This is a genomic window from Mesorhizobium sp. WSM4829, assembly GCF_055811475.1.
Window position 1 is genome coordinate 1 of the sequence record NZ_JBVVQJ010000015.1, and the last position, 41,416, is coordinate 41,416.

At 62.9% G+C, this 41,416-nt stretch carries 36 protein-coding genes and 1 pseudogene; 23 read left to right on the forward strand and 14 right to left on the reverse strand.

Annotated elements, in window-relative coordinates:
• Positions 1 to 272: 272 nt before the first annotated feature.
• Positions 273 to 2,579, forward strand: a complete 2,307-nt coding sequence (locus AC0L17_RS16175; RefSeq protein WP_473516562.1) for a Tex family protein — start codon at positions 273 to 275, stop codon at positions 2,577 to 2,579.
• Here the strand turns inward: AC0L17_RS16175 and AC0L17_RS16180 are convergent.
• A pseudogene (locus tag AC0L17_RS16180) lies at positions 2,580 to 3,474 on the reverse strand (LysR family transcriptional regulator).
• Between the two features lie 187 nt (positions 3,475 to 3,661).
• Between AC0L17_RS16180 and AC0L17_RS16185 the strand changes: the two are divergent.
• From AC0L17_RS16185 to AC0L17_RS16255, 15 genes are all read left to right on the forward strand, one after another.
• A complete protein-coding gene (locus AC0L17_RS16185) occupies positions 3,662 to 4,867 on the forward strand; it encodes an acyl-CoA dehydrogenase (RefSeq protein WP_473516563.1) in 1,206 nt (401 codons plus the stop codon).
• A gap of 123 nt (positions 4,868 to 4,990) precedes the next feature.
• Positions 4,991 to 8,386: a transglutaminase family protein gene (locus AC0L17_RS16190; RefSeq protein ID WP_473516564.1), complete on the forward strand. Its 3,396-nt coding sequence runs from the start codon at positions 4,991 to 4,993 to the stop codon at positions 8,384 to 8,386.
• Between the two features lie 6 nt (positions 8,387 to 8,392).
• On the forward strand, positions 8,393 to 10,798 hold the full coding sequence (locus AC0L17_RS16195) for a circularly permuted type 2 ATP-grasp protein (protein ID WP_473516565.1): 2,406 nt from the start codon (positions 8,393 to 8,395) through the stop codon (positions 10,796 to 10,798).
• Between the two features lie 21 nt (positions 10,799 to 10,819).
• On the forward strand, positions 10,820 to 11,704 hold the full coding sequence (locus AC0L17_RS16200; RefSeq protein WP_091594789.1) for a transglutaminase family protein: 885 nt from the start codon (positions 10,820 to 10,822) through the stop codon (positions 11,702 to 11,704).
• A gap of 164 nt (positions 11,705 to 11,868) precedes the next feature.
• Positions 11,869 to 12,975 (forward strand): DNA topoisomerase IB, encoded by a 1,107-nt coding sequence (locus tag AC0L17_RS16205; protein ID WP_473516566.1) that lies wholly within the window; start codon positions 11,869 to 11,871, stop codon positions 12,973 to 12,975.
• 187 nt (positions 12,976 to 13,162) lie between these two features.
• Positions 13,163 to 13,423 carry a hypothetical protein gene (locus AC0L17_RS16210; protein WP_236473051.1) on the forward strand — a complete coding sequence of 87 codons (261 nt, stop codon included), beginning with the start codon at positions 13,163 to 13,165 and terminating at the stop codon, positions 13,421 to 13,423.
• A 1-nt stretch (position 13,424) separates the two neighbouring features.
• Positions 13,425 to 13,997, forward strand: a complete 573-nt coding sequence (locus tag AC0L17_RS16215; RefSeq protein ID WP_473516567.1) for a type II toxin-antitoxin system VapC family toxin — start codon at positions 13,425 to 13,427, stop codon at positions 13,995 to 13,997.
• A 153-nt stretch (positions 13,998 to 14,150) separates the two neighbouring features.
• The gene (locus tag AC0L17_RS16220; RefSeq protein WP_027153193.1) at positions 14,151 to 14,525 is read left to right on the forward strand and encodes a YciI family protein; all 375 of its coding nucleotides are present in this window, start codon (positions 14,151 to 14,153) and stop codon (positions 14,523 to 14,525) included.
• Positions 14,522 to 15,793, forward strand: a complete 1,272-nt coding sequence (locus AC0L17_RS16225) for an RNA polymerase sigma factor (RefSeq protein WP_473516568.1) — start codon at positions 14,522 to 14,524, stop codon at positions 15,791 to 15,793. The genes AC0L17_RS16220 and AC0L17_RS16225 overlap by 4 nt, the downstream gene beginning before the upstream one ends.
• A gap of 225 nt (positions 15,794 to 16,018) precedes the next feature.
• Positions 16,019 to 17,530 carry an L-piperidine-6-carboxylate dehydrogenase gene (amaB, locus tag AC0L17_RS16230; RefSeq protein WP_473516569.1) on the forward strand — a complete coding sequence of 504 codons (1,512 nt, stop codon included), beginning with the start codon at positions 16,019 to 16,021 and terminating at the stop codon, positions 17,528 to 17,530.
• Between the two features lie 448 nt (positions 17,531 to 17,978).
• Positions 17,979 to 19,094 carry an AI-2E family transporter gene (locus tag AC0L17_RS16235; RefSeq protein ID WP_473516570.1) on the forward strand — a complete coding sequence of 372 codons (1,116 nt, stop codon included), beginning with the start codon at positions 17,979 to 17,981 and terminating at the stop codon, positions 19,092 to 19,094.
• 440 nt (positions 19,095 to 19,534) lie between these two features.
• Positions 19,535 to 20,311 (forward strand): sulfite exporter TauE/SafE family protein, encoded by a 777-nt coding sequence (locus tag AC0L17_RS16240; protein ID WP_023798004.1) that lies wholly within the window; start codon positions 19,535 to 19,537, stop codon positions 20,309 to 20,311.
• A 102-nt stretch (positions 20,312 to 20,413) separates the two neighbouring features.
• Positions 20,414 to 20,923 carry a superoxide dismutase family protein gene (locus tag AC0L17_RS16245; protein WP_473516571.1) on the forward strand — a complete coding sequence of 170 codons (510 nt, stop codon included), beginning with the start codon at positions 20,414 to 20,416 and terminating at the stop codon, positions 20,921 to 20,923.
• Positions 20,924 to 21,104: 181 nt separating this feature from the next.
• A complete protein-coding gene (locus AC0L17_RS16250; RefSeq protein WP_473516572.1) occupies positions 21,105 to 22,112 on the forward strand; it encodes an ATP-binding cassette domain-containing protein in 1,008 nt (335 codons plus the stop codon).
• The gene (locus AC0L17_RS16255) at positions 22,109 to 22,915 is read left to right on the forward strand and encodes an ABC transporter permease (RefSeq protein WP_473516573.1); all 807 of its coding nucleotides are present in this window, start codon (positions 22,109 to 22,111) and stop codon (positions 22,913 to 22,915) included. Before AC0L17_RS16250 ends, AC0L17_RS16255 begins: the two co-directional genes overlap by 4 nt.
• Before the next feature lie 23 nt (positions 22,916 to 22,938).
• Here the strand turns inward: AC0L17_RS16255 and AC0L17_RS16260 are convergent, their stop codons facing one another.
• The 8 genes from AC0L17_RS16260 to AC0L17_RS16295 form a co-directional block, all read right to left on the reverse strand.
• Positions 22,939 to 23,898, reverse strand: coding sequence for a DMT family transporter (locus AC0L17_RS16260; RefSeq protein WP_473516574.1), 960 nt, complete (start codon positions 23,896 to 23,898; stop codon positions 22,939 to 22,941).
• Positions 23,899 to 24,218: 320 nt separating this feature from the next.
• Entirely contained in the window at positions 24,219 to 24,566 is a 348-nt protein-coding gene (locus AC0L17_RS16265) for a hypothetical protein (protein WP_473516646.1), read from the reverse strand.
• Positions 24,567 to 24,793: 227 nt separating this feature from the next.
• The gene (locus tag AC0L17_RS16270; RefSeq protein WP_473516575.1) at positions 24,794 to 25,912 is read right to left on the reverse strand and encodes an ABC transporter substrate-binding protein; all 1,119 of its coding nucleotides are present in this window, start codon (positions 25,910 to 25,912) and stop codon (positions 24,794 to 24,796) included.
• A gap of 45 nt (positions 25,913 to 25,957) precedes the next feature.
• Entirely contained in the window at positions 25,958 to 27,010 is a 1,053-nt protein-coding gene (locus AC0L17_RS16275) for an ABC transporter permease (protein WP_473516576.1), read from the reverse strand.
• Between the two features lie 18 nt (positions 27,011 to 27,028).
• Positions 27,029 to 28,525: a sugar ABC transporter ATP-binding protein gene (locus tag AC0L17_RS16280; RefSeq protein ID WP_473516577.1), complete on the reverse strand. Its 1,497-nt coding sequence runs from the start codon at positions 28,523 to 28,525 to the stop codon at positions 27,029 to 27,031.
• A gap of 81 nt (positions 28,526 to 28,606) precedes the next feature.
• Positions 28,607 to 29,497, reverse strand: a complete 891-nt coding sequence (locus AC0L17_RS16285; RefSeq protein WP_473516578.1) for an NAD(P)-dependent oxidoreductase — start codon at positions 29,495 to 29,497, stop codon at positions 28,607 to 28,609.
• 3 nt (positions 29,498 to 29,500) lie between these two features.
• Positions 29,501 to 30,067, reverse strand: a complete 567-nt coding sequence (locus AC0L17_RS16290; protein WP_473516579.1) for a gluconokinase — start codon at positions 30,065 to 30,067, stop codon at positions 29,501 to 29,503.
• A complete protein-coding gene (locus AC0L17_RS16295) occupies positions 30,036 to 30,800 on the reverse strand; it encodes an SDR family oxidoreductase (RefSeq protein WP_473516580.1) in 765 nt (254 codons plus the stop codon). Before AC0L17_RS16295 ends, AC0L17_RS16290 begins: the two co-directional genes overlap by 32 nt.
• Before the next feature lie 125 nt (positions 30,801 to 30,925).
• Between AC0L17_RS16295 and AC0L17_RS16300 the strand changes: the two genes are divergently transcribed.
• A complete protein-coding gene (locus AC0L17_RS16300; RefSeq protein ID WP_473516647.1) occupies positions 30,926 to 31,867 on the forward strand; it encodes a 2-hydroxyacid dehydrogenase in 942 nt (313 codons plus the stop codon).
• Between the two features lie 11 nt (positions 31,868 to 31,878).
• Positions 31,879 to 32,910 carry an L-idonate 5-dehydrogenase gene (locus AC0L17_RS16305; protein ID WP_473516581.1) on the forward strand — a complete coding sequence of 344 codons (1,032 nt, stop codon included), beginning with the start codon at positions 31,879 to 31,881 and terminating at the stop codon, positions 32,908 to 32,910.
• A gap of 9 nt (positions 32,911 to 32,919) precedes the next feature.
• Here the strand turns inward: AC0L17_RS16305 and AC0L17_RS16310 are convergent, their stop codons facing one another.
• Both AC0L17_RS16310 and AC0L17_RS16315 read right to left on the reverse strand, forming a co-directional pair.
• Complete coding sequence (locus AC0L17_RS16310) at positions 32,920 to 33,303, reverse strand: heme-binding protein (RefSeq protein ID WP_473516582.1); 384 nt, start codon at positions 33,301 to 33,303, stop codon at positions 32,920 to 32,922.
• A 76-nt stretch (positions 33,304 to 33,379) separates the two neighbouring features.
• On the reverse strand, positions 33,380 to 34,423 hold the full coding sequence (locus tag AC0L17_RS16315) for a LacI family DNA-binding transcriptional regulator (protein ID WP_473516648.1): 1,044 nt from the start codon (positions 34,421 to 34,423) through the stop codon (positions 33,380 to 33,382).
• A 229-nt stretch (positions 34,424 to 34,652) separates the two neighbouring features.
• Between AC0L17_RS16315 and AC0L17_RS16320 the strand changes: the two genes are divergently transcribed.
• The 5 genes from AC0L17_RS16320 to AC0L17_RS16340 all read left to right on the forward strand — a co-directional run bounded on the left by AC0L17_RS16320 (position 34,653) and on the right by AC0L17_RS16340 (position 38,981).
• Positions 34,653 to 35,579 carry an SMP-30/gluconolactonase/LRE family protein gene (locus tag AC0L17_RS16320; RefSeq protein WP_473516583.1) on the forward strand — a complete coding sequence of 309 codons (927 nt, stop codon included), beginning with the start codon at positions 34,653 to 34,655 and terminating at the stop codon, positions 35,577 to 35,579.
• A gap of 452 nt (positions 35,580 to 36,031) precedes the next feature.
• Positions 36,032 to 36,838 carry a transporter substrate-binding domain-containing protein gene (locus AC0L17_RS16325; protein ID WP_473491014.1) on the forward strand — a complete coding sequence of 269 codons (807 nt, stop codon included), beginning with the start codon at positions 36,032 to 36,034 and terminating at the stop codon, positions 36,836 to 36,838.
• Positions 36,839 to 36,908: 70 nt separating this feature from the next.
• Entirely contained in the window at positions 36,909 to 37,613 is a 705-nt protein-coding gene (locus tag AC0L17_RS16330) for an amino acid ABC transporter permease (RefSeq protein WP_473516584.1), read from the forward strand.
• A complete protein-coding gene (locus AC0L17_RS16335; RefSeq protein ID WP_473516585.1) occupies positions 37,610 to 38,269 on the forward strand; it encodes an amino acid ABC transporter permease in 660 nt (219 codons plus the stop codon). Before AC0L17_RS16330 ends, AC0L17_RS16335 begins: the two co-directional genes overlap by 4 nt.
• Positions 38,250 to 38,981 carry an amino acid ABC transporter ATP-binding protein gene (locus AC0L17_RS16340; RefSeq protein ID WP_473516586.1) on the forward strand — a complete coding sequence of 244 codons (732 nt, stop codon included), beginning with the start codon at positions 38,250 to 38,252 and terminating at the stop codon, positions 38,979 to 38,981. The genes AC0L17_RS16335 and AC0L17_RS16340 overlap by 20 nt, the downstream gene beginning before the upstream one ends.
• Before the next feature lie 9 nt (positions 38,982 to 38,990).
• On the opposite strand, the gene AC0L17_RS16345 is transcribed toward AC0L17_RS16340, so the two are convergent.
• The 3 genes from AC0L17_RS16345 to AC0L17_RS16355 all read right to left on the reverse strand — a co-directional run.
• Positions 38,991 to 40,061 (reverse strand): adenylate/guanylate cyclase domain-containing protein, encoded by a 1,071-nt coding sequence (locus AC0L17_RS16345; RefSeq protein ID WP_473516587.1) that lies wholly within the window; start codon positions 40,059 to 40,061, stop codon positions 38,991 to 38,993.
• 3 nt (positions 40,062 to 40,064) lie between these two features.
• Complete coding sequence (locus AC0L17_RS16350; RefSeq protein WP_023797984.1) at positions 40,065 to 40,556, reverse strand: Rab family GTPase; 492 nt, start codon at positions 40,554 to 40,556, stop codon at positions 40,065 to 40,067.
• A 15-nt stretch (positions 40,557 to 40,571) separates the two neighbouring features.
• The coding region (locus AC0L17_RS16355; RefSeq protein WP_473516588.1) for an OmpA family protein at positions 40,572 to 41,416 on the reverse strand (845 nt) is incomplete at its 5' end.

Below are 41,416 nucleotides of genomic sequence, written 5' to 3' on the forward strand. Positions count from 1 at the left end.
CGGCCGAAATAGAATCGAGCTTCGCCGAAAAGCGCAACCGACATGTGTGAATGCGATAGGTCACTATACGGGGAGAAATGCCCGGCAGGGCAATGAGGGGCAGCGCGCACGTCTGAAGGGCACGGGCAAATCCAGGCGTGGGCGCATTCTGCCATGCGAATTTCCAACGTGCTTTCCTGTGGAACTCTTGATCGGTCGAAAAGAGCGAGGTTGGCGGGGCGACGCTCTGCGCCTATGGTCGCCGCTCTTTTCGACAGGACAGCAGGAACGACATGGCATCCGAGCGCATCGCAGCAATCATCGCAGCCGAGATCACGGCCCGGCCCGAACAGGCCGCGGCGGCGATCGGACTGCTGGACGAAGGCGCGACAGTGCCGTTCGTGGCGCGCTACCGCAAGGAGGTCACCGGCGGTCTGGACGACACGCAGCTGCGCCTGCTGGCCGAGCGCCTAGCCTATCTGCGCGAGCTCGATGCGCGCCGCGACACCATTCTCGGTTCCATCCGCGAGCAGGGCAAGCTGACCGAAGAGCTTGAAACCAAGATCGCTGCGGCCGTCACCAAGGCGGAACTCGAAGACATCTATCTGCCCTACAAGCCGAAGCGCCGGACCAAGGCCGAGATCGCGCGCGAGCGTGGGCTGGGACGGCTGGCCGAGGCCATCCTTGCCGATCGCGCCGCGGTGCCCGCAGAACTGGCGCTGGCCTACATCACTGAAGAGGTGGCCGACGCCAAGGCGGCGCTCGAGGGCGCGCGCGACATCCTGTCCGAGCGGTTCGCCGAGAATGCCGATCTGGTCGGCAGGCTGCGGAGCTACATGAAGCAACGCGCCTTCATGCGGTCGCGCGTTGTCGACGGCAAGCAGGAAGCCGGGGCGAAATTCTCCGACTATTTCGACCATGTCGAGCGCTGGGCCAATGTGCCGAGCCATCGCGCCCTGGCGATGCTGCGCGGCCGCAACGAAGAGGTGCTGTCGCTTGATATCGAAGTCGATGCCGACGACGCGTCGCCGGTGAAGCCGGTCGAGCGGATGATCGCCGATGCCTACGCCATCGGCCGCCAGTTGCCGGGCGACCGCTGGCTGATGGAGGTGGCGGGCTGGACCTGGCGCGTAAAGCTGTCGCTGCATCTGACGCTCGATTTGATGCGGGATCTGCGCGAGCGGGCCGAGGAGGAGGCGATCCATGTCTTCGCCCGCAATCTGAAGGACTTGCTGCTCGCTGCCCCGGCCGGCTCGCGCGCCACGATGGGGCTCGACCCCGGCATCCGCACCGGCGTCAAGGTGGCGGTGGTGGACGGCACCGGCAAGCTGCTGGCGACGACGACGGTCTATCCGTTTCCGCCAAGGAATGACGTGCGCGGCACGCAGGCCGAACTGGCAAAACTCATCCGCCTGCACAAGGTCGAGTTGATTTCCATCGGCAACGGCACCGGCAGCCGCGAGACGGAAAGGCTGGTCGCAGACATGCTGGCCGACATGCCTGCCGAGTCCGGGCCGAAGCCGCTCAAGGTGATCGTCAGCGAGGCGGGCGCCTCGGTCTATTCCGCCTCGGCAACGGCAGCGGCGGAATTCCCCGGCCTCGACGTGTCACTGCGCGGCGCGGTGTCGATCGCGCGGCGGCTGCAGGATCCGCTGGCCGAACTGGTCAAGATCGAGCCGAAGTCGATCGGCGTCGGCCAATACCAGCACGACGTCGACCAGTACCGGCTCGGCCGCTCGCTGGAAGCGGTGGTCGAGGACGCGGTCAATGCCGTCGGCGTCGACCTCAACACCGCCTCGGCGCCGCTTCTGGCGCGGGTTTCGGGTCTTGGCGCATCGCTGGCCGAGACGATCATTGCGCACCGTGACGCGGCGGGTCCCTTCGCCAGCCGACGTGACCTGTTGAAGGTCTCGCGCCTTGGACCCCGCGCCTTCGAGCAATGCGCCGGCTTCCTGCGCATTGCCAACGGCACCGAACCGCTCGATGCCTCGGCCGTGCATCCCGAAGCCTATGGCGTGGCGAAAAAGATCGTTGCGGCCTGCGGACGCGACCTCCGCTCGCTGATGGGCGACAGTGCCGCTCTCAAGGCGCTCGATCCGCGTGTCTTCGTCGATGAGCGGTTCGGCCTGCCGACGGTGCGCGATATCCTGGCGGAACTGGAAAAGCCCGGCCGCGATCCGCGCCCCGGCTTCAAGACCGCCACCTTCGCCGACGGCGTCGACGACATCAAGGATTTGAAGCCAGGCATGCTGCTGGAAGGCACCGTCACCAATGTCGCCGCGTTCGGCGCCTTCGTCGATATCGGCGTGCACCAGGATGGACTTGTGCATGTCTCGCAACTGGCCGACCGTTTCGTCAAGGATGCGCATGAGGTGGTGAAAGCCGGCGACGTGGTCAAGGTGCGTGTCGTCGAGGTCGACATCAAGCGCAAGCGCATCGGCCTGTCGATGCGCAGGGAAGGTGACGGCGGTACACCGAAGCCGCGCGACAATGGCAACAGACCGGCGCCGCGAGCGCCGGCGCCGCAGCGTCAGCCGGAACGGCCGGTACAGCAAGGCGCGTTCGGCGCCGCGTTGGCCGATGCGTTGAAGCGTAAGTAGCTACTTCTCCGGCGGCACATGGCGCAGCAGCCAGTCGCGAAAACTGGCGACCGGCGGATGGCCACGCTTGTCATGCGGCACGACGAGGTAATAGGCGCTGCGGCTCTGCATCGGCCGGCCTGGGGCCGGCACCAACTGGCCCCGTTGCAATTCGCCTGAGATGAGGACCTGCGGCAGCAGCGCCACGCCGAGCCCGGCCATGCAGGCCTGGGCGGCGGTGCCGAATTGCTCGAACTGCATGCCGGGCCCGGTCGGTACGCTCAATCCCTGATGCTCGAACCACTCGGTCCATGCGCCGGGCCGCGTCGCCATATGCAGCAGTGGCAGGCGGCCGATATCGGCAGGCGTGGCAATGGCGCGGCCGGCCAGAAATTCGGGCGAGACAACCGGCGCCACTGTCTCGCGCACCAGCAGCGTCGAGTCGGCACCGGGCCAGTCGGGCAGGCCGTAATGGATGGCGGCGTCGAGCCTCTCGCGGGCGAAGTCGAAACGGCCGATGCGGGTGACGAAATTGATGGTGATATCAGGGTTGCTTTCGACGAAATCCGGGATGAGCGGCATCAGCCAGCGTGTGCCGAAGGTCGGCAGGATCGCAAGGTTCAAGATGCCACTATGCCGATTGCTCATCAATCCAAGCGCTGCGTCGCAATTGACCCAAGGCGGCGCGCACCGCTTCGGCATAGATCTCACCGGCCGTCGACAGCCTGACATTGCGGCTGTCGCGTTCGAACAGCTGGCGGCCGAACTGGTCCTCCAAAAGTCTGATCTGGCGGCTGACGGCGCCTTGGGTCAGATCGAGCTCCCTTGCGGCGGCGGTGAAGCTGCCCAGCCGGGCCACCGCCTCGAAGGCGGCAAGGGCGCTGATACCAGGCAAAAGGCGGCGCTGCACGTTCATGATCCATTACTAACGCTCATTGGTTGGCGAAGCAATTTCGTTTGATTTTTTCGAACCGGAAGCCGATAAGCCGCGCACTTCAAGATTTTTGTTTTTGCATGTCGTTATCTCAAATCCGCCGAGTACCCTCGGGTCAGGCCCGAGGGCAAGCTTTGGGCGACGTGCAAGAGTTTGGGAGAGCGAGGCCATGGCCGCCGACAAGAACGCATTCGTCTGGGATGATCCTTTCCTGATCGAGGACCAGCTGTCGGAAGACGAGCGGATGGTGCGCGATGGCGCGGCGGCATTCGCCGCCGACAAGCTCGCTCCCAGAATCGAGGAAGCCTATCTCGAGGAAAAGACCGATGCCGGGATCTTTCGCGAGATGGGCGAAGCGGGTCTGCTCGGCATCACCATTCCGGAAGAATATGGCGGGCTCGGCGCCAACTACGTCACCTATGGCCTGGTGGCGCGCGAAGTAGAGCGCATCGATTCTGGCTATCGCTCGATGATGAGCGTGCAGTCGTCGCTGGTGATGTATCCGATCCATGCCTATGGCTCGGAGGCGCAGCGCAAAAGATACCTGCCGAAGCTGGCGTCAGGCGAATGGATCGGCTGTTTCGGGCTGACCGAGCCGGATGCCGGTTCCGACCCTGGCGGCATGAAGACGCGGGCCGAGAAGACGGCGAACGGCTACAGGATCTCCGGCTCGAAAATGTGGATATCGAACGCGCCGATCGCCGACGTGTTCGTCGTCTGGGCAAAGTTGTCCGACAAGAGTGGGGGCGCGCATGACGACGAGATTCGCGGCTTCGTGCTGGAAAAGGGCATGAAGGGGCTGTCGGCGCCAAAGATCGACGGCAAACTCAGTCTCCGCGCGTCGATCACCGGCGAAGTGGTGATGGAAGGCGTCGAGGTCGGTGAGGACGCGCTGCTGCCTGACGTGTCGGGCCTGAAGGGGCCTTTCGGCTGCCTCAACCGGGCGCGCTACGGCATTTCCTGGGGGGCGATGGGCGCGGCGGAAGATTGCTGGCACCGGGCCCGCCAATATGGCCTCGACCGCAAGCAGTTCGGCAAGCCGCTGGCCGGCACGCAGCTGTTCCAGAAGAAGCTCGCCGATATGCAAACCGAGATCGCGCTGGGGCTGCAGGGCAGCTTGCGGGTCGGGCGGCTGATGGATGAGCGCAAGATGGCGCCCGAGATGATCTCGATCGTCAAGCGCAACAATTGCGGCAAGGCGCTCGACATCGCCCGCCAGGCCCGCGACATGCATGGCGGCAACGGCATCCAGATCGGCTACCACGTCATGCGCCATGCGCAGAACCTGGAAACGGTCAACACCTACGAGGGCACGCATGACGTGCATGCGCTGATCCTCGGACGGGCGCAGACTGGATTGCAGGCGTTTTTCTAAGCCGGCCCCGAGGCCAGCAACGCTGCTTAAATTAGTTGCACCGCAACATCTCTGCTTGGAGAATGGCCAGCATTTGTGTCAGGGTTCGGCGAGTTCGTTTGAAACGCCGACTTTCGGGGTCCCATGGCAATTCTGGCAGCCGTCTACCACCTGACCCATTACAAATATGACCGGCCGGTCGTCCTCGGCCCGCAGGTCATCAGGCTGCAGCCGGCGCCGCATTCCCGCACCAAGGTGCTCAGCCATTCGTTGAAGGTCGGGCCGGCGAACCACTTCGTCAATCTGCAGCAGGATCCCTACGGCAATTTCCTGGCGCGCTTCGTGTTTCCGGAACCGGTGACGGAACTGAAGATCGAGGTCGACCTCGTCGCCGACATGACGGTCTACAATCCGTTCGATTTCTTCGTCGAGCCGGCGGCCGAGATCTTTCCGTTCGAATACCCGGAAGAGATCAGCGCCGATCTCGCCATCTACCGGACGCCGGAACCGGCTGGACCGCTGCTGTCGGCGTTCCTGCAAACCATCGATCGCCACCCAACCAATACCGTCAATTTCGTCGTCGACCTCAATGCCCGCCTGCAGCGCGAGGTCGCCTATATCGTGCGCATGGAAACCGGCGTTTTTTCGCCGGAGGAAACGCTGGCCGCCAAGAAAGGCTCGTGCCGCGATACAAGCTGGCTGCTGGTGCAGATCCTGAGGAACCTCGGCATCGCGGCGCGCTTCGTTTCCGGCTACCTGATCCAGTTGAAGCCCGACCTCGTCGCGCTTGACGGACCGCCCGGCACGGCGACCGACTTCACCGATCTTCATGCCTGGTGCGAGGTCTATCTGCCGGGGGCCGGCTGGATCGGCTTCGACCCAACCTCCGGCCTGCTCACCGGCGAAAGCCATGTGCCGCTGGCGGCCACGCCGCATTTCCGCAACGCCGCGCCTATTTCCGGCATGGCGAGCTTCGCCAATGTCGAGTTCGGCTTCGACATGCGGGTCGACCGCATCGCCGAGCACCCGCGCATCACCAAGCCATTCTCCGACGAAAGCTGGCAGGCGCTTGACGCATTGGGCAGGCAGGTCGACGCCGCACTCGAAGCCGGGGACGTGCGGCTGACCATGGGTGGCGAGCCGACCTTCGTGTCGATCGATGATTTCGAGGCGGAGGAGTGGAACACCGCCGCCGTCGGCCCGACAAAACGCGAAAAGGCCGATGCGCTGATCCGCCGGCTGCGTGAGCGTTTCGCGCCCGGCGGCTTCCTGCACTACGGGCAGGGCAAGTGGTATCCGGGCGAAAGCCTGCCGCGCTGGACCTTCTCGCTGTACTGGCGCGCCGACGGCGAGCCGGTGTGGAGCGACCCGTCGCTGATCGCGCGGGAGAACAGCGAAGCAGATGAAGCAGGCGAAGCAGATGTTGGGCCGAAGCAGGCTGAAAGCCTGCTGACGGCGATTGCCGATGAACTCGGCATCGACAAGTCAATGGTCAGCGAAGCCTATGAGGACCCGGCTGAGTGGCTGCTCAAGGAAGGCAAGCTGCCGGAGAATGTCGATCCGTCCAATTCGAAGCTGGACGACCCCGAGGAGCGCAGCCGCATGGCGCGGGTGTTCGAACGCGGCCTGACCAAGCCGTCGGGCTATGTACTGCCTGTCCAGCGCTGGAACAGCCAGGCGTCGGGACCGCGCTGGCGTTCGGAGAAGTGGAAGACGCGGCGCGGCAGGCTGTTCCTGGTGCCGGGCGATTCACCGGTCGGCTACCGCCTGCCGCTCGGCACGCTTCCCCATGTGCCGCCGGCGCAGTTCCCCTACATCGTGCCGGTCGATCCTTCGCTGCCGCGCGGACCATTGCCGGCGCGCGAGGCTATTTTGCCTGAAGCCGCTTCTTTGCCGGAGGCTGCCCCGGCCGCACTTGAAGGCGCTGACGAAATGGCGCGCCGCCAGCAGGCGGCGTCCTTCACCGCAGCGACCGGCCAGCAGGACCGTGTCGAACAGGAGATTACCGAGATCGGTGGCGCGGTGCGCACCGCGCTGTCGGTCGAGCCGCGCGACGGACGGCTTTGTGTATTCATGCCGCCGGTCGAGGCGCTGGAAGATTATCTCGAACTTGTCGCGGCGGCCGAGAACGCGGCAAAGGCTATCGGCCTGCCGGTGCATATCGAGGGCTACGGTCCGCCACACGACCCGCGCCTAAACGTCATCCGCGTGGCTCCGGATCCCGGCGTCATCGAGGTGAACATCCATCCGGCTGCAAACTGGCAGGACTGCGTGGCGACGACCACAGCGATCTATGAGGAGGCGCGGCAGACGCGGCTTGGCGCCGACAAGTTCATGATCGACGGCCGTCATACCGGCACCGGCGGCGGCAACCATGTCGTCGTCGGCGGCGCAACACCCAACGACAGTCCGTTCCTGCGCCGCCCCGATTTGCTGAAGAGCCTGGTCCTGCAATGGCAGCGCCGTCCGTCGCTGTCCTATCTGTTCTCAGGCCTGTTCATCGGCCCGACCAGCCAGGCGCCGCGTTTCGACGAGGCGCGCCACGATTCGCTGTACGAGCTTGAGATCGCCATGGCGCAGGTGCCGCATCCGGACAGTGGCAGCGCCCCGTTGCCGTGGCTGGTCGACCGGCTGTTCCGTAACCTGTTGACCGACGTGACGGGGAACACCCACCGTTCGGAAATCTGCATCGACAAGCTGTTTTCGCCCGACGGGCCGACCGGCCGGCTGGGGCTGGTCGAGTTCCGCGGCTTCGAGATGCCGCCCAATGCGCGCATGAGCCTGGCGCAGCAATTGCTGGTGCGCGCCATTATCGCCCGCACCTGGAAGAACCCGCTCGATGGCCGCTTCGTGCGCTGGGGCACGTCGCTGCATGACCGTTTCATGCTGCCGCACTATGTCTGGGCTGACTTTCTCGACGTGCTGGACGACCTCAAGCTGAACGGCTTTGAATTCCGTCCCGAATGGTTCGACGCGCAGCTTGAATTCCGCTTCCCGTTCTGCGGCGAGGTCCAGCATGCCGGCATCAAGCTGGAACTGCGGCAGGCGCTGGAGCCGTGGCATGTCATGGGCGAGCAGGGCGCGATCGGCGGCACCGTGCGCTTCGTCGATTCCTCGGTCGAGCGGCTGCAGGTGAAGACCGAAGGGCTCAATCCGGAGCGTCATGCGGTCGTCTGCAACGGCCGCATCGTGCCGATGAAGGTGACCGACACCAGAGAGATCGCGGTGGCCGGCGTCCGCTTCAAGGCCTGGCAGCCGTCATCTGGCCTGCATCCAGCACTGCCGGTCAACACGCCGCTGGTCTTCGACATCTACGATCGCTGGTCGGGCCGGGCCATCGGCGGCTGCGTCTACCATGTCGCGCATCCCGGCGGGCGCAGCTACGACACTTTCCCGGTCAACGGCAACGAAGCGGAGGCGCGGCGGCTCGCCCGCTTCGAGCCGCGCGGCCATACGCCGTCCGCCTACGTGCTGCGCGACGAACAAGCCTCTGAGGATTTCCCGATGACCCTTGACCTGCGGCGGCCCGCAAGACTCTGATCAGCAATGGCAAAGGGGAATCACCAGGAAATACGCGGCAGGCCGCATAACCTGCTGGAGCACTACCAGCCGATCGACGGCGTCGTCGACGAGATGGTCGATGCATCAGGCAATCCCCGTCCGGTCTGGAAGGAGTTCATCGAGGCGCTGGAAGATCTGGGGCCTGAAAAGCTCGCCCAGCGCTTCGCCCGCGCCGACCAGTATCTGCGCGACGCCGGCGTCTATTACCGTCTCTACGATCAGGCCGGCGCCAATGAGCGCGAATGGCCGCTGGCGCATGTGCCTCTCCTGATAGAGGAGCAGGAATGGGCCGCGATCAGTGCCGGCCTGGTCCAGCGGGCCGAGCTGTTCGAGGTAACGATTGCCGATATCTACGGGCCGAACCGCCTGGTCGAGAAAGGCATCCTGCCGGCGGGGCTGATCGCGGCCAGCCCGGAATATTTGCGCCCCGTCGTCGGCACCAGACCGGCCAGCGGCCATTTCCTGCATTTCTGCGCGTTCGAACTCGGCCGTGGACCGGATGGCCGCTGGTGGGTGCTGGGCGACCGCACGCAGGCGCCGTCAGGTGCCGGCTTTGCGCTGGAAAACCGCGTCGCCACAACGCGTGCGCTGTCCGACGTTTATGGCGAGATGCATGTGCACCGCCTTGCCGGCTTCTTCCGTCGCTTTCGCGACGCGCTTAACGGCATGGCCAAGGGATCGGGCGGCCGTGTCGCCATCCTGACGCCGGGGCCACTCAACGAAACCTATTACGAGCATGCCTATATCGCCCGCTATCTCGGCATCATGCTGCTCGAAGGCGAGGATCTGACCGTCTCCGGCGGTCGATTGATGGTGCGCACGGTTTCCGGGCTGATGCCGGTCAGCGTGCTGTGGCGGCGGCTCGACGCCGCTTTCGCCGATCCGCTGGAGTTGCGGCCGGATTCGCAGATCGGCACGCCAGGGCTGGTCGAGGCGATCCGCCGGGGAGCCGTCTCAGCCGTCAACGCGCTCGGCTCCGGGCTGATGGAAACGCGGGCGCTGTTCGCTTTCCTGCCAAAAATTTCGCGCGAATTGCGCAACGAGGAGCTTCTCTTGCCGAGCGTCGCGACATGGTGGTGCGGGCGGGACGCGGACCGTGACCATGTGCTGGCCAACCTCGACCGCATGGTGATCGGTCCGGCGCTGTCGACGCGGCTTGCCTTCGAGGATGACGATTGCACCAGGCTGGGCTCGGCGCTGGTTGCCGGGGAACGGGCCGAACTGATAGCCCGGATCGAACGGGACGGCGGCGCCTTCGTCGGACAGGAAGCGGTGACGCTTTCGACCACGCCGGTCTATGTCGGCGGCTGGCTTGAGCCGCGGCCGGCAGCCCTGCGCGTCTATCTGGCGCGAACGCCGGAAGGCTGGACGGTGATGCCCGGCGGTTTTGCCCGCGTCGGCTTTTCGCTCGACCCGACCGCAATCGCCATGCAGCGCGGCGGCCAGGCTGCGGATGTATGGGTGGTCAGCGACAGGCCGGTGGAGCGCGAGACGCTGCTGCCCCAGGAGCACGACAGCTTCACCCGCACCTCGCCAGGCAGCCTGCCCAGCCGCGCTGCGGAAAACCTGACATGGCTCGGCCGCTATATCGAGCGATCGGAAGGCACGGTGCGCATCCTGCGCGCCTATCACGTGCGGCTGGCCGAGGCCTCCGACCCGGACATGCCGCTGCTTGCCGATATCAGAGACCATCTCGAACCGTTCGGCATCGACGTCGCCACGGCGATCCCGCCGGGGCTGATCGGCACGCTGGACAGCGCCGTCTACAGCGCCGGACAGATCCGCGACCGCTTCTCGCCCGACGGCTGGCTGGCGCTGAAGGATCTGTCGAAGACCATCCATCAATTCGCGACAACGGTGGCGCCTGGCGATGATGCGACGCGGGCGATGACGGTCATCCTGCGCAAGCTCGCCGGGTTTTCCGGCCTGCTGCATGAGAACATGTATCGCTTCACCGGCTGGCGCTTCCTGGAGATCGGCCGGCGGTTGGAACGCGGCATCCAGATCACGCGCACGCTGGCCCGGCTGACCGGGGCTGCGGCGCCCGAAGGCGCGCTCGACATGATGCTGGAGATCGGCGACAGCGTGATGACCCACCGGCGGCAGTATCCGGTGCAGGCCGGCAGGCGCACGGTGATCGACCTCCTGGTGCTCGATCCGCTCAACCCGCGCTCCATCCTGTTCCAGCTCGAGCGGCTGAAGGCCGAGATCGCGCTGTTGCCTGCTGTCGGTGGCGAGGGGCATATGTCGCCGGCGGCGAAAGAGATACTGCAGCTCAATACGGCAATCGCCATCAAGGAGCCCTCGGACATGACGGCGAAGGCCCTGGACGATCTCGCCACCGAGATCGGCGGCCTCTACAACAGCCTCGCCAAGGCCTATTTCGGCTAAGGACGGGACCCGGAGGCTGGCATGCTCTACGACATCAGACTCAATCTGCGTTACGACTATGATGCTGCAGCCGGCGGCGGCCGCCATCAGGTGCGCGTGCTGCCGCCGACGATATCGGGCGTGCAGCGGGTGATCGCCGCTTCGCTGTCCTTCGCGCCGGCGCCGAGCGAACGCTCCGACTTTTCCGATTTCTTCGGCAACAATGTCACGTCGATCGCCTTTCGCGATGCCCATGATGCGCTCGACATCAGGATGAGCGCGCGCGTCGCCGTCTCGCGGCCGGAACCCGGGCTTGACGTGTCGCCCGACATTCGCCGGCTGCGGAGCCAACTCGAAGCGGTGCGGTCGCTGTCGCCTGATACACCGCATCACTTTCTGGCCGCCAGCGACCATGTCGGCATTGACGCTGATATCACGGGGTATGCGCGGAGCAGTGCCGGCAGTTCTGTCGTCGGTACCGCCATGGACCTGTGCAACCGCATTCATCGCGATTTCACCTACGATGGCGAGGCGACCACGGTGCAGACCCGGGCGAGCGATGCTTTCAGCCTGAAGCGGGGCGTCTGCCAGGATTTTTCGCACATCATGATCGCCGGCCTGCGTGGCCTCGGTATCCCCGCCGGCTATGTCAGCGGCTTCCTGCGCACCATTCCGCCGCCCGGAAAACCGCGATTGGAAGGGGCCGACGCCATGCATGCCTGGGTCAAGGTGTGGTGCGGGCGCGACACCGGATGGCAGGAATTCGATCCAACCAACGGCATGCGGGCAAGCAATGACCACATCACCGTTGGGCACGGCCGCGACTATTCGGATGTAGCGCCGATCGTCGGCGTCCTGAAGACGACGGGCGGACAGGTCGGCGAGCAGGCTGTCGACGTCATTCCGGTCGTGCTGGAAAAGGCATGACGGCAAGCGAGGCCGCAATCGATCTTGAACATCGGCAGAAGGCTGCTTCTCAAACGCGCATGCGGTGAGCCCGGCATCTTTGTGGCAGTCATGTTCGTCGAAGCAATGGCGGAACCAGTGGGCCGATCCGTTGCTTATCTACGGGAAAATTCCGTGGAGAGGACATGCTGGACAAATCCGGATCGTCGAGTGGCCGGTCGGCTGCCAAGGAGGGTGCACCAAAAAACGGGGCGCCGAAGAATGGCGGAGAGGCCTCGGCCGATCGAGCCTCGCTCACCTATGTCACCGATACCGAGCCCGGTATCCGCCGTTTCAGGACCGGCAGGGGATTTTCATACAAAGGACCTGACGGGCAGGGCGTCGACGAGAACACCATGGCCCGCATCAAGGCGCTCGCCATCCCACCGGCGTGGACGGATGTGTGGATTTCGCCCGTTGCTGACGGTCACATCCAGGCGACCGGCCGAGACCAGCGCGGACGCAAGCAATATCGCTATCATCCGCAATGGGCCGAGGAGCGCGACGGCGTCAAATATTCGAGCCTGGTTGCCTTTGCAGAGAGCCTGCCTGAACTGCGACGCCAGATCGACGCCGATCTGCGCCGTCACGGCCTGCCCTTGGAACGCGTTGTTGCCGCTGTGGTCTGGCTGCTCGACAACACGATGATCCGCGTCGGCAATGCCGCCTATGCTCGCGACAACAACAGCTTTGGGCTGACCACGCTGCGCGACCGTCATGTCGACATCAGTGGCTCGAGCCTGCGTTTCGCTTTCAAGGGCAAGTCCGGCAAGGAGTGGAAGCTGAAGCTCGTCGATCGCCGCATCGCCAGGATCGTGCGCGGGGCGCAGGATCTGCCGGGCCAGAAGCTGTTCCAGTATCTCGACGAGGACGGAAGCAGGCGACCGATCCGCTCCGACGACGTCAACCGCTATATCAGGGAGACGGTGGGGGCGGATTTCAGCTCCAAGCATTTCCGAACCTGGGGCGGCACCATCCATGCTGCGTCGCTGTTTGCGCAAACCGAACGACCCGAAAGCCAGGCACAACAGAAGCGGGTGATGAACGGCGTCATCGACAAGGTGGCCGAGCGGCTGGGCAACACGCGCGCCATCTGCCGCAGCTGTTACATCCACCCACAGGTCTTCGAAGCCTGGTCCGAAGGTCGGCTGCTCGGCGAAATGGCGGATGCGAACAAGCGGAAGCGATCGATAGCCGGCCTTGATGACGAAGAAGCCGTCGTTCTGAGATGGCTGAAGGCGCAGGAAAGCTGAACCGAAGCGCGCCTGAACCTGTGCCGGAAGCGGGCATTGAAAACATTGTCTTTCCTGCTATGTTGTCCAAAATCGATTTTTGTTAAACAGAAGGTGAGGCACCCTGATGGCGAAGACAGCTGTACGTGTCCGTCGCGGCCTCGCCGCTGGCAAGCGGACGAAAACGCTTCCCAAAGCGGCTGCGAAAATGCAGATGCGTCGCCTGGCCAGAATTGATGCCGTCCTGCAGAGGGCAGAAGAATCCGGCCTGCGCGCTGAGAAGAACGGCAGGATCGCGGGACGGGTGAGTGCCGACCTGATCAAGCAGGCTAAGGCTCGAACCGGATTGACGTCTGATACCGAGCTGGTCGAATTTGCGCTGGCAAATGTAGCCTTGGAAGACAATTTCGCCGAGACCTTCAGGAAAACACGTGGAACGGTGGATCCGACGCTGAAGCTCGGATTCTGAATTGGCCGATTTCGACTTCGGTGCGGCCGTCAGATGGTCGCGATTTGACCCCCAGAAAACGTTAAGCCGCCGGCCCGACAAGGAGCTGCCGATCATCGGTAACCTTGTCGAGGCGGGACAGGAATTGCTGCTGGATACCTGTGTTTACCTTGACGGTTTGCAAGGCCGAGCGCCAGAAGCAGTTGCCGACCTCCTCGACATCAGGCAGGTCAATCATTCTACCATAGCCATCCAGGAACTGATGCACACGGTTGGCGTCCTCAAGCCGAACCACCCGGGCACCGCCGAAGCGATCAAGCAGATCGGGACCATGATCGAGGATATGCCGCCGCATCGGGTTTTTGCAGCAGATCCCGATGTCCTGGGCCGAGCCGCACTCCTCTCAGGAATGCTGTGTCGCCTGCAAGGCTACAAGAATGATTCCAGGCTGCGGGCGCTTCAGGATTGCGTTCTGTTCCTGCAGGCCCAGAAATTGGGATTTGCCGTACTAACGGGCAACATCAGCGACTTCGATTATTTGCTTCAGCTGATCCCGACGGGCCGGGTCTTGATGTATTGGCCAATCCAAATGTAGCTGGAATGCGCCCCAGAAGGCCGGGCGCATCCGGTGCCTGGCGGTTGCTGTCGAATGACGCTTCATAGGGCTGAGAGGACGTAATTTTTTTATCGACGTTGTGTCGGGATCGGTCCTACTGTTTCGTCCTTTGACAGAGAAAAGGACGCACCCATGCTCTACGCAATCCTCTGCTATGCCTCAGAAGACGTCGTCTGCTCGTGGAGCAAGGAACAGGACGATGCCGTCATGGAAAAACTTCTTGGCGTGCAGGAAAAATACGCTCGGGCCGGCCGGCTTGGCCCGGTGGCGCGGCTGCTGCCGACGACCGCTGCGACAACGCTGAGAAAGGTCAAGGGCGAATCGGTCGTCATCGATGGCCCGTTTGCCGAGACCAAGGAACAGTTCCTCGGCTTCTACACGCTCGAATGCGCCGATCTCGACGAGGCCGTCGACTTTGCGCGCGAGCTTTCCGAGGTCAACCCGAGCGGCGGCTCCTACGAAATACGGCCGGTTTCGCTCTTCAATCCCGCCAAGGTTTCAGCATGACCGACCTTACCTGGATCAGCACAGCGATCAGCACCGCCCGCCCCCAGGCGATGGGCGCGCTGCTGCGCTACTTCCGCGATCTCGATGCGGCGGAAGAAGCTTTCCAGGACGCTTGCCTGCGGGCTCTGAAGAACTGGCCGACAAACGGCCCGCCGCGCGATCCGGCGGCCTGGCTGATCTTCGTTGGCCGCAACAGCGGCATCGATGCGGTGCGCAAGCGCGCCAAGCAGGCGCCGCTGCCGGAAGAGCACCAGATCTCCGATCTGGAAGATGCCGAGACCGATATCGCCGAACGGCTGGACGGCGCGCATTACCGCGACGACATATTGCGGCTGCTGTTCATCTGCTGTCATCCCGACCTGCCGGCGACGCAGCAGATCGCCGTGGCGTTGCGCATCGTTTCAGGCCTGAGCGTCAAGCAGATCGCCCGCGCCTTTCTCGTCGGCGAAAGCGCCATGGAGCAGCGCATCACACGTGCCAAGGCGCGCATCGCCGATGCCGGCGTGCCGTTCGAGACGCCCGGTGCGGTCGAGCGCTCCGAGCGGCTCGCCGCGGTCGCCGCCATGGTCTACCTGATCTTCAACGAAGGCTATTCGACCAACAGCGGCGAGGCGCCGGCGCGCGCGCCGCTCTGCGAGGAGGCGATCCGGCTGGCCCGGCTGCTGCTCAGGCTGTTCCAGACCGAGCCGGAGATCATGGGCCTGACGGCGCTCTTGCTGCTTCAGCATGCGCGTGCGCCGGCGCGTTTCGACGACAACGGCGAAATCGTGCTGCTCGAAGACCAGGACCGCAGCCTGTGGAGCCGCAAGATGATCGACGAGGGGCTGGCGCTGGTCGACAAGGCGCTGCGCCACCACAAGCCCGGTCCCTACCAGGTGCAAGCGGCGATCGCCGCCCTGCATGCGCGCGCGGAAAGGCCCGAGGACACGGACTGGAACGAGATCGAGCTGCTCTACAGCCTGCTCGAGCAGATGCAGCCGTCGCCGGTGGTGACGCTCAATCGCGCCGTCGCGGTCGCCAAGGTGCGCGGGCCGGAAGCCGCACTTGCCATGATCGAGCCGTTGGAACAAAGGCTTTCCGGCTATTTCCACTTCTTCGGCCTTAGGGGTGGCCTGCTGATGCAGCTCGGTCGTGGTGAGGAGGCGCGCATCGCCTTCGACCGCGCCATTGCGCTTGCCAATACGGCCGCCGAGGCCGCCCATATCCGCATGCACATCGACCGCCTGATGAAGGAAGGCGCCGTGCGGGGTGCGCAGGCAGCGCGCTGAGACGACTCGCTGGTTCAACGGTCTGCCTTTGGCTTAGACCATGCCGGGGTGGCGATTTTTCCCTGAAACGAGTAATGCCACGCCATGACAGCGCCTGATGTACCGATCGGCGCAGGCATGGCGCAAGGGTGCATGTCCCAAAACCGCTGCGCACTGGGGTCAGGCCCGAGGGCATGCTTTTGGGCGACATGCATAATTGAGCGACGGGTCTGAAAGGGAAAGAAAATGACGATTGCGAAGGAAACAGCCGGGCTGCTGGCGAAACTGGGCGTTGCCGAGGCTGCGCTTTCAGGCGGCGATCTCATCGTGCGCAGCCCGGTGACGGGTGAGCAGATCGCCGCGCTGAAGACGATCTCACCGGCCGATGCGGCAGAGACCATCGACAGGGCGCATAAAGCCTTCCAGGCATGGCGGCTGGTGCCGGCACCGAAGCGCGGCGAGCTGGTGCGGCTGCTAGGCGAGGAACTGCGCGCGTACAAGGCAGAGCTTGGCCGGCTGGTGTCGATCGAGGTCGGCAAGATCCCGTCCGAAGGGCTCGGCGAAGTGCAGGAGATGATCGACATCTGCGATTTCGCCGTCGGCCTGTCGCGGCAATTGTACGGCCTGACCATCGCCACCGAGCGCCCGGGTCATCGCATGATGGAAACCTGGCACCCGCTGGGCGTCGTCGGCGTGATTTCGGCCTTCAACTTCCCGGTCGCGGTGTGGTCGTGGAACGCCGCGCTGGCGCTGGTCTGCGGCGACGCGGTGGTTTGGAAGCCGTCGGAAAAGACACCGCTGACGGCGCTCGCCTGCGAGGCGATCTTCAAACGTGCGGCTGAACGTTTCGGCGATGCTCCGGAAGGCTTGATTTCGGTGCTGATCGGCGATCGCGCCGTCGGCGAAATCCTGGTCGATCATCCTGATGTGCCGCTGGTTTCGGCCACCGGCTCGACCCGCATGGGCAGGGATGTCGGTCCGCGGCTTGCGAAGCGCTTTGCCCGCGCCGTGCTGGAGCTCGGCGGCAACAATGCCGGCATCGTCTGCCCGACGGCCGATCTCGACATGGCCTTGCGCGCCATCGCCTTCGGCGCCATGGGCACCGCCGGCCAGCGCTGCACGACGTTGCGGCGCCTGTTCGTGCATGAGAGCATCTATGATGCCCTGGTTCCGCGCCTGAAGAAGGCCTATGAGAGCGTCTCTGTCGGCAATCCGCTGGAGACATCAGCGCTGGTCGGACCGTTGATCGACAAGGCAGCCTTCGACAGCATGCAGAATGCGTTGAAGGAAGCCGCCGTTCACGGCGGCAAGGTCACCGGCGGCGCGCGGGTCGAGAATGGCCATCCCGACGCCTATTACGTTCGTCCGGCGCTGATCGAGATGCCCAAGCAGGTCTCGCCGGTGACGGAAGAGACCTTCGCGCCGATCCTCTACGTGATGAAATACTCGGACTTCGACGCCGCGCTCGACGAGCACAATGCGGTCGGAGCGGGGCTGTCGTCGTCGATCTTCACCCGCGACCTGCAGGAATCCGAGCGCTTCCTCGGCGTCGACGGGTCCGACTGCGGCATCGCCAACGTCAACATAGGCACGTCGGGGGCCGAGATCGGCGGCGCCTTCGGCGGCGAGAAGGAGACCGGCGGTGGCCGCGAGTCGGGCTCCGATGCCTGGAAGGCTTACATGCGCCGCGCCACCAACACGGTGAACTATTCCAAGGCGCTGCCGCTGGCCCAAGGCGTGTCCTTCGACATCGATTGAGAACGCTACTCGTGACGGCACCCATGAGTCCACGTGGCTCTATGGAGCGGCTGATGTGGCCCACAACACGTCGTTGAAACGTCACCTGTCCCCACCCATATACGCATTGCGTCGGATGTTTTCCTCCCATTGCGTCCGGCGCGTTCCCCTCTGGAGGTTTTGAACCTTCACGCTTGGCCGGACTTTTACAGTCCGGCCTTTTTCTTTTTGGCCCCGTGAAGCTGCGCTGCCGCGAGCGAACTGCAAAACCGCGCGTAGGTGGAGCATCCACGCCCGGCAGGACGTGGTGTTGGCAGCGTGGATGGGCGCCCAACCGGCCAGCCAACAACCGAGAAATGGCCAATTTCGTCACGCTCGACAGCGGCTTGGCAGTAGGGGGTGCGGCGACGAAAGCTGCCATTTTGTCAGAAAATCCACTAGGCTCGCTTGGTTTGCGAGACGGCGAGAGATGCCCGACCTGAAACAGATGCCCGATATGAAGCAAATGAGATTGCTCGGCATCGTGGCCGCGACGGCGATCGGCCTGTATGTCTGCTATCTCTTGGCGTTGCCTTTTTTGCCTGCATTGACCTGGGCGGTGGTGTTGGCAATCATCCTGTATCCGGCTCATCGACAGGTTGAGGAAAGGCTCAGGAACCAGAACCTGGCTGCACTGATGTCAGTCAGCATCGCGGCGGTTGCAGTCGGCCTGCCGCTCATCTTCGTAGCACAGCAGCTTGTTCGCGAGGCGGTAAACGGCGCCACCTATATGGAGGAGGTCATCCGGGGTTGGAACACAGATGCCTTCATGTCGGGCTATCCCAGGCTTTCGGCGGTTGCCCAGTGGATCGAGAACCAAATCGATCCGGCCGGCACGGTCGCCGCATTTGTACAATGGCTGACGGCACAAAGCACATCGCTGTTGCGCGGCTCGATCAATCAGGCCGTGATGTTCGTTCTGACATTCTATCTGCTGTTCTATTTTCTGCGGGACCGTGAATCCGCCCTGCGCGGGATCGAGCGTCTCTCGCCCCTGCGTACCGCGGAGACGGCATACACGCTGTCCCGCCTTGCCGAGACGGTCCATGCGATCCTGATAGGCACCGTGCTTGTCGCAGCTGTGCAGGGGACGCTGGGCGGCCTGATTTTCTGGTGGCTCGGCCTGCCCACTCCGGTGTTCTGGGGCCTGGCAATGGGACTTCTTGCCATCGTGCCGGTGCTCGGCGCATTCGTGATCTGGGTGCCGGCAGCGATCTATCTCGCGCTGGAGGGGGCTTGGGCGAGCGCGGCGATCCTGACCGTCTGGGGCGGCGTGGTCGTCGCCGGCATCGACAATCTGCTCTATCCGATACTTGTCGGGAACCGGCTGCGGCTCCACACGGTGGTCGCCTTTGTCGGTGCTGTCGGTGGCATCGTCCTGTTCGGAGCATCCGGGCTCGTTCTTGGCCCTGCGGTGATTGCGGTCACCGTCAGCCTGGTTGACATCCTCAAGAAGCGACTGAACGAGCAACCCGGGGCGGAACTGACGCCAAAGCGCGACACAAAGCCATCGCGGCAGTCGGGAGCCGCGCCTGGTCGTGAATAAGCATCGCCACGCGCCACCAGTTCGATTCCAGAGCTAAAGAACGTGGAAGGCCCGTATCGCTCGCAAAGGGTGCGCTTACCCCCAGCGTCGAACATTTGCGAACCTCCAGCGAAGGCATCACGTCGTCGATGAAGCTTTGCAGGTCGACCCAATAATCGAGGCTGGCCGAGGCAAGCGGGTTGGCTTTCTGTCATGCGCCAACCGGCCTCATGGGTGGAGCTGCAAGTCTGCGGCCGACCCGTGGAACCTCCAGAGGAGGTGGGGCGCAGTCCATTCGATCGGGTGCGGAGAAAAGCGTCGATCGGGTGGACAGTTTCCCGTTCGTCGTCCCATTATCGATGCCAGGCGTTTGGTGAGTTGTGAAAGCGTGAAGATTGCATGCGTTATCGGCAGCGGGTTCCTCTTTCGTCGAGTATATCCGCGCCTTGTTGGAGAGCCAAATGCAAGAATTCCTTCTTTTTGCGATCGTAGGGTTTTTAGCTCAGGCTGTGGACGGCGCTCTCGGCATGGCCTACGGCGTGATTTGCTCGACAACACTACTGGGGTTCGGCGTGTCTCCTGCACATGCTTCGGCTTCAGTTCACGCGGCCGAGCTGTTTACCACGGCGGCCTCGGGTTCGGCTCACCTCTATCACCGCAATATCGACTGGAAGCTTTTCTGGCGGCTGATGCCGTTTGGCGTGCTCGGCGGCGTTCTCGGCGCTTTTGTGCTCACCTCGTTTGAGGGGGCCATCATGAAGCCTTATGTGACCACATATCTTGCGCTCGTCGGAGGTTGGCTCCTGTTCCGTTCCTTCCGACGGATACCAAGCAAGCCGGTCCCTGCAGCCGCGGTGCCTCCGCTTGGGCTTGGTGGTGGATTTCTCGATGCGGCAGGGGGTGGCGGATGGGGACCCATCGTGACGACGGGCCTTCTCGGTTTTGGCGGGACGCCCCGCTACGTGATTGGCACGGTAAATGCCACCGAGTTCCTTACCACGCTGTCGGTGTCCCTGACCTTCCTGTTTGCGTTGTTGACCGGCCATTGGGCGGAGGCAGGAGCACTGGCAGAAAATCTGATCGCCGTTGCCGGCTTGGTCCTTGGCGGGGTGATCGCAGCGCCGATGGCCGGATTGATGGTGAAGTCGATCGCAGAAAAGACGCTTCTCAGGCTCGTTGGCACTCTGATCATACTGCTGGCGGGCTGGCAAACCGCGCAACTCTTCGAATTGGTGTAACAGAGGCACATCGACCGTGCCGGAGACAAAAACTCAATTCCCAAATGGAACGAAGAGGCCCCGTTGTTGTTTGGATGCCTTGGACAACCGGAGGCCGAGTCGATGAGAAAATTGGTTGCAACAGCAGGTTTGGCGCTGGCGGTCGCGATGCCTGCAGCGGCGCAGGACGCAGCGACCGCGAAAGCCGAATTCGTTAACATGGCCGGCGAGAAGAACGGAACGGCCACGCTGACCGAGACGGCGCAGGGTGTGCTGATAGAGTTGCAGGTGACGGGACTGCCGGCGGGCGAATTGGTTGCGTTCCATGTTCATGAGACCGGAAAGTGTGATCATCAGACCGGCCATGACTCGGCCGGTGGGCACTTCAATCCGACGAATGCCGAACATGGATATCTCGCCGGAAAAGGCCCGCACGCGGGCGATATGCCAAATCAGCTGGTCGGCGCCGACGGCGTTTTGCGTGCTCAGGTTTTCAACAGCATGGTCAAGCTGGATGGTGGAGAAACGGCGATACGAGGCAAGGCATTGATGATCCACGGTGGGCAGGACGACTACAAAAGCCAGCCTGCCGGCGATGCCGGAAAACGTCAGGCCTGTGCCGTGATCGAGTGAGAAAACCCCAGGGGCGTAGCCGACATATGATCTGACCGGCGCTACAGTTCGGCGGTCGGGCAGATGGTCGGAGCCTCTGGCATGAGGATAAGCCAGAGGTAAGCTCATGAGCCTGCAGAGGAACTGGCGACGCAGCCATTGCGCCGAGGTTGGCCTTCATTTGCGACTGCCGGATGATTGCATGAACGATACTTCTCCTATGGCTGTGCCCGCCACGGGCCTTGCCCAGTCAGCCATTTCCGCCCGCGGCCTGGTCAAAACCTTCGGCAAGCTGCGTGCCGTCGATGGTATCGACCTCGATGTGCCGCGCGGCATTATTTTCGCTATCCTGGGTCCGAACGGCGCCGGCAAGACAACGCTGATGCGGATGCTTGCGACGCTGTCGCGCCCCGACGCCGGCTCCGCGACCGTGATGGGGCACGATCTCGTGCAGGCCCCGCACGAGGTCCGTGCGGCAATCGCGATGACCGGGCAGTTCGCTTCGCTCGACGAGGACCTGACGGGCCGGGAGAACCTCGTCCTGCTCGCCCGACTCTGGGGTTTTCGCGGTCGTGCCGCGAAAGCCCGTGCGGACGACCTGCTCGCGGCTTTCGGCTTGTCCGAAGCGGCGACGAAGCAGGTGAGGGACTATTCGGGTGGCATGCGAAGGCGGCTCGACATAGCCGCGTCGCTGATCGTCACGCCGGGCGTGCTGTTCCTCGATGAGCCGACCACGGGCCTCGATCCGAACGCCCGCAAGGATGTCTGGGGCATGATCCGCGGCCTCGCCGAGGCCGGCGTCACCATCCTGCTCACCACGCAATATCTCGAAGAGGCCGATCAACTCGCGGCACGCATCGCCGTCATCGACCACGGCAGGAAGATTGCCGAGGGCACCAGCCGTGAATTGAAGGCGGCCACCGGCTCCGGTTTTCTCCATGTCGCGCTCGCTGATGTCGCGCGGCTGGACCAGGCGGCGTCGATCCTGGAACGCCGGCTGGAGCACCCTGTCCAACGCAGTGCCGAGGGCGCGGAACTCTCCGTCCTTGCCGGCACGGCGAAGGCCGCCAACGAGGCGCTGGCCGACCTGGTCGCTGCCGGCATCGAACTGTCGGATTTCTCCATGGGCCAACCCAGCCTTGAGGAGGTCTTCTTCGCGCTGACGGGCCAGCCGAGCCTGGGTGAAAGCCGGAAGGACGACAAGCCATGATCGACACGACATCCCTGCATCGGCTGCAAAGGGTCGCCCGACCGAGGTCCCCATCAGCCCTTTCCAACGCGCTGGTCTTCGGATGGCGCGCGGTGCTGAAATTCAAGCATGTGCCGGAGCAACTGTTCGACTTGGTGATGACTCCGATCATGTTCACGCTGCTGTTCACCTTCGTCTTCGGCGGTGCGCTCGCCGGTTCGCCTGGCGAATACCTGCAGTTCTTCCTGCCCGGCATCCTGGTTCAGACCGTGGTGTTCAACGCAGTCTATTCGGGCATGGGATTGTCGACCGACCTCGGCAAGGGCTTGTTTGACCGCTTCCGATCGCTGCCGATCTGGTCGCTCTCTCCGTTCGCCGGTCTGATGGTGGGCGACATCCTGCGCCATTTGATTGCCGCCTCGATCATCCTCACCATCGGGCTGATCCTCGGCTACCGGCCGGAGGCGGGCATCCTCGGCGTGCTTGCCGCCTTCGCCATGCTGATCGCCATCGGGTTCGGCATGGGCTGGGTATTCATCGTGCTCGGCCTGCTGATCCGAACGCCAACCACAGTGATGACGCTCGGCTTTACCTTCCTGTTTCCGCTCGTCTTCGCCTCAAACATCATGGTCGACCCCGGGACCATGCCGGACTGGCTGCGGGCCTTCGTCGAAGTCAATCCGGTGTCGCTGATGACGACGGCGCTGCGCGGGTTGATGGGTGGCGGGGCGACACTCAGTCAGGTCGTCCTCGCCCTGATCGCGCCGGTGGCGCTGACCGCGATCCTGGCGCCGACGACACTATGCCTGTATCTCAGAAGGTGAGAGGCGTAGCGGGAGAGGTATCCCTACGCGACATGGGCCGTGCGCTGCCTCGGCTTGATCGCGGTGGCGAGCAGCAGGCCGGCGACGATAAAGGCGGCGCCGGCGAGGTCGTAGTCGTGCAAGCTTTCGCCTAGGAAAAGATAAGCGAGCACGGCGACAAAGACAGTCTGCAGATAGAGCAGCATGCTGGCGCGCCCGGCGCCAAGCGTCTCGACGCTGCGGTTGTAGAGGTAATACATCAGCGCGCCGCCCGGGCCAGCGACATAGGCGAGTGCCAGAAGGCCGTTCGCATGCAGCGCCGAACGCTCGCCGGAAAACAGCTCCCAGAGATAGAGGGGCAGTGCGGCCAGCGCGCCGGCCCCCAGCAGCAGGACCACCGTCGGCAGCAGTTCGATGGCGAATTTGGCGCGACGCAGCAGCACGGTGTAGAGGCCCCAGCAAAACGCGCTGCCGACGATCCACAACTCTCCGGGATTGAACTGGAGCCGCATCAGCGCGGTCAGGTCGCCGCGCGCCACGATCACCACCATCCCGACCAGAGCGAGCAGCGCGCCAAGCGCCTTCCAGATGCCGAGGGGCTCGCCGAGCACGAAGCGGGCAAGCACCATGGTCATGATCGGCGACAGCGCCATGATGATGCCGGCGGTCGTCGCGTCGGTGTAATTGAGGCCCGTGTAGATCATGCCCTGACAGAGGGTCAGCCCGATGGCGCCGATGGCCAGCACCTCGATCGCCCGGGACTGGATCAGTGCGAGCATCGCCCCGTGATGATGATGGACGATAGGCAGCAGGATCGCGCAGGCGAGCGCCAGCCGCCAGAAGCAGAGCGCCCAAGGCGGCATCTCGGGGGCGACCCACTTGGCTGCGATGTAGACGCCGGCGGACAGGAGCCAGCAGAGCGTCGCGGTGGAATAGGCGAGTGGAAGCGATGCGTCGGCTGTCGTCTTGGCTACGCCAGGATCGGCTATCGGCAGCGATTGCATGCCCGTCTCCTCCCACAGCCGATCTTAGCAAAATTGCTGCGTCTTGCCGAGCAGCAACGTCAGCTATGTCACCAATCCCTGTGCGGCCTGCTCGAGCGCAACATCTGGAGGATGGCGCGTGCGGATACCGAAGTATCTTCATCGCGCTGACGCGTGCCGATGCAGCGCCGGACAGGATCGCCGATTTAGATCTGGTCCGTGGTGGTGTGCGGCTGTCTCACCAGCTCGGCTTGCCACGTCGACAAAAGGCAAACCGCTGTGGAAAACCGAGCGGAAGATGGCGTCCCATGACGCCAAGCCGATCTCTGCTTACCGCCCGCTCATTCTTCAGGTGCACGTGTCGGCTCGTATTCGCTCGCGTCGAACACGTGGTGGTGAACGCGTCCGGTGAACATTTTCAGCAGCTCGCCGGTAACTTCGCGGCTTTCGGACCGGATGGGGGACTGAAGCGCCAATTCACAGGCCGCCATATCCGGATAGCGGATGGCCAGCGCCATTGCGTAGGCCGGGGCGTCTTCGTCGCGGATAGTTCCGTCGAGGATGCGGATTTCCTCGGCTCCGGGAAACTGCGTCCAGAGCGGGACAAGCCGGTCTTTCACGAACTGGCGGAACTCAGCTTCCCTGCCGCTATGGATTTCGCCTTCGAAGAGCGCGTATCGGATGATCATGGTTTCTCCGGGGTTTCGGCCTGCAACATTTCCCGGTGCGGCCGCGAGGCCGCGCGACCGCCGGATCGGTTGAGGTGGGCTGCTGTGGCCGGGTGAGTCGTGGGGGGGGGGGGGGGGGGGGGGGGGGGGGGGGGGGGGGGGGGGGGGGGGGGGGGGGGGGGGGGGGGGGGGGGGGGGGCCCCCCCCCCCCCCCCCCCCCCCCCCCCCCCCCCCCCCACGGCCGGCGCCTACATTTTGCCCCACATTTTCTTGTATTCGTCGCGATAGCCATTGTCGGGGTCGAAGCTGTTCTTCGGCCCGCCGTCGAATTCGACGTTGTCTGCGGTCACGACGTGGAGCGGCGAAAGGTAGCCGGACCATTTTACACCGGCGATCGCGCGGTTCAGCTCGTCGACCAGTTGCCAGCCCTGCAGGTTGAGCGGTTCGGCCACCGTCACCTTCTGGAACTGGCCGGCGCGGATGCGTTGATAGGCCGATTCCGAGCCGTCGCCGGCGGCGACATTGATCGGCGCGTCGGTACCCGTCTTGCCGGCTGCCGCGAGCGAGGGACCCATGAAGTCGAAATAGAGATCGTTGATGGCCAGCGAATGCGTCCAGCTGTCGCCGTACTTCTGCAGCAGTGAGGTGGTCAGCTGCGGCATGCGCTGCGACGTTTCGGCGATAGGCGTGTCGACATATTCGAGCACGGTTCCGCCGAGCTTCTCGATTTCTTCCTTCATCCGATCGGCCTTGGCGATGGCTATCGCATAAGTGGAATCGGTGAAGATCACCACTCCGGGTTTTCCTTTGGCGTCTGCGTAGGCCCAGTTCGCGGCCGCGGCTGAAACCTGCATGGCGTCGGTGGAGACATTGGCAAAGAGCCCGATCTTGTCGTCCGGGCCGATCGTCGGGCCGGCATGCCAGGCAACCATCGGAATGCCCGCGGCCTTGGCCTGCTCGATCGCCGGTGCCTGTTCGACCGCGTCGAAGCCGTTGATGATGATGCCGCTTGGCTGCAGCGCCATGGCCTGGCCGAAGGCGGCGGTGCGGCCTCCGATCGATCCGGCGCCGTCGATTACCTTGACCTCCCAGCCGATCGCCTCGGCCGCTTCCTCGACGCCGGTCGTCACCCCAAGGATGCCGCCATTTTTCAGGTCGCCGGCAAGAACGACGATTGTCTTGCCTTCCTGGGCCCTCGGGCCGGCGGTCGGGCCATCCCAGGCCGTAACTTTCTGGGCATATTTTTCGACGATCGCCATGGCGTCGGCCATGGCATCGGCCCGCGCCTGGTCGGCAAACATTGCCGGGGCCACGATGGCGGCCGACAGCATTGCCACCGATGATTTCAAGAAATTCCTGCGCTGCATAACCTACCTCCCTGCTTTTGAGATCCTGATCGACCGTCCGGACTATTAGCTTCCGGACGGATTTGGCTTTCGCGGCAGTTTTGCCGCGGCGCCCCGTTTGCGCTGCGCGTATCCGGCAATGCCGATCGCGACGAGAAGCGTCACGCCGTTGAATAGAGGCTCAACGAAGAAGGAGCCGCCGAATTGCTGGATTCCGGAAATTCCGACGGCGAGGATGGCGACGCCGATCATCGTGCCCCAGACATTGACCCGGCCGGGCTTGATGGTGGTCGAGCCGAGGAACGCACCGACAAGCGCCGGCAGCAGATATTCAAGGCCGACGCTCGCCTGGCCGATGCGCAGCTTGGAAGCGAGCAGGACGCCCGTCAGTGCGGTGAGAAACCCCGATGAGACGAAAGCCCCTATGACAAAGCGCCGCACAGGAATGCCGTTGAGGGCAGCCGCCTTGGGATTGGCGCCGATCGCGTAGACGTAGCGGCCGATCGGCAAATATTCCAGCACGATCCACAACGTGACGGCGATCGCCAGCACATAGAAGCCGGTGATCGGCAGGCCGAACAGCATGGTGCCGTTGAGTGCATAGAACCCGTCGGGCAAGACACCGACCACCTGCCGCCCACCGGTGTGCCAAAGGGCAAGCGCATAGAGCACGGTTCCCGTGCCGAGCGTGGCGATGAAGGAATCGATCCGGGCGACTTCCACGAGGAGCCCGTTCAGGAAGCCCGTACCGGCGCCGAGAAACAGGACGATCATCACGGCGAGGGGCCAGGGGATGCCCAGCATGGTCTGCAGGCTGATAGCGAGGATGTGCCACAACACTATTCCGTAGCCGACGGTCAGGTCGATGCGGCCCGAAGCCATCGGGATCATGGCGGCCAGCGACAGCAGTGCGATGATCGCCTTGTCGGAAACGATCGAGCGTAAATTGAGCAGTGTCGGGAACGTTTTCGGCAGCAGGATTGAGAACAGCACGATCAGCATGAGCGTGAGGATGACGAGGCCGTAGACCGGGACGAGCCTGATGAGCTTCTGCCGCGCCGGCAGGCCGGTCATTTCGCCCTGTGTCGGCTCGAGAGCGGTGGATTCGATGGATTGCATGGTCTTGCTCCGGGTCGGTCAGGCGGCTTCGGATGCCGATGCGGCGGTGATTACGGCGGATGTGGTGAGTTCATCGCCGGCGAGCTCGCGAACGATCTGCCCGCGGGAAAAGACCAGCGCCCTGTGGCAGATATGGGCGATCTCCTCGAAGTCGGTCGAAACGACGACGACGCCCAATCCGGCTTCGAGCGCCCGCCCGATCAGCCGGTAAATCTCGGCCTTCGCGCCGACATCGACGCCGGCAGTCGGGTCTTCGGCGATGAGCAGCTTGCGGCCGGTATGAAGCCAACGGCCGACGACGACCTTCTGCTGGTTGCCGCCGGACAGCGCCTCGATCGGCAGGTCCGGATCGTTGGGCCTGAGGCCGACCGTGTCGCCGATCGCCCGAGCAAGTGCCGCCTCCTTGTGGCCAGCGAGAAAGGAAAACAGGCTGCGCCTGGCCGCGCCCGGATTGATAAAAATGTTTTCGCGGATTGAGAGTGCAGCCGCGATCGATTCCTCGGTGCGATCGCGGGCGATGAGACCGACTCCGGCTTGCATCGCCGCAATGGGACTCGAGAGATCAGGCGTTTTGCCGTCGATGGAAATCTCGCCCGCAAAAGTTGTGCAGCCGAAGAGCGTCCGCCCGATGAGTTCCTGCCCGGCGCCGCGCAGCCCGACAAGGCCGAGCATTTCACCCCGGCGGACGTCGAAGGAAACCGGCCCGGCTCCCGCGCAAACCAGGTCGCGCACCGTACAGATCGTCGCGCCCGCCTTGGTGGCCGCCTTGGCAAAGATCTGGCTCGCCGGTCGCCCGACGATCATTTCCACCAGTTCGTCCGGCTTTGTGTCGGCTACCTTCTTCTGGCCGACCAGCTTCCCGTCCCGCAGCACGGCTACCCTGTCTGCGATGCGGAAAATCTCGTCGAGTCGGTGCGAAACATAGATCATGCCGACGCCGCGCTGCTTCAGGGGACGAAGCGCGTCGAACAATCGGTCGACCTCATCGGCGGGAAGGCTCGCCGTCGGTTCGTCGAGCACGAGCACATCGGCTTCGGTTGCCAGCGCTCGGGCGATCGCGACGAGCGACTTTTCCGTCCGGGTGAGATCCTGGACCCGGGTCGTCGGATCGAAATCGCAGCCGACGAGGCTGAGCGCGGCCTGAGCCCGCTCTTCCGTCGCGCGCCAGTCGATGAGGCCCGAGCGGAGCGAAAACCCCTGAGCCAGCCCGACATTCTCGCCGACGGACATCCATTCGATCAGGCCGAGGTCCTGGTGGATGAAGGCGACCTGCTGGCGCTGGTTGGGACGCGGGGGCCGATGCTGATACGGCTCGCCGCGAAACAGGATGCGTCCGCCATCCGGCCGGTGGATGCCGGCGAGCGTCTTGATGAGCGTCGATTTGCCGGCGCCGTTCTCTCCCAGCAGGGCGAGAATTTCGCCTTCATGCAGATCGAGCGATACGTCGGAAAGCGCGCGCGTGCCGCCGAACTCCTTGGTAATCGACTGAAACTCGACCAGCTTGTTCCCGAACACGCACGCTCCTCCCAAAGCTAATAGGTATATGTTATCGATAACATAGCCGGATAGTCAAGCGCCGCCCGCGTAAATCATGCGTCAGTCCTGGCGCATGCCGTCGAGCAGGCGCATCATTTCGGCGGAATCGCGGGCTCCGAGACCGGCCGCGCAAAGCAGGCGATGAATTTCGACGACCTGCCCAGTCATCGGCAGCGGAGTCTTCGTCTTCAGCGCGAACGCCTGGAGGGAATCGAGATCCTTCAGCATGTTGTCGATCCGGCCGGTCGGCGAAAAATCGCGCGCGGCGAATTTCTTCATGAACTCCTGCATAATGTTGGAATCGGCGCGACCGCCGGCGAGCGCAGCGGGAATTAGTGCTGCATCGACGCCTCCGGCTTCGGCCAGTTTCACGGCTTCCGCGACCGCCTGGAACAGAACGGCGCAAAAGAGTTGGTTGATCAGCTTGGTCGTCTGGCCGGCGCCACTCGGGCCCATCAGCGTGTAGTTCGCGCAAAGATGCTGCATGACGGTCCGGGCGCGCTCGAAATCGGCCTTGTCGCCGCCGGCCATAACCGTCAGGCGGCCCGCAAGCGCGCCGGGTGCGCCGCCCGAAAGCGGACAGTCCACCCACTTCATGCCGGTTTCGTCAGCAAGTTTTTTCGACAATTGCGCGGTATCGACTGGATCGATGGACGACATATCGATGAGGATCTTCCCGGGTCCGGCTGCTTCAGCGACGCCCGCGGCGCCGAAGACCGCGGCACGCACTATGTTGGCGTGGTTGAGGCTGAGGATGACGAAATCGCTTGCCTGCGTCGCGGCGGCAGCGGAGGCGGCGGATGCTGCGCCTTTACCGGCAAGAGCGGATACCTTGGCGCTGTCGAGATCGAACACCGTCACCGCCTGCCCCTCCTCGAGAAGCCGGGACGCGATCGCCGAGCCCATGATGCCGGCGCCGATGACGGCGATTTTTGCTGGGGCTTGCGACATATCTCACGTTCCCTTCGTTTGCTGAACCTGTACCCCGATCCCCATCTCCGCCAGCAGTGCACAAGCGGCGTCTATGATCGCGTCCACCGTCGCGGCGATGTTGACCGTGATCACGCCCTGCTCGGCCGTGGGATCTTCCAGCGTCGCGAATTGGCTGTCCAGCAGCGAGGGTGGCATGAAGTGGCCGCGCCGCTCGCCGATCCGTTGCCGCAGCAATTGGTGCGATCCTTCCAGGAACACGAAGACCAGATCGCCTCTGGCCGCCTGGCGAAGGCGATCCCGATAAGCTTTCTTGAGTGCCGAGCAGCTGACGACAAGGCCATCGCCTTGCGCCGTACGCAGCGCCCGGCCGACAAGGTCTAGCCAAGGCCAGCGATCGGCGTCGTCAAGCGGAACGCCGGCCGACATCTTCTCGACGTTCTGGAAGGGATGCAGCGCGTCGCCCTCGACAAATCCGATGCCCAGGCGCGCGGCGATGCCCTCGCCAATGCTGGTTTTGCCGCAGCCGCTGACGCCCATCACCACGATGAGGGCCGGCTCAGAGGCAGGTCGTGATGCCGCCATCGACATAAAGCGTATGACCGTTGACGAATGACGAAGCCGGGCCGGCGAGGAAGACCGCCGCGCCAACCAGTTCGTCGACATTGCCCCACCGCCCCGCCGGAGTGCGGTTGGCCAACCAGGCCGAGAACTCCGGATTTTCGACCAGCGCCTGATTGAGCGGGGTCTTGAAATAGCCGGGTGCGATCGCGTTGACCTGCAGGCCATGTTTGGCCCAGTCCGCGCACATGCCGCGCGTCAGATTGCGCACGGCGCCCTTGGTGGCGGTGTACGGCGCGATGTTGGTCCGGGCCAATTCGCTCTGCACAGAGGCGATGTTGATGATCTTGCCTTTCTGGCGTGGGATCATGTACCGGGCCACCGCCTGACCGACATAAAAGACGCTCGAAATGTTGGTGCGCAGGAGTTCATCCCACTTGTCGGCCGGAAAATCCTCGAGCGGCGCGCGATACTGCATGCCAGCATTGTTCACGAGAATATCGATCGGCCCAAGATTGGCTTCGATGTCGGCGGCGCCCTTTGCGGCAGCCTCTGCTGAGGTGACGTCGAACACCGCGCCATCGGCTTTGAAGCCCTTCGCGGCGAGCATTCGAGCCGCCTCCGCGACTTTGTCGGCGTTGCGGCCGTTGACTACGATCGTCGCGCCATGACGCGCCAGACCCTCGGCCAGCGCCAGGCCGATGCCTTGGCTCGATCCGGTAACCAGGGCTCGAAGCCCAGTCAAATCGAAGAGCGAACTCACTCCAACCTCCCTGCAAGGCAAAACGATTCCAGGCGACCCGATTTTCTTGCTCCGCCTTTCTAGCCCATTGACATGGATGTTATCGATAACATAGTCAATAGAAAAGGTGAAAATTCGGAGGAGACCTGCCGGTGACCGACATCCTGATGATAGGCCCTTACCCCGCCTGGGACATGGAAGACCTGGAAGCAAAATACCGGATGCATAAGCTCTGGGAGGCGACGGACACGGACGCGCTGCTCGCCGGAAAGGCCGACGCCATCCGCGCCATCGCAACCCGCGGCGAACTGGGCGCGAGCGCCGCGCTCATGGCAAGGCTGCCTAAGCTGGAGATCGTCTCCTGCTACGGAGTGGGCACCGACGCGATAGACCTCGGCCACGCCAAGGCGAACGGGATCCGGGTCACCAACACGCCGGATGTGCTTACCGAAGATGTCGCCGACATCGGCATCGGTCTTCTGCTATCGGTGGCGCGCAATATCCCTCAGGCGGATGCCTATGTGCGGAACGGAAGCTGGACCAAGGGCAATATGCAACTCGTTACCCGCGTCTGCGGCAAAAAGCTCGGCATTGTCGGCATGGGCCGGGTCGGCGCCGCGGTGGCAAAGCGCGCGGCCGCCTTCGATTGTGCCATCTCGTACTACGACATCAACAGGCGCCGCGACCTGCCTTACGCCTATGTCGGCGACCTCGTGGATTTGGCGCGCGACAGCGAATTTTTGATCGTAACACTCGCTGGAGGCGAAAGCACAAAAAACATCATCAACGCCTCTGTCCTTGAAGCGCTCGGTCCTGACGGCATTCTCGTCAACATCTCGCGCGGCAGCACGATCGACGAAACGGCGCTGCTCGCAGCCCTGGAATCGAAAACGATCAAGGGAGCGGGGCTTGACGTCTTCTGGAACGAGCCGGCGATCGACGAGCGCTTTCTGAAGCTCGGCAATGTCGTGCTGCAGCCGCACCATGCCAGCGGCACGGTCGAAACAAGAAAGGCGATGGGCAAGCTCGTGCGCGACAATCTCGCCGCCCATTTCAGCGGGCAGGCCCTGCTGACGCCGGTCGTTTAGGAGGCGCGTCCATGAAGTCGCTCGTCATTCATGCCGCAAGGGATCTGCGGATCGAAGAAACCGACCCCGGCGCGCTCGAACCCGGACAGGTCGACATCGCCATTGAGGCCGGCGGCATCTGCGGCTCCGACCTGCATTACTACAACCACGGCGGCTTCGGCGCGATCCGGCTGCGCGAACCGATGATCCTCGGCCACGAAGTCGCTGGCACGATCAGGGCGGTCGGGGAGGGGGTTTCCTGCCTCGAGACAGGCGATCGGGTTGCGATCTCGCCGAGCCGGCCGTGCAATGCCTGCCGCTATTGCCTTAAGGGCCAGCAGAACCAGTGCCTCAACATGCGCTTTTACGGCAGCGCCATGCCGATGCCGCATATCCAGGGAGCATTCCGCCAACGGCTGGTCGCCGACGCCACGCAGTGCCACCGGATAGCAGACCACGTCTCGATCAACGAGGCGGCTTTCGCCGAGCCGTTCGCGGTTACGCTGCACGCCGTCAACCGGGCGGGTTCGCTGTTGGGCAAGCGGGTTCTCGTCACGGGCTGCGGGCCGATCGGGGCGCTCTGCATCATCGCCGCCCGCGCGCACGGGGCACGGGAAATCGTCGCAACCGATGTGATGGCCGGCGTTTTGAAAACAGCCACGGAAATCGGCGCCGATCGCACGATCAACGTCGCGACCGACGCCGACAAGCTGGCGGCCTACAACGCCGACAAGGGATATTTCGACGTGATGTTTGAGGCGTCGGGCAACGAGCGCGCTGTTCGCGCCGGTCTTGAGGTTCTAAGGCCGCGCGGCGTGCTGATGCAGCTCGGGCTCGGCGGCGACCTGGCGATCCCGCAAAATCTCGTCGTCGCGAAGGAAATCGAGATGCGCGGCACGTTCCGCTTCCATGACGAGTTCGCGCTCGCCGTCGACCTGATCAACCGCAACCGGGTGGATGTGAAACCGCTGCTTACAAGGATCTATCCGCTCGAGGAAGCCGTCGCAGCCTTCGAGATCGCCGGCGACCGCAACAAGTCGATGAAGATCCAGATCGCCTTCTGAAGGGCTACGCTACCGGGGCGAGCCGCTCACAGCATAGCGGCGCCGATCGCTGCCAGGGTGGCGCGCGACGTCGATGTCCTGCTCGCCGCTTCCCGATCCAACGGCAATCGCGCCCGCAAGCCTGCTGCCGAAGCGGATGGGCAATCCGCTGGGAAGACAGCTCACGCCGCCCTGCGATGCGACTGCCGCCGCTGCCTCGAATGGTATTGCGCCTGTCGCGGCGTTGATGGCTGCCGCCGTGCGCGCCTTTGCCCGCGCGGTATGCATGCTCAAATACCTGGCGCCGTCCATGCGCAGGCTGGCGATCGTCTCGCCGCTGGCGTCGACCACGACGAAGCATTGCGGGACACCCATTGCGCTTGCTGGCGCCATGCCTGCGCTCAGCGCCTTCATTGCGCCGTCATGGCTCAGACTTACGGTTCGCGGAACACCGCCATGGTGCGGCCTCTATCGCCGGAATGGTTGAGTGTTAGGCGCTTTCCCGCTCCACCACCTTGTAGCTGGTCAAGATAATTTCCTGGGACAAGCCGTTGTCCTCGCCCTTGATCGACTGGATCAGCTTGCGTGCGGCCTGTTTGCCGATGCCGTAGCAGTCCACGTTCACCGTCGTGAGTGTCGGATGGCAGTAAGCTGCAATCTCGAAATCGCCGAAGCCGGCGATCGCGATGTCCTGCGGAACCCGGATGCCCCGGCGCTTGCACTCCATCACCGCACCAAACGCCGACAAATCCGAGACGCACAGCGCGACCTCGGTATCCGGCCAGCGCTCCAGCATGCCGACGACCGCCTGTCCGCCCTGCTCGATCGAAATTGGAGGCACGCCGAATGAAACCAAGCGGCCGGGCGGCAGGCCGAGTTCCTCGATCGCCTTGACGAAGCCGGCCCGCCGCTGGCTGCCGCGCGTATCCCGTGACGTCGTACCGCCGATATAGCCGAATTTCCGGTAGCCTTTTTTCGCCAATGTCCTGACGAGCAGCGCCATCGCCTCCTCGTTTGAGAAGCCGACGACCTGATCGATCGGCTTTGGCGGCAATTCCCACGTTTCAACCACCGGAATGCCCGCGCTTTCCAACATGCGCCGCGTCAGATCGGTATGTGTGCCGCCAGTCAGGATAATGCCCTCCGGACGGCGGCGAAGCATCGCCTCGATCAGCCTTTCTTCCTTTTCCGCCGTGTAGTCGGTGTAGCCGAGCAGAAGCTGAAGACCAGTATTCTCCAGTTCGTCGGTGATGCCGCGGGCGGTGTCGGCAAAATTCGAATTGTTGATCGAGGGAATGATCGCGGCCACAAACCCGGTCTTGCGTGATGACAGGCTTCCGGCGGACTGGTCGAGCACATAACCAAGCTCGTTTACCGCCGCCAGGATCCGTTCACGCGTTGCATCCGAGACGCGGCCGTCCTTCTTGAGTGCTCGCGAAACCGTCATCGCCGAGACGCCGGCCCGGCGGGCCACGTCAAGCATCGTCGGCACCTGGTTCTCGGGAGATTTGGCGGTCAGTTCCTTGGGCATCATGACGTTCCGCAAGCCGGTTGCGGGACGCACACTAACGACCGAGCGTGCCATGGATTCATCGCGCGCTTGTCCTCATGCATGCCCCCTTGGAAATCAAACTACGACATGTATGTTATCGCTATCATGGCGCGCTGGCAACAGCCGTCGCACCGCGCATGCCGCCGCACGAGATCGATGCACGCCGGTCAAGTACCCGTTGCCGCGCGAATAACCAGGAGAACTCAACCCAGTGTTTGGAGAGATTGAGGGTACAGGTTTCGAAATGCTCGATCCGCGATTTGCCGCCTGCTTCGTCGGGCACGCGCGCGTCGAGCGGCTTTGGTCGGGCGGGCGCTGGCTGGAGGGCCCTGCATGGTTCGGGCCGGGCCGCTATCTCATCTGGTCCGACATTCCGAACAACCGGATGATGCGCTGGGACGAGACCGACGGCTCGGTTTCGGTGTTTCGCCAGCCTTGCAATAACAGCAACGGAAACACGGTCGACAATCATGGGCGGCTTGTCACCTGCGAGCACCTGGCGCGACGGGTGACAAGGACGGAGTTCGATGGCGCGATCACGATCGTTGCCGACCGGTTCGAAGGCAGGCGCTTCAACTCGCCGAACGACGTCGTGGTTGCGTCGGACGGCGCAGTCTGGTTCACGGATCCGCCCTACGGCATCATGCACGACTATGAGGGCGATTACGGCGAGGAAGAGATCGGCGGCTGCCATGTCTACCGGGTCGATGCGGCGACGGGCGCGGTCACTCGAGTCGCCGACGACTTGGTCAAGCCCAACGGCCTTGCGTTTTCCCCCGACGAAAAACTGCTCTATGTCGCCGACACGGGCGCTACGCACCTGGAGCGCGGACCCCGTCACATCCGGAAGTTCCGCGCCGGCGACGAAGGAAGGCTGAGCGGCGGCGACGTCTTTGCCGAATGCGCCAGTGGATTTTTCGACGGCTTCCGGATCGACACGAAAGGCCGCGTCTGGACCAGCGCCGGCGATGGGGTTCACTGCTTCGATCCGGACGGAACGCTAATCGGCAAGATCCGCATTCCCGAGACCGTCGCGAACGTCACTTTCGGCGGAGCTCGCCGCAACCGACTCTTCATCTGCGCGACGACTTCGCTTTATGCCGTCTACCTTACGGCCAACGGCTCCAAACTGGGCTGACACTGCAGCAGAACGGTCAGCCATTTCGGGCGTCTGCGACTGCTCGACAATGTTACAACTCGAGCATCGAGGTAGAGCCAAGATCGGGGAGTCGCCGAAGCGAATGTCCCTTAGACGCGCAACCAAGCCGCGAATCTCCTGTATTTCGCGCATTTGGGGCTAACAATCCATGAAACACGCGCTGGGCACTTGACATCATGTTATCGATAACATCAATATAGGGCGGTTGGAGGAAAAATGAGATCGGCACACTCGCAAATGCGGGGCTAAGGCCCGCGGAGACCGCCCTGTGCAGTCGCCAAGGGCAGTGTGCAGATCCAATTTTCCAACATCGAAGCTCTAGGAGCAGACACAGCCATCTGTCCGATCGTGTCAATGCCGGTGGATGCACGGACATATTTGATAGGCGCCTCGCAGTCGGCGCCTCGGGATCTTTCACGGAGGAGAACACCATGAAACCACTTGTCAAAATCCGCGCAATATTCGCCGCGATCAGCCTTGCCGTCCCAATGCTAGCGATGGCCAACGCGCCCGCCAGCGCCATCACTCTGGAAGAGATTACGTCACGCGGCAGCGTCCGAATCGGCGTCGTGACCGGCGCGCCTCCGATGGGCATGGTCGATGAAAGCGGCAATCCGACGGGTTACGACGTCGACGTCGCCAACCTCATTGCCGGTTATCTTGGAGTGAAGGCGGAACTCGTTCCGCTGACGCCGCCGTCGCGAATCCCAGCCCTGCAAACCGGCAAGGTCGATTTTCTGGTGGCCACGCTGGCGCCTACCGGAGAACGGGCCAAGACCGTCATGTTCACCCAGCCCTACAGTGCCTTCAACATGGTGATCGTCTCTGGCCCAGATCAGAAATTCGCCCAGCTATCAGAGCTCGAAGGCAAACGCGTTGGCGTCAATCGGGGCTCGTCGCAGGAAGCCGCATTGCGGCGGGTCGCCGTGCCGGGGCTCGAGATCGTCGTGTTCGAGGACGATTCGACAACCGCTCAGGCGCTCTTTGCCGGCCAGGTCGATGCGACCGCGCTCCCCTCGACAGTTGCCAACGCCATCATTCAGCAGAGGCCGGACGCCGGTCTGCAGGTCGGCTTCACCTTTTTCCGGCAAGGCAACTCCATGGCCACCACGCTCCAGGATTTCGAGGTGCACCAGTGGCTCAACACCGCGATCTATCTGATGAAGAATTCCGGCGAACTTGACGCCATCGCGACGAAGTGGACGGGCACCGCGATGCCGCAACTGCCTTTGTTCTGATCTCACGAAAGGTTGGCGGACTATCTGCGTCCGGCAAATTCGTTGGTGACGTTCCGATCGAGGACCAAGAATGTCTTACACATTCCAGTTCGGCGCTATCGCGCAATACACCGACGAGATTGTCGCCGGGATATGGCTGACGATCATGTTGTCCGCCGCCTCCATCGTGATGGGAAGTTCGTTCGGCATCGTTCTCGCGTCGCTGCGTTCGATGCACGGCCGGGCAGTGCGGCTCATGGTCGATGCGTATGTCGAGATCATCCGCAACACGCCATTCCTGGTTCAGCTTTTCATCATCTATTTCGGACTACCCGGCGTTGGTCTGCGGGTTAGTGCAACGACGGCGGCGCTGATCGGCATGACGATAAACCTCGCCGCCTATTCGACCGAAATTATCCGAGCCGGCATAGAAGCCGTCCACAAGTCGCAGATCGAGGCGGGCGAAGCGCTCGGGTTCACATCCTTTCAAATCTATCGCCATGTCATCATCATGCCGGCAATTGCCAAGGTCTATCCGGCGCTGTGCAGCCAGTTCGTCCTGATGATGCTTGCTTCAAGCATCTGCTCGGCGATTTCGACCAAGGAACTCGCCGCTTCCGCAGCCTTTGTCGAATCGCAAAGTTTTCGTTCGTTCGAAGTCTATATCGTCGTGACGCTGATCTATCTGGCTCTCGCCCTGGCGTTGCGCGCGATACTGGCGCTCGTCGGCTGGGGCCTGTTCGGGCGCCGTGTGGCGCGCACGGCGACGACCTCCCTTGCGGAGGTGCAGGCATGACGCTCCGGACTTTCGGCTTCAGCGAATTCGGTTTCCTTGTCTCGGCGCTGCAGTGGACGATCCTTTTGACCGTCATTGCGCTTTCGGGTGGCGGCTTTATCGGCTTCATCATTGCACTCGCGCGGACCTCGACACGCAAGGCCGTGCGGGTTGCCGCCGCAACCTACATCCAGATCATCCAGGGCGTTCCCGTGCTGATGATCCTGTTTCTTTCGTATTACGGCCTCAGCCTCGCCGGCTTTCAAATGCCGCCCCTGGTCGCAGCCGGCGTTTCGATGACGATCTATGCCTCGGGGTACCTTGCGGAGATCTGGCGCGGCTCCATTCAGGCCGTGGCGAAGCAGCAATGGGAGGCGTCGGAATCCTTGGCGATGACGCGAGCCCAGCAATACCGCTACGTCATCCTGCCCCAGGCCCTACGCATCGCGCTCCCTTCCACCGTCGGCTTTGCCGTGCAGGTGGTCAAGAACACGTCGATCACCTCGATCATCGGCTTCGTTGAACTCGCCCGCGCCGGGCAACTCATCAACAACGCGACGTTCCAGCCGTTCCGCGTTTTTCTCGCAGTCGCGGCTCTCTACTTTGTCGTCTGCTATCCGTTGTCCCAGCTGTCGCGTCTGCTGGAAAGGAGGCTCCATGTCGGAAGTGCTTATTGATAATGTCCACAAGAGCTTCGGAGCTGTCGAAGTCCTCAAGGGCGTCTCGCTGTCCGTCAATCGGGGTGACGTGTTTGCGTTGATCGGCCGCTCCGGTTCCGGAAAAAGCACGCTTCTGCGCTGCATCAACGGACTGGAAAAGATCAATTCCGGCCGCATCGAAGTTGCCGGCCACGCCGTTGGCCGAGACCCGAAAGAGTTGCGCAAGCTGCGCACCGATGTCGGCATCGTCTTCCAAAGCTACAATCTCTTTCCGCACCTGACGGTGGGCGAAAACATCATGCTGGCGCCGCGGATCGTTAAATTGGTGTCGAAAGCTGAAGCCAAAACCACTGCGGAGGAAGTTCTCGGCATGGTTGGCCTGTCGGAGAAGTTCGACGCCTATCCCGACCAGCTTTCCGGCGGCCAGCAGCAGCGCGTGGCGATCGCCCGCTCGCTCGCCATGCGTCCCAAGGTGATGCTGTTCGACGAGGTGACGTCGGCGCTCGATCCGGAACTGACCGAGGAGGTGCTGAACGTGCTGGAAACGCTCGCCCGTAACGGAATGACCATGCTGCTCGTCACCCACGAGATGGGTTTTGCCCGCCGGGTGGCGACCACAACGATTTTCATGCATCACGGAAAGATCTGGGAAGAGGGGCCTTCGGTGGAACTCTTCGGCAGGCCGAAGACCCCGGAACTGCAGCAGTTTATTAAATCGGACGTGAAGTAGCCCGGCAAATCAGGCCGGGAGCCTCCACATTCGCACACGACCTGTACCGCGCAATTCCGTTTCCGCGAGTGGGTCACAAGCAAAATTTGGTCCAAGCAGTTTGCGAGTTGCATCCGAAATACGGATTTCATCGGGCTCCGCTGACGTTTGAATACGTGCGGCGAGATTAACGGTCTCGCCCCAAAGGTCATAGGCAAACCGCCTTTTGCCTATGACGCCCGCGACGATTGGTCCTGAGTGAATTCCAATTCTGAGTCTTATCGGTTCTCCTGCGAAGCGTTCGTGCTTAACCGCCTTCCGCAGTTCAAGTGCATAGTGCGCAAGAGCTTCTGCATGATCGGATCGCGCGACGGGCAGGCCAGCGACCACCATCACACAATCACCGATTGTCTTGATCTTTTCGCAGCCGTCTCGTTCCGAGAGCAGATCCGCCGCCTTGAAGAAGTAATTTAAAATAGCCAGCGTTGTCTCGGCTCCGACGCTCCGCGCCCTTTCCGTAAAGCCGACGATGTCGGCAAAAAGCACACTCACGTCAGCATGGTTGTCTGCAATTTGTTCGTCCGCTTTTAACCGCTCCGCGATCGACGCCGGAAGAATGTTGAGGAGCAGGCTTTCGGCGCGCTGGTATTCACGCGACAATCCCTCTTGGCTCTGCCGCAACGCCTCGTTCGTCAACTGTAATTTTTCGTTGAGTTGACGCTCCCTCTCTTGCAGGAGTGTCATTTCATAAGCCTTCTGTTGAAGCCGCTGCCTAGTGTCGCGTTCGGCAGTGGCGTCAAGAAAGAGCAGCCATACGCAGGCATTGTCAGCAAAAAGATGAAGGTCCGCGACACGCCCGCTGGGCAGTTCGACCATGGCCATATGATATGGAAGCTCCGGGCAAGGCAGCAAGCCTTCCATGAATTCAAGCTGCTCGGCAACGGGCTTGCCAATGCAAAGTGATGATAGGCCGTAATGTTCAACACTACCGCCCTTCGCAGCTATGCAAAGCTGGGCATCAATTTTCAGATATGCGACAGAGTGCTCGCTGTAGAAGAAATCGTAAATCCAGCTTCTGACTTCTCTTGGCAATCCACGCATGGTCTATTCGGTGACCATGGAAGCAAGCTGGCGGAACGCATCATCAACATATTCACCCGAAAGCGCACTTGTCAGATAGATTTGCCATCCAAGTTGCCTCAGTTCGTTGATCTCACTATCCGATATTGCCCACCGATCGGCCAGATCGGATTTGTTGAACAGCAATACGAACGGCATGGCGCCGAATTCGGCCTCGGCCCGCTCGCGCAGCGTGAGCGCCACGGCAAGAGTAGCGGCGCGGGTTCCATCGACGACAAGCACGAGCCCGCTCGCGCCCCGCACATAGCTGACGCGGAACGACCCGATATCGTCTTCGCCGGCCAGATCCCACAAAATCAGATCCACGGTTTTGTCCGGCAGTACAACACTCTTCTTGTCGATTTTCACTCCCACGGTGGTCAAGTAGGTTTCTGAAAAGATGCTTTGCACAAACCTGCGAACCAGACTCGTCTTTCCGACAGCGAACCCGCCCAACATGCAGATCTTCTTTTGCAATGTCCTGGGCTCCGCCTAATGGAAGTTTACCGTAACCGAAACTCTGCGATTGGCGGAACTCCCGGTTCGGCTAATCTCAGTCTCCGCTGGCTCAAAGGTGCCCGCGCCGCGAACCAAAAGCAATTCCGGATCGACGCCGCGCTTCTTGAGAAGCGCACGAACTGTCTCCGCGCGGGCCGCGCTGATCGACACGTTGGCCGTTTCACGGCCCGTCGCGTCCGAATGGCCGGTCAACATGAACTGTGCCGTTACGCCTGCCTTGCGGGCGTCCTTGGCCAATTCCTTCAACTGGTTCGCCAATTTGTCGAGAACCGGCAGTTGCTCTGGTCCCGGTAGAGCCTTGCCAGAATCGAAGAAAATGTCGACCGCTTGAATAGCCTCCCTCAAATGCGTGAGTTGTTGAGGGGTCAACTCGCGCAGCTCGGAAATTTCTAAAGAGAGTCCGTCCGCGGCCAGTTGTTGGGCGGCGACCCGCGCCCGATCTATCCAGGCGGCAGGAGCCTCGCCCACGACAACGATGCGATCCTTGATGATCGAAAATCGTACTGAATCCGGCGGAGCCAGCGACGCCATCAGCCGCTTCACCACGAACTTCGGATCAAGGCTCTGATAGAATTGCCACTGCGAATGAACGCGAGCAGGATCAACCCCTGTTCCGGACAGCAGAGCCTGCGGGTCGGCGGCCTGCGGGTCTCTCAGGCCGGAAATATAGAAATGCCCGCCACTCGCCCTTTGTTGGGCGACGATGATTCCCGGTTGGGCCTCAAGACGCGACACATAAGTCTGCCAGTGCTCCGCCGCGCGTGCTTCGGGGCTCACATCACGAACCTTGGAGAAGTCGAACACCGGTCCGCCTGCCT

What these genes read in the sequence shown, in the direction of transcription:
- AC0L17_RS16340 (WP_473516586.1), top strand. Translation starts at nt 38,250, where the DNA reads ATGTCGGAAGTGCTTATTGATAATGTCCACAAGAGCTTCGGAGCTGTC.
- AC0L17_RS16305 (WP_473516581.1), top strand. Translation starts at nt 31,879, where the DNA reads ATGAAGTCGCTCGTCATTCATGCCGCAAGGGATCTGCGGATCGAAGAA.
- AC0L17_RS16245 (WP_473516571.1), top strand. Translation starts at nt 20,414, where the DNA reads ATGAGAAAATTGGTTGCAACAGCAGGTTTGGCGCTGGCGGTCGCGATG.
- AC0L17_RS16310 (WP_473516582.1), bottom strand. Translation starts at nt 33,303, where the DNA reads ATGAAGGCGCTGAGCGCAGGCATGGCGCCAGCAAGCGCAATGGGTGTC.
- amaB (WP_473516569.1), top strand. Translation starts at nt 16,019, where the DNA reads ATGACGATTGCGAAGGAAACAGCCGGGCTGCTGGCGAAACTGGGCGTT.
- AC0L17_RS16185 (WP_473516563.1), top strand. Translation starts at nt 3,662, where the DNA reads ATGGCCGCCGACAAGAACGCATTCGTCTGGGATGATCCTTTCCTGATC.
- AC0L17_RS16275 (WP_473516576.1), bottom strand. Translation starts at nt 27,010, where the DNA reads ATGCAATCCATCGAATCCACCGCTCTCGAGCCGACACAGGGCGAAATG.
- AC0L17_RS16210 (WP_236473051.1), top strand. Translation starts at nt 13,163, where the DNA reads ATGCAGATGCGTCGCCTGGCCAGAATTGATGCCGTCCTGCAGAGGGCA.
- AC0L17_RS16190 (WP_473516564.1), top strand. Translation starts at nt 4,991, where the DNA reads ATGGCAATTCTGGCAGCCGTCTACCACCTGACCCATTACAAATATGAC.
- AC0L17_RS16205 (WP_473516566.1), top strand. Translation starts at nt 11,869, where the DNA reads ATGCTGGACAAATCCGGATCGTCGAGTGGCCGGTCGGCTGCCAAGGAG.
- AC0L17_RS16285 (WP_473516578.1), bottom strand. Translation starts at nt 29,497, where the DNA reads ATGTCGCAAGCCCCAGCAAAAATCGCCGTCATCGGCGCCGGCATCATG.
- AC0L17_RS16235 (WP_473516570.1), top strand. Translation starts at nt 17,979, where the DNA reads ATGCCCGACCTGAAACAGATGCCCGATATGAAGCAAATGAGATTGCTC.
- AC0L17_RS16345 (WP_473516587.1), bottom strand. Translation starts at nt 40,061, where the DNA reads ATGCGTGGATTGCCAAGAGAAGTCAGAAGCTGGATTTACGATTTCTTC.
- AC0L17_RS16290 (WP_473516579.1), bottom strand. Translation starts at nt 30,067, where the DNA reads ATGTCGATGGCGGCATCACGACCTGCCTCTGAGCCGGCCCTCATCGTG.
- AC0L17_RS16200 (WP_091594789.1), top strand. Translation starts at nt 10,820, where the DNA reads ATGCTCTACGACATCAGACTCAATCTGCGTTACGACTATGATGCTGCA.
- AC0L17_RS16335 (WP_473516585.1), top strand. Translation starts at nt 37,610, where the DNA reads ATGACGCTCCGGACTTTCGGCTTCAGCGAATTCGGTTTCCTTGTCTCG.
- AC0L17_RS16250 (WP_473516572.1), top strand. Translation starts at nt 21,105, where the DNA reads ATGAACGATACTTCTCCTATGGCTGTGCCCGCCACGGGCCTTGCCCAG.
- AC0L17_RS16325 (WP_473491014.1), top strand. Translation starts at nt 36,032, where the DNA reads ATGAAACCACTTGTCAAAATCCGCGCAATATTCGCCGCGATCAGCCTT.
- AC0L17_RS16220 (WP_027153193.1), top strand. Translation starts at nt 14,151, where the DNA reads ATGCTCTACGCAATCCTCTGCTATGCCTCAGAAGACGTCGTCTGCTCG.
- AC0L17_RS16175 (WP_473516562.1), top strand. Translation starts at nt 273, where the DNA reads ATGGCATCCGAGCGCATCGCAGCAATCATCGCAGCCGAGATCACGGCC.
- AC0L17_RS16240 (WP_023798004.1), top strand. Translation starts at nt 19,535, where the DNA reads ATGCAAGAATTCCTTCTTTTTGCGATCGTAGGGTTTTTAGCTCAGGCT.
- AC0L17_RS16270 (WP_473516575.1), bottom strand. Translation starts at nt 25,912, where the DNA reads ATGCAGCGCAGGAATTTCTTGAAATCATCGGTGGCAATGCTGTCGGCC.
- AC0L17_RS16315 (WP_473516648.1), bottom strand. Translation starts at nt 34,423, where the DNA reads ATGATGCCCAAGGAACTGACCGCCAAATCTCCCGAGAACCAGGTGCCG.
- AC0L17_RS16260 (WP_473516574.1), bottom strand. Translation starts at nt 23,898, where the DNA reads ATGCAATCGCTGCCGATAGCCGATCCTGGCGTAGCCAAGACGACAGCC.
- AC0L17_RS16195 (WP_473516565.1), top strand. Translation starts at nt 8,393, where the DNA reads ATGGCAAAGGGGAATCACCAGGAAATACGCGGCAGGCCGCATAACCTG.
- AC0L17_RS16255 (WP_473516573.1), top strand. Translation starts at nt 22,109, where the DNA reads ATGATCGACACGACATCCCTGCATCGGCTGCAAAGGGTCGCCCGACCG.
- AC0L17_RS16225 (WP_473516568.1), top strand. Translation starts at nt 14,522, where the DNA reads ATGACCGACCTTACCTGGATCAGCACAGCGATCAGCACCGCCCGCCCC.
- AC0L17_RS16330 (WP_473516584.1), top strand. Translation starts at nt 36,909, where the DNA reads ATGTCTTACACATTCCAGTTCGGCGCTATCGCGCAATACACCGACGAG.
- AC0L17_RS16265 (WP_473516646.1), bottom strand. Translation starts at nt 24,566, where the DNA reads ATGATCATCCGATACGCGCTCTTCGAAGGCGAAATCCATAGCGGCAGG.